Origin of the sequence: Globicatella sulfidifaciens DSM 15739, assembly GCF_900167405.1 — a bacterium.
In the GTDB taxonomy this organism is placed as follows: Bacteria; Bacillota; Bacilli; order Lactobacillales; family Aerococcaceae; genus Globicatella; species Globicatella sulfidifaciens.
Genome location: NZ_FUWO01000011.1, coordinates 9,557 through 67,227, shown reverse-complemented (window position 1 = coordinate 67,227; position 57,671 = coordinate 9,557). Strand labels below are relative to the sequence as shown.

Genomic DNA, 57,671 nt, shown 5'->3' with positions numbered 1-57,671 from the left:
ATCGAAGGGGTGAGAAGTCGATAATTACATGCAATGCGCTTCGTCAGCTCATTAGCATGGTGGGGGTGGGTGAGAAGTCGAAAAGTAAATGCTTTGTGTTTTGTTTGACTTCCTCGTATGGGTCAACCCCTGCGTTGTTGATTAATTTTAGCAAGTTATTACCTTGTCTCGTTAAAACGCCGTTTGACACCATTCAACCCCGAAACGATAAAATATTAAAACGCAATTTTTAACGTTTTGGCCAAGCTCATTTTGCTTAGTGGTTTATCGACTACTAACGTATATTAATTGCCTATTCCCTCAATGAATGATTTTTTTAATAGTTAACAATAGTATTATATCATGTTTACCAGAGCATTCAAATTTAAAAAGTAATGGTCTTAGAGTGCAAATTCGCTCTAATTATGGTATTGTAGTAGAGTATAAAAGACGAAAGGAGCAAGTCTATGGTGAATGAGCAACCGACGACTATCCAACGATTATTAAAGGTATTAGCGGTTAATCCCCAACGGAAATTTGGTAGTTATGCTGCTGAGTTATCCTTTTATATTATTTGGGCCGTAGTGCCATTATTATTAGCAATAGCCAATGTGATTGCTGTATTACCTTTTTCTTCAGATCAAATTGTTTCAGTCATTAATGATGCGATGCCTGCTGAAGTGAGTGACGTAATTGTGCCAATATTAGAAAGCTATATTGCGAGTACTAGTGTGAAAGCATTATCTCTGGGGTTAATTATTTCACTTTGGCCAGCCTCAAATGTCTTTAATGCCGTTCAACGTATTTTAAATACGATTTTTAAAGCCGAGCCACGTAAAAATGCTCTTATATCAAGAGGGTTTGCTTATGTGTTTACTTTAGCTTTAGTCGTTTTAATATTTTCACTAACATTGGTCTTTGTATTTGGTGAAACCATATTAAATTATCTCACCAGTACCTTTGGCATTGAGATTCCTTTTGTAGGTGCCATTTTACAAAATAGTGGCTTGATTGGGCTATTGAGTTTGTTTATTTTAATGTTCTCGATTTATCAGTTTATGCCGAATGTTAATTGGTCGCCAAAATACGCGAGTGTGGGTGCGATTATAGCATTGATTGGTTTTGGCTTGATCTCACAATTATTTACCGTTTATTTATCATTTAATAAAAATATCGACAGTAACAGTGCGATTGGAATTTTTATTGTGGTTATTATCTGGTTGTATTATAATATGATGGTTATCTCTTTAGGAGCCTATGCAGCGGTTCTCTATCATGATTATTGTGAACGTGATTATTTAGAAATGGTAGCAGAGACAACCGAAGTAGAGAAATTTCAAGCAAGAAGTCCACATTTTAAAACTTATCAAGCGGCAAAAACAGTGGCTCCACTTAAAATTACCAAACAAACGATTCAGGAAGAAGGATAAGATTTATGGCGAAAACAAGACGATTAGTCGCTTATCACGACAGTCGGGTAGATTATGGATTGATTTTAACCGTCTTAATTTTAGCTATTATTGGGATTGTCAGTGTTTATGCGACAACCGTAATGATTGATGGCGAAAATTTAAGAGCGACGTTAATGCATGCTTTATGGTATGCGGTAGGCGCAATTACTGTTATTCTGGCAATGCAATTTGATAGTGAACAATATTGGAAACTCTCAACCTATTTATATGGTTTTGGATTGCTGTTACTGGTCTTGGTCTTAATTTTTTATGACCGTGAGACAGCAGCAGAAACGGGGGCCCATTCATGGTTTAGAATTGGGGGCTTCTCGTTTCAACCTTCAGAGGTATTTAAACCGGCTTATATTGTTTTTCAAGCACGGGTGATTACTGAACATAATAATAAATTTACCAATCGGACAGTTAAATCAGACTTTGTGTTAATTGGGAAAGTATTATTATTTGCTTTACCGGCTTTAGTTTTAATTCAATTACAAAATGACTTGGGAACAAACTTGGTAATGTTATCCATTACCGCAGGGATGTTATTATTATCAGGAATCGCCTGGAAAATTATTATACCGGTCTTTTTATTCGTGACGATAACCGGTGGTGGCTTAATTTATATGGCGATGTATCATGAAGATATCTTATTTAAAATCGGCTTTATGCCTTATCAATTATCCCGTATTCATTCATGGTTAGATCCCTTTGGCGACACTCAAGGCGATGCGTTCCAATTATCACGAAGCTTATTGGCGATTGGTTCCGGAGGTCTAGTGGGTAAAGGAATTGGTGTTTCAGAAGTGAATGTACCGGTTCGTGAATCTGACTTTATCTTTACAACGATTGCCGAAAACTTTGGTTTTATGGGAGCCACTTTCTTATTATTCATTTATTTTGTCTTAATTTATCAAATGGTTCAAACTTGTTTTGAGACGAAAAATGAATTTTATACTTATATTGCGGGTGGCGTTATTTCGATGATTTTATTCCATATTTTAGAAAACATCGGCATGACGATTGGTTTATTACCGATTACCGGGGTGCCATTACCCTTTATCTCTCAAGGGGGATCGGCCTTATTAAGTAATTTAATTGGTGTCGGATTAATTATGTCGATGAAATACCATCATCGCAGTTATATGTTTGCTAACGACAATCAATTTGAGTTTTAATTTAACTATAAGATGCCTTTGCTAGTTATAGCGGGGCTTCTTTTTAGGAAAATGGAGGAATTTATTATGAAAAAAATGACAGATCAATTATGGGTTTTACAAGAAGCGGATCAGTATATTATCGGAATGACCCCTTGTTTACAAGAGGAAGCGGGTGATGTTTCTTATGTTAATATTGCGAATATCGGAGAAATCGAAGCAGATGATACTTTATTAAACTTAGAAGCTTCGAAAGCAGCAATTGAAGTTCCAAGCCCTTTATCAGGAAAAATTGTTAAAATCAATGAGGCTGCTATCGATAATCCCGCTTTATTAAATAGCGAAGATGCAAATGAGAATTGGATTGCCGTTTTAACGGATGTTGATGCTAGCGAATTTGAGGCCTTATAAAAGAGTGTGCCATGTTAATTATTGAAAAAGCGATGTTGCATATATTAGATAAAGATTCTGGTAACCTTTATCTATCCGATAATTTAATGAATTTAGAGGACGGTTATGTACAAGACTACATTAACCGTCTTGTTGTTAAAATTCAAAAGTCAGATTATAAGTTTGAAAGGTTAGGGAGAGATTCCATTATTTATCCGATGGTCACCGGAGAGCGTTCTTTTGAAGAAGTGACCCGAGATTTAGCCAATAAAATTTATAACATTATCGCACCAGCAGAAAATATTCCGGCTGCTGATTATTTGTTTTTTGAAGGTCGTGATGAATTAGAAGAGCATTATTTTGGTATCTTGCGTTTAGATTATCAGTCTTCATTTACTCATTTTCTTGAAGTAGAAGAAGGGATTAGTAATCAATTAATTCAAAATCATGCCATTTTACCAAGTCCAACGGCTAAACCATCCGAAGCTTTTATCTTAAATCGCGCCACCATGGTGTATCAATTAGTGGAAAAACGTTATGAGATTGAAGGGACGAAGCAACTCTATTTCTCTGAGCAAGTATTAGGTATCATGCCACCAGAACCCACTCCCACTCATATTAAGCAAATTCGACGCACTGTTAACTCGGTTGCTAAGCGTTATGACGAACCGGCTTATGAAGTAATGGCTACAGCTCAAAAGGTGATTTATGAGCAATTAGATGAATCCAATGAAATTGATAGTGAAGCCGTAATTGAAAAAGTCTTTGAACATAATACTGGGGCTTTAGCTGCCGCTAAAGAAGAAATTGCTGAGAAAGAAGTACCGGAAAAAATTGTCGTGACCAATGTACCAAAATATGAGAAGAAGTATAGTAAGCAAAAGTTTAAACTTGCTAATGGAATTGAACTATTCATTCCTATTGAATTGTATGATAATCCAGATATCGTCGAGTTCATTAATCAGCCGGATGGTTCCATTTCGGTTGTCATTAAAAATGTAGAGTCGATGATGAGCCGATTCAATGGGTAGTCATCCGAGTAGATTCAATGAATCCAATACAATTAAATAATAAATTTAAGTCCTGGGTAGAATCAATCTATCCAGGATTTTTTTGGGAGTGGGCAAGAAGTAGAAAATCAAATAATTTTCGCTTCGTTTGTCCATTTCTTTGTCTGGATTTAGGTGGCATTATAAATATTCTGCAATTATTTTAAGGCTTTTGCTCCACTGTTTTCCAAAATGGCATTTTAAATTAGATTACATAAAAAAGTAAGCAGACCTACCAAAAGTAGTATTTTAAAACAGCTCACTTAAATAAATAAGAGTGAAGTGACCCCATAAGACTAGATTTTCTTGTCTAACTTTTTGAGGCCACTACAAAATAGTATTAATCTAAAGAGGTCTTACTTAGCCATTGTAAAGCATCATCCAAAGGTGTCTTTGAATCGACATCAGGCACGATAGGAGTATCTTTATAATCGGTACCTTCATTACTTTTTAAATAGCCTGTCGCTAATAGAAGGTCCGTGTCGTTACTAAGGGCATACCCACTTAAAACGGAGGTATATCCGGCTGATGTTTTACCGAATAGTTTACTGTCAATCGTTGTAGCATCTTTAATCGCAATTGCCAGATATTCTGCCGCACTGGAGGTATATTCATTAATTAAGACCGCAACGGGAACATTTAATTGACTGAGTCGTTTTATGGCATAAGTATTCTCATAGTTATTGGCTACAGATAGGGTCGTATTGTCAATTTTTATGCCACCGATTTTTTCATCTTTATTATTGTAAAATGATAAGAGATTACCGTCAGGAAAAAGGAAGTTAGTCGTTGCAAATAAGATGGCATGTGAACCACCTGTATTATTTCTTAAATCTAGAACAATACCTTTTATATTTTGACGATTTTCTTCAATAGGATTCAGAACCGTTTCAGTGTATTTATTAAATTCCGTAGTAATATCAGTGCCATTGTTACTCACAGTGAAGAAATTATATGTTTCCGGCAAACTGATGTGAAGGATGCCATCTTCCAACGTTTCAACAGAAGGATATTTAAATAAATCGGGTTGATCTTTGTCAATATGAGAGGTTTTTTTAACAATAAAGGAATGCTTACCACCGACAATTCTTAACGCTTTAGTTAGTTCCAGCATCATCGAAGCAAAACTATTAAATTCTAAAGGCGATTGTTGATACTCATCATAATAGTCAATCCATGGCTGTTCATTATGGTATAAGCCTTCCTCATTAAATATCGCAAGTGTTTGATTATAAAATTCCGTTGGGGTGATTTCCGAAGAAGTTTCCGCCTCAATTATGATAGGACATAATAATCTGAAAGAGATTAATACAACCATTATGAGATTAATATATTTCATCATACTCTGAAATATTATTTGGTAAATAATCCATTTAAATTCATTATGATTCACTCATAACACCTCCGAAGTTATCAATTTTAGGATCACTCGTAAAAGTGGTACTATTTACTTCTTTATCACCAGAAGTATTAGCCATCGCAATCTTTATTTGCATTAAAATTAGGGTAATAAATTTCAATTTATAGTACTTCCTATTAAAAAATTTAACATATTTGGCAAAATTGTAAAGTGTTTTTTAATAATATCGATGGTATTAGTAAAAAGCCAGTTCGATAAAAAGGGTAAAGCAAGTTGACTGTATACAATCGAAATTTTAATCAACTGATAGAAATAATAAATGTAAAAGTTACTTTAATTCGGCTAGTTGCTTGTTTGCGATCGGCATGGAGCGAGTATTATCTATTTTGAAAATAGGAAGATTAAATTTATCGACGAAGATGAGCAGAAGAGACCATGACTTTTTCACTGAATCAATCTGATGTCTTTATCCAAAAAAATAAATTAATTTTCTTCTGTGATTATGGTTTTAAGATTCAATCATAAGGCGTATAATAGAGCATGAAGAATAAGGAGGCATGGGAAGATGACTTATTATGTAAAAGCAAAGGGCATCGTGTTAGAGCAGGAAGTAGTAGAAAATGCGTATTTAGAAATAAATGCGGGCAAGTTTGGTGAGGTTGTCAAAGAGGTACCAGCGGGTGCTGAAGTGGTGGATTATTCGAACTCTATCATTTCGGCAGGCTTAGTGGATACGCATATACATGGCTACAAATCACATGATGTAATGGATAATGATTTTGAAGGGATTAAAGTCATGTCGAATGGTTTATTAGAGTGTGGCGTTACCTCTTGGTTACCGACTACTTTAACCTCATCAGTAGAGTTGTTAAATGCGGTTTGTCAAACGATTGGCGAACATTATCAAGAAGTAGAAGGGGCCAAAATTAGAGGGATTTTCTTAGAGGGGCCGTTCTTTACTGAAAAATATAAAGGTGCTCAAAATCCTAAATATATGTCGGATCCGTCGATTCCCGTTTTAGATAAATGGCATCAATTATCCAATCAATTAGTCAATAAAATTGCGATTGCGCCGGAACGTAAAGGGGTAAAAGAGTTTATTGAATTTGCGAAGTCAAAAGATATTCATGTGGCATTAGCCCATAGTGATGCGACTTATGAAGAAGCGATGGACGCTGTCGATAATGGCGCGAATATTTTTATCCATACATATAATGGGATGAGTGGACTTCATCACCGTAATCCTGGCATGGTAGGTGCGGCTTTAAGTTCTGACGGCACCTTTGCTGAATTAATTTGTGATGGTCATCATGTCCATCCGGGTGCTGCTAAAGTAGTCGTAAAAGCGAAAGGACCTGAAGAAACAGTCTTAATTACTGACTGTATGCGCGCCGGCGGTATGGGTGACGGTGAATCAAAATTAGGTGAGTTTGACGTCATTGTTAAAGAGGGGGCAGCCCGTCTTAAAGAAGGGGGCAATTTAGCTGGCTCTATCTTAGAGTTAAAACAAGGTGTTAAAAATGTCTATGATTGGGGCTTAGTAGATGTCGCTGATGCTTTAAGAATGGCATCCTTATCACCGGCAAAATCAGTAGGAATCGATGATGTTTGTGGACGCATCGCACCTGGATTGGATGCGGACTTCATTGTAGTGTCGCCCGAATTAGTATTAGAAGCAACTTATTTAGATGGTGAAAAACGTTATCAGGCTTAAGAATAGTTGTCTTTTTATTAAAAATTAATTTTAAAAGGATGAAAGCTTGAATTCAAAGTCTTTTAGTGGCATAATAGGAAACATAAATCGACAAGTAACAAAGACATGGATGATTAGTGTGTGTTTTAGCGAGAGGCGGGTTGGTGCAACGCCTTAGATCCACTAATGATTTACCCCTTTGTAAGATGCTACTGCGAACTAAAGTAACGGTAGACGTCTGAGCGCGTTAAGCTCTTTAAGCATCAGCTTGCTGATGAAAATTGGGTGGAACCACGTCTTGAAGTCGTCCCATTGTGTATTGTAAAAATATGCAATGGGGCGCTTTTTATTTGTTGAAATAATATTTTGGGGGAAATATAAAATGGCGATGATTACCTTAACTTTTCCAGATGGGAATACAAGAGAATATGAACAAGGTGTAACAACTCGTGAAGTCGCAGAGTCAATTAGTAAATCTTTAGCAAAAGCTTCTTTAGCAGGCAAATTAAATGGTGAATTAATTGATTTTGAACGACCAATTATGGAAGATGGTTCCATTGAGATTATTACGAATAAGAGTGAAGAAGCATTAGAAATTTTACGTCACTCAACGGCCCATTTAATGGCGCATGCAATGACTCGCTTATTCCCAGGGATTCATTTTGGTGTAGGGCCAGCGATTGAATCAGGTTTCTACTATGATACAGATAAGGAAGAACAAATTACGGAAGAAGATTTACCAGCAATTGAAAAAGAAATGAAAAAAATCATTTCACAAAACTATCCAATTGTTCGTCGTGAAGTATCGCGTGAAGAAGCGCTTGAAATCTTTAAAAATGATCCATATAAAGTGGAGTTAATTAATGATTTACCGGCTGATGAAGTGATTACCGTTTATACCCAAGAAGATTTCACCGACTTATGTCGTGGGGTGCATGTGCCTTCAACTGGTAAAATTAAAGTCTTTAAATTATTATCATTAGCGGGTGCTTATTGGCGTGGTAACTCAAACAATAAGATGATGCAACGTGTATACGGGACTGCATTCTTTAACCAAGCTGATTTAGATGAGTTTATGAGATTACGTGCCGAAGCGCGTGAACGTGACCACCGTAAATTAGGTAAAGAGTTAGGCTTATTTATGATTAGTCAAGAAGCTGGTTCTGGTTTACCATTCTGGTTACCTAAAGGTGCAACTATCCGTCGTATTATTGAGCGTTATATTATGGATAAAGAAGTTGCTTTAGGTTATGATCATGTGTATACACCCATTATGGCTAAAGTTGATTTATATAAGACTTCCGGTCACTGGGATCATTACCAAGAAGATATGTTCCCACCGATGGATATGGGTGACGGTGAAATGTTAGTGCTTCGTCCGATGAACTGTCCGCACCATATGATGATTTATAAAGATGATATTCATTCATATCGTGAATTGCCGATTCGTATTGCGGAATTAGGTATGATGCACCGTTATGAAAAATCTGGGGCTTTATCTGGTTTACAACGTGTGCGTGAGATGACCTTGAATGATGCGCATATTTTTGTGCGTCCTGATCAAATTAAAGAAGAATTTACACGTGTCATTAATTTAGTTGAGGAAGTTTATCAAGACTTCAATATTACAGATTATCGTTTCCGTTTATCTTATCGTGATCCTGAAAATAAAGAGAAATATTTTGATGATGATGAGATGTGGGAAAAAGCGCAAAGCATGTTGAAAGAAGCGATGGATGACTTAGGCTATGATTATTTTGAGGCGGTTGGTGAAGCTGCTTTCTATGGTCCTAAATTAGATATTCAATTCAAGACGGCTATCGGTATTGAAGAAACGATGTCAACCATCCAGTTAGACTTCTTATTACCAGAGCGTTTTGATTTAACTTATGTAGGTGAGGATGGTCAAAATACTCATCGTCCAGTGGTGATTCACCGTGGGGTAGTGTCAACGATGGAACGTTTTGTCGCTTACTTAATTGAAGAGTATAAAGGGGCCTTCCCTACTTGGTTAGCGCCGGTTCAAGCGGTGTTATTACCGGTTAACTTAGATGCGCATGGTGATCGTGTTGAAGAGATTTATGAAGCATTACGTAATCAAGGTTTCCGTGTGGAAATGGACTTACGTAATGAAAAATTAGGTTATAAGATTCGTGAAGCGCAAACGTCTAAGGTGCCTTATCAAATTGTCATTGGTGATCAAGAGGTTGCGGATGGTACGGTTAATGTGCGTCCTTATGGCTCTCAAAAATCTGAAACGCTATCGTTTGAAGACTTTGTGGCTCGTTTGACAAAGGAAGTCGAAAACAAAAGTCGTAAAGCAGAATAAGATTAGATAAAGAGATAAATGCAAGTTGGACTTAGATCCATAATTAAAGAGTAATATAAATTGGTTTACTGTCATGAAAGAGCGATGATAAATGCAATTTTGACTATGATTCATTATTAAAAAGTAACGGCAACATCCTTCTGTCCTTTGGACATCCGGATTAAAATTTCTGAGGCACTCTAAGAGCTAAAGCTCAAGAGTGCTCATGCGAAATTTTTGCTTAACGTTACTAATAATGACTCATAGTCTTTTTTGCATTCACAACTAAAAAAGTAAAATGGGGAATCTAAGCAGTAAAACTTTCTAAGGAAAGTTTTTCAGAGTCACTCCCCTACGGGAAGTGTAAAATTGGGGTGGGTTATTTAATGGAGGCGGATCTGATTAGGTTAATTAGGGAGTAAGAAAATAGAATTAAACCCTCAATTTCACAATCATAGTATTTTCAATAGAACGGAAGGTGTTTTCAAGCACTTCGGTTAAAGTGGATGAAAGCATTACTTTTGGAGTTTCTTCACAATCTGGCAGCTAAATTGTGTTTGAAACATGAATTTTCATTTTCATAATGTCTCATTTTGAGACACGAAATGGGCCTATTTTGACAGATATTTTCATTTTCATAAAATTATGCGAACATAGGCACAAAAATTTAATAAATCTTAATAATGTGTCTCATTTTAAGACATAGTTTGTGATTGAAAATGAGGTTGGTGAAAATCGGAGAAAAACGTGAGGGTGTTTAGAAGAGGAAGAGGAAATTCACAAATTGAAGTAAATGATTAAGATTTATTTTTTTATATCTTTTTTCTGAAGTGCGGCTCCTTTTATCGAAATATTGACCTTCATCTATTAAAAAATGGAGTTTAGTTAAATTTTCATATTGCAAAGTATCTTAAAATCAATCTTTGACAACCCTTTCAATCTATAAGATAATTGAATTAATTATTAGCAGTTATTATTTTATATTATGAGGAGGGTATTATGAGTTATCGCTATACAATTAGTATTGATGTGGGGACGACGAACTTGAAGCTGGCTCGTTTTGATCATCAGTTGCAATTTGAGGAGGAATGGGCCTATCGTTATCAAGAGATTCGTTCGGATGGTTTGCATTATGAATTAAGTTGGTCTGAGATGCAGGTAGCAATTTTAAGGGGCTTACGTGAATTGAAGCCAGAGTCTAACTATCGCATTGTGTTAACAACAGCGATGCATTCCATTTTATTGAGGGATGATGAGTATCATGATTTGACAGGGATTGTGACATGGGCGGATAAGCGGGGCCATCAAGAATTATCTTTAATCGATGATGCGTTCAAAGAGGACTTGTACTTATCAACCGGTACGCCGATTCATAGTATGAATCCTTTTTACAAATTGTATTATCATTTACGTCAGCCTGTTTGGCATTCGGTAGCTAAAATCTATTCGATTAAAGATTTAATTTTTGAATTTTTGACGGGTGAATGGTGGATAGATGTTTCAAACGCCAGTAGTTCGGGGCTATATGATAGTCAACGTGGCCAATGGAGTGAATTAGCGCTAGATAAATTGCAGTTAAACTTAGCTCAGTTACCGTTAGTCAAGGAATGTAATGCTGCGGCACCTTTATTAGCTGAATTTGACTTAGGTCAAGCAGAGGTGGTGATTGGAACGTCTGATGGCGTGTCATCAAGTTTTGTCTATCGTAGTTTTAACGACTATGCGGTTCTATCTTTTGGGACGAGTCATGCCGTTCGTGTCATAGCGAATGAGATGAGAGTGGATCTTGATTCCATGAACTTTAGTTATATCATTGATCAGCAACACTATTTAATCGGCTATCCTAGCAATAATGCAGGCAATGTTTTAGATTGGATTTGTTCGGTGTATCAAACGAATTTTAAAGAGTTGGAGGCCATTATTAAGACTAAAACACCTAGTAATTTAGTCTTTTTACCGTTTTTAAATGGGGAAAGAGCGCCCTTGTGGGACGAACAGGCAGTCGCAAAATTCATTGGTTTAGAGCGCCATCATCACCGTGAAGACTTATTAATGGCAATGGTTTGTGGGGTGTTCTATAACGTGCGTCATAATGTCGAAAATTTAAAAGCTTTACATCCTTTTAAAGGTATCGCTTTGACTGGTGGTTTGACTTATTCTAGAGTATTAGTTCAATTATTAGCAGATATTGTGGGATTACCAATTTTAGTACCAAAAGACAATGCAGCGGAACGCTTAGGAACGATTATGTTGGTGGATGATTTAACGATTCCGATTGCTTATGAAGAGATAGCACCCGATTTAAATCGTCATCAAGTATTCAATCTAAATTTCCAACATTATTTAGCTGAATTGCCATAAAATTAAGCGCCTGATTCTAAACTGAACCGGGCGCTTAATTATTAAAGTAAAGGCGTAATATGCAGACGAAAAATTTCAATTCAACTATTAGAAATAACCGTCCTAATTGGCCGTTCATTTTAATATATTAGAATGAGTATCCTAATTGATAATTATTTTTAATTTTTAAAAATGCCTAGTTATAATCACAATTACTCTAGGTATTGCCATCAAATAGCACCACCGTGCCATTTTTGCTTCACTTGTGCCAAGAATAACTCCATCTCACTTGATAGTACGTAAAGACCCAATTCAGCAAAATTTACAAAAAATTATTGACGGTAGCTCATTATTGATTGACGGTGATTCCCATCATTCTGCCTCGTCAAATTGAATTTCTAAGTGAGGCGAGAAGAGGTCGTAGTCATCTTCAAAGGTTTCTGTTACAAAAATACATTGTGGTTGGAATTGCTCTTCTATTTCGCTAATACGTTGGGTTAAATCTTCGTAACAGACGTGTTCAATATGATTACGTTGTTCTGGGATGGTGATAATTTGCGAGTGCTGTTGGAAGGGCAGTTTTTCCAATTTTAAGCAAATGAAAGGCGTTTTTTGTCCGTACTCATAGCGGAGCAATAAGCCAATACGTTTGACAGGTAAGAGTCCTAATTCATTGAGTTGATCTTCAATTGCCATTAATTTGGTAAAATAATCCTCACTTAATATATGACCATCAAATGGCTCGATCCAATAATGAGCCTCATCTAATACATAGTGTAAGGCGTGTTGTTGATGGATTTCTTGTGAGTGTTCAATTTCCTCCTGGATGTAATTGATATAGTCTAATTGTTTTTGTGCTTTGGCAATTTTGGTTTCTACCAAGGCTTTAGCATAATTAATTAAGTCTTTTAAGGCGATCGTTTCACCTTTTTCATCGAGGTATCGTTTTAAATCTTTAAGTGGTACATCATTTTCAGTGCATAATTTAATAATTTGAACTAAGGTGACTTGAGCTAAACTATAATAGTGATAGTTATTATCCGGATTGACATATACCGGTTTTAGGATACCGATGGATTGATAATAACGCAAAGCTTTAACATGGGTTTGTGATATTTTACCTAATTGACTAATCGTTAATAAATACTGTTTCATCGGATACTCCTTTCTTTCAGTTGTTGATTATAACTATAGTATACTGTTATTGTTGCCTAAATGTCTAAATAATTTATTAAAATGTCGACTTTTATTTGAGTTTTAATAATCAAACCGATATAATAATATCATTATTAATCGTATTTTAAAGGAGTTAGCAATGAAGAAATTTTGGATTCTGCTCACAGCCGTTTTATTGTTGGTCGCTTGTAGTCAAGAATCGTATTTACCGTTCATCAATTTCGACTCTGCATTTGATACGAAAACACGATTCGAGAAAAAATATCAAACCAATGTGCAAGCGATAGAAGGGACTCCCTTTGATTATCTTGAATTCGAGAGCGGACAGCAGATTGGTCAAGCAATTGATGGTAGTGTCAATTTTATCAGTTTACCTAATATTACGGTAGCTGAACTTGAACAATTATCATTGGATTTTCGTTTGTTGGATTTTGATAATGCACTATTAAGCGAAAATTGGTATTTATTTGAATCATTTGATATAGCGGGAGTTTATATGAAAGTTATGGATGAGCAATTATATCATGTCATTTTAATTAAGGATGCAAGTTTACTTGATAATCCAGCTTTTCATGAATTGTTTAAAATTGAGTATGAGTAATCATTAACTAATCCTCATGGAAATTCATAAAAATTTCATAATTTTATACTCCCTTTTTAAGTTTTTTTATGTTATGGTAAATGAGAGATAAATTGGATGGGTGAGAAAATTTGAAAAAAGTAGTCATTTCAGGGGTTGTTTCACTAATTACTTTAGGTCTAGGTTATCTAGGTGGAGTAGGCTATTATGCCGAGAAATTCACCCCTAACACAAGTTATGGATCGGTCAACATTGGTAATTTAACTTTATCGGAAGCTGAAAAACAACTCAATGAGGCCATTAATAAGGAAACAATTACCTTAACTGAAAAAGGTAAAGAATTAGGTAAAATTACGCTAGGTGATTTAGGAGTAGAAGTTGCACCTGATGAAATTTTAAAAGCAACATATGAATCACAAGATCCAAGTCAATGGGTAGTAAATCTATTTGACGGCACTGAAGTTAAAAATGTTTTAGGACATAATGTAACGGTTGATTCGGAACAAGTCAAAGGTGCATTGGATAAATTAAATATTACGAATGATGATCGAGAAAAAGCTGTCGACGCAATGATTGATTATTCGGATGATAAAGGCTATTTCGTTGAACCTGGACAAAAGGGGACCGAGATAGATTATGATAAATTATCAGCAGCGATTGTTGATTCTTTAGAGCAAGATACTGGCAAGATTGAATTAGAATCGGTTTATGCAGACCCTAATATCGGTGAAGATAGCGAACCGGTAACTAAAACTATGGACTATATTAATCGGATTCTAGATACGAAGATTACCTTACAGGTGGCTGGTGACGATATTACGATACCTCGTGAAGAGTTACAACAATGGATTCATTTCGATGCCAATAATGATTTATATGTTGATGAGGAAATGGTTTATGCTTATGTCAATGCCTTAAATGATAAGTATTCAACAGAAGGTAAGGACCGTCAATTTGAAAGTACCTTGCAAGGAACAGTAACAGTGCCAGCGGGTATTTTAGGGTGGTCAATCGATGTGGATACAGAAGTACAACAAATCATTGCTGATATTCATAATGGGCAAGACGTCACTCGTAAAATGGCCTTTTATGGAGTAGGGAATCGTTTAGGTGAAAAAGATGACATTGGTAATACCTATGTTGAAATCGACTTAACGAACCAAATGATGTATTTTTATGTAGATGGCGAGGTTCTGGTTGCGACGAATATTGTATCTGGTAAATATGGTACCGAGACTATCCCTGGCGCTAATGCGGTGATTGAAATGTTATATGACACTCACTTAGTTGGTTATAATCCGACTTTAAAAGTTGATTATAAAGTGCCAGTAGATTATTGGATTCGTTTTGACTATCAAGCGCAAGGGATTCATGACGCTAGTTGGCAATGGTCATTTGGAGGCGATACCTACGTGAATAATGGTTCTCTGGGTTGTATTAATACTCCCTTGGATCAAGTCGCGATTATCTATGCAAATATTACGTATGGTACACCGGTACTAGTGTTCCATTAAAATGAATCAATACGACTAAGTGAAACCTTTTAGGGTGAAGCTTAGTCTTTTTTGTTGACCTTATTTCAAAATCGAAGCATCTATCGTGCTCTAAAAATCATCGTAAAAGGTAAATGTTGTATAATAAAACTGCTAATGAAAATTTATTTTGTTTTATACGGTTTTGTCAATCAAATTACCGTGTGAATAACTATCGCTATATTTAATAAAACTTTACAATATTTTACAATTTTTAAATGGAAAAAGATTGAAAAAGCTTTTAATTAGTGATATCTTGATGATATCAAAGAGATTATGGAGGAAATTTATGTTAGAAGTTAAGCATCTAAGAAAGACTTTTGGCGATTTAGTCGCTGTCGATGATGTTTCATTTACGATTGAACCCGGCACCATCATGGGAATCATCGGTCAAAATGGTTCGGGTAAAACGACCATCTTTCGGATGATTTTAGATTTTTTAACCCCTGAAGGCAATGGAGAAGTGTTGTGGAATGGCGTCACACTAACCGATAAAGTATATAACACAGTTGGTTATTTACCAGAAGAACGTGGATTATATGAAAAGATGACCATTGAACAACAGATCGTCTATTTTGCTGAATTAAGAGGAATGAAAAAAGCAGATATCATCGACAAAATTGATGAATGGATGGTGCGATTCAATGTTAAAGGTAAGCGAACCGATAAAATTAAATCATTATCCAAAGGGAATCAACAAAAAGTGCAATTAATTGCAACGTTAATTCACGAACCTAAATTGGTTATTTTAGACGAACCATTTAGTGGGTTAGACCCTGTTAATGCTGACTTCTTAAAAAAAGGGATTGTTGCCTTAAAAGATAAAGGTAGCTGTGTTATTTTCTCTAGTCATAATATGAATAATGTTGAAGAGATTTGCGACAAATTGGTCATGATTCATAATGGTAAACAAGTCCTTTATGGAGGGATTGAAGAAGTACGTCAGTCATTTGGACGCACTAAATTGTTAATTGAAACTCCTGATTGGGCAGAGCAACAGTTAGCCACTCTTGAAGGTGTGAAAGTTGTTAAACATCATTATGCTCATCAATATTTATTGGAATTAGCGGACGAAACTTATGGGAAAGCTATTTTTGATCAAGTCACAAAAGGCAATTATGTACCAGTATTTTATCAACAAGCACCAACATTAGAAGAGATTTTCAAATTGAAAGCAGGTGAAAGTCATGAATAAAATGGGCATTGTGATTCGCGAAGTGTATCGTAAAAACGTATTTTCTTGGGCATTTGTGACGATGGTATTAGGCCCGATCTTAATGATTGGCGTTATTGGATTAATTGGATTTTTCATCGGTTCAAGTAAAGAGGCCGAAAGTGTTGGTAATATTGGGATTGTCGGTGCCACTCAAGAGATTCAAACCGTCTTAAATCAATCGGACTTAGGTAATGAATATACTTATTATGAAGCACAAAAGGAAGCTGAAACAGCTTTGGATGAGGGCGCTATTAATGGTTTTATTACCTTTGATTCTGTGGAAGCACCTATTAGCGGTAAATATTACCGCGAAAAAGTAGGCAAAGACATTGACGTGAATCAAATTCAATTAGTATTACAAGCCTATCAAACGCAGACCAGCATTGAAAATTTAGGGATTGATCCAGCAAAAATCGCTGAAATTGAAGCTCAACAAGTCAGCTTTGAAACAATTAATTTAAATTTCTCTGAGTCAGGTGAAGTACAAGCTGATACTGCGAATCAAGATTTAAAAAGCGTCAGAACCGGTTTAGCTTATGCTGTATGTTTTGTAGTTTATATGTTCATCATGATTTATATCGGAATTATTTCTCAAGAAATAGCAACTGAAAAAGGCTCACGTATCATGGAAATCGTCTTATCTAGTATTTCAGCAACTCAACATTTCTTCGGTAAGATGATCGGGATTGGCTTAGTTATCTTAACTCAATTAGCAATCTATGTCGTGTTATTCTTTGTGGGAAGATTTATCTTTAACCAAATGAATTTTGACTTATCCTTTTTAAGCTTACCATTCTCACTTTCTGAAATGCTTTCTAAAGCGATGAATGACTTATTGCTTGGTGGACTTTTTGCATTAATTGGTATCTTAACCTATACATCGTTAGCAGGTTTCTTAGGTTCCTTAGTATCAAAAGTTGAAGATGTCAACAAAGTTTCAGCACCCTTAATCTTATTAGGAGTGGTTGGCTTTTATATCGGTATGTATGCCTTAGCTTCAACAAATAATGCCATCGTTAAAATTGGATCATTAGTACCGTTCTTTACACCGTTTGTCATGCCATTTAGAGTAGCAGCTGAAACGGTTACCAGTACTGAGATTCTCTTATCGATTGTCATAACAATTGTCTTTATGGTCATTTGCTTATGGGTTTCAGCTATGTTCTATAAGAGTAATGTCTTGGTAACGAGTGATAAAGGTTTATTCGCGACCTTGAAACGTTCTTATCAATTGTTAAAATCAGAACGCAAACACGATTAATATATAAAGAATTCATTATCCTTACTGACTGTTCATATTAACGGCAGTAGGGATATTTTTTCATTATTTGGCTAGCACTACAGGACCTCCACGAAGTAGCTCCCCAATAAAGCTAATGTGACTGGTACGAGCTATTAACCGAAGTATTAGTCAATTAGCTACTGCTAACTACTGTTGAACTTCAGAGAAATAGAAAACCTCAAGAATTTAAGTCTGTATGTTCCATGTAGTGAACAGAAGGTACTTATTAATGACAATCAGCTAACGTATTATATAGCTGCAATCTATATCCTACCTTTCCCGGAGGTGAAAGGCATCATCAGAAATTTTACATGTGGAAAATTTCAACCACTTAAAATTCTCTCTTTCTCTTTTTTATGAATGATTAAATGATAATAAACTAACAAAACAATTTACAAACCGTAAAAAATTTATCTAATATTTCGAATAAAAAATAAATATAAAAAAACTATTGACACAACATTCAAATAGGTATAATATTGTTATTGTTGCTAGTTAGTAATAATTAATAGCATCAAGGAGGCTATGTGTAATGGATGTTTCAGTCAAAAAGAATTCTCCGATTCATGCAAATATTGTCTTTAGACAAGCAGCACGAACAGTTGAATTGAATACAGGCGATGCGATTCGTGAAGCAGGCCTGACTCAGACGCAGTTTGGAATACTAGATGTTTTATATGTCCTAGGGGATATGACGATTAATCGAATTAAAGAAAAGACCTTAGCAACTTCTGGAAATATGACCGTTGTTCTTAAAAATATGGAACGTGATGGTTATATTACGCGCAAAGTTTGTCCGAATGATAAACGTAGTTTTGAATTTTCAATCACGGAATTAGGGCGCCAAAAATTTGAAGAAGTCTTGCCCAAACATCGTCAAATTATTGATGAAGTATTTAGTATTTATACTGAAGCTGAAAGACAAGAGTTAATTAGACTCTTGAAGAAATTTAAACAATTTAATTAGAAAAAGGAGATTTTTTATTATGAAAAAAGTATTATTTGTAGTAGGTTCATTACGTGAAGGTTCATTTAATAAACAATTAGCAACTATGGCTGAAAAAGCATTAGCAGGTAAAGCAGAAGTATCTTATTTAGACTTCACTAAATTACCTTTAATGAATCAAGATATTGAAAATCCAGTTTTACCAGAAGTTCAAGCTATTAGAGATGAAGCATCAGCAGCCGATGCTATTTGGTTCTTCTCACCAGTCTATAACTTCTCTATTCCTGGAACTATCAAGAACTTAATCGACTGGTTATCACGTTCATTAGACCCAACTAATCCAGCAGGTGAATCTGCTATCCACAACAAATTCACGACTGTTTCTGCAGCCGGTGCAGGTGGCTTTGAGAATATGTTTGAAAACTACAAATTCTTATTACCATTCGTTCGTACACAAGTGATTGATGAGTTTACAGAAGTTAAAATCAATGACTCTGCATGGGTTGACGGACAATTAGTATTAACTGATGAAGCACAAGCACAATTTGATGCTCAAGTAGCAGCGGTTATTGAAGCCATTAACGCTTAATCATTATAAAAATCACTCCCTCAATTAAATATTAACCGAGTTAATAGCTGTTTAAGAATGGATATACCGAACGTTTTAAAATATTAAGTGCTATAATGGTGTGTCGTTAAATAATGTATGATAACACGATTGAATACCGACACCATGATGCGGACAGGAATAAAGCGAAATGCAGCTAAGCCTCTTTTAATATAGATTATACTCCCAAATATAGACCTGATAGTAAGTAGATTGCTTACCATCAGGTCTTTGTTATCGATAACTTATCACTTTCTTCATAAAACTTTCATTCATTGATAGCTGATTTTTCAATTTAATCTGATAAAATAATAACTATCAATGGAGAGCTTCTGTTAAAGAGGCTGGGCATAAAGTAGATAAATTCCATCGATTTATTGGTTGTTAGTTAAAACCGCAGTGGTTGAGTGGTCTCAATCCGCGTCTTAATGAGGTTAAAGATAAATTTGGTAAACTCAATCAAGTTATTGTTATTAAAATAAAAGCGCAGTGGTTGAGTGGTCTCAATCTGCGTCTTAATGAGGTTAAAGATAACTCAATCAAGTTATTGTTATTAAATTAAAAGCGCAGTGGTTGAGTGGTCTCAATCTGCGTCTTAATGACTTGCTTGAGACCTACTCAACTGTGCGGGGGTGGACAGACGAAGCGAAAATCATTTAATTTTCTACTTTTGGTCCACTCCCAACTGTGCGGGGGTGGACAGACGAAGCGAAAATCATTTGATTTTCTACTTTTGGTCCACTCCCAACTGTGCGGGGGGTGGACAGACGAAGCGAAAATCATTTAATTTTCTACTTTTGGTCCACTCCCAATTTTGCAGGGGTGGACAGATGAAGCGAAAATTATTCAATTTTCTACTTCTGGTCCACTCTCAACTGTGCGGGGGTGGACAGATGAAGCGAAAATTATTCAATTTTCTACTTCTTGCCCACCCCCAAAAGATGTCAATATATAAAATAATGTGTAAAATAGAGACAGAGAGAAAAGAGGAGGCTTATCATGGCTAAACCAACTAGGCGAGAATATCAAAACAAAAAAGGGCGTAAAAGACGGAGTGGCGGTTTTCGTACATTCTTTGGTGTCGTGCTGATCTTATTTGCGATTGCGTTATTAGCAATGGATCCGATTAAGAATTATATGATTAAACGAGGACAAACACAAAACGCGATTGGCAACATTACCGCCGAACAAATTCAAAAAAATAAATTAGCGGATGTATCATTTGATTGGGATAATATTCAAGCGTTAAATGCTTATGATGTCATTCTGCAAAATGTCAATCCGGATGACTTACCAACAATTGGAGCGATTGCGATTCCATCGGTTAAAATGAATTTACCTATCTATAAAGGAACCTCAGAAGCGGGGATGTATTTAGGAGCAGGGACATTATTTGAAGACCAAGAAATGGGCGTTTCAAACTATCCACTAGCAAGTCATCATTCGATTCATGAAGGCTTACTGTTCCAACCCTTAATGAATGTTGAATATGGTGCCACGGTTTATTTAACCGACTTAGAAAATATTTATGAATATGAAATCGATAGTATTCAACGGGTAGATCCAACTGCTTTGGAAGTATTAAATCCAACGGAAACACCGATTATCACTTTAATTACATGTGATTATGATTTAGTGGAGCGGGTCATTGTACAAGCGACAATGGTTAGATCCGTCCCCATCAATGAAGCAAACGATGATATGTTAACGGCCTTTGAATTAGATTTAACAGTACCAGAATAATTATCTTATTATAATAAAATAGGCGTGTTTGCAAATAATTGCGAACGCGCCTATTATTTAGTTACTTATGCTTTGGGTTGGGGGGGTTCAATACCACGCCACATGTCCGTTTCTAAATCAAAATAGGGTTGGATATCTTGGACTAATTCTAATACCCCTTCAAATGTTCCTTGTGAATTGCGAACAGCCATATAGGTAATGTGGATAAATTGGTCATCACGTTTAAACCACATTTTAACCTCATCTTGTTGGCCACTGCGTAACACTTCAAAGACTTGTTTTACTCGTTCAATTAATTTGGGTGGGTGGCAGAGCTCAACATGGCGTCCGATTTGTCCAGGATTACGTTTAAATAACATCTCTTCAAAAGGGACATGGTCATTGTAATATTGAAAAATATCTTCTTTATTAACAAAAGTAAGTTCAATCGGTAAATGATTTAAAATTAAATTAGCTTGTTCGACACTAAGATGCCCATTGCCAAATGGAAGCAATTGGTCGCGAGAGATAGTGTCCTTTGATTGTTGTTTAGGTTCAAAGGTGATCGTAAAGGTACCATCTTCTGTTTCAATCGTACGTGTCGTTGCTTCATTTTGCGACGGAGCGGCTCCTTCATTTTGTTCAGAGTTAGCAGCTTCACTTTGCTTATGAGGATCTTGGTTATACTCTAGTTTTGACGCTTCTATTGGCGCATCTTTTTGACTGTCGTTATCTGTGGTATTTTCATCCTTTGCCGTGTCTTGATATTGAAAGTCTACTCGTTCTGGTTGCCATTTTGCTTCGGGCTTGATAATAGCATAACCATAGGCATCACTTTCAGCCTCAACTTGTAACCAGTCATCTTGACTAAACGTTTCCAGTAAAATCATCAATAAAATAGACTCTTCTTTAAAAATCATTTCTAAAAATTCAGTTTCAAAAATTTCAAATTGTTCGATAGTTGTCTCAATTGGAACCGTTGGATAATGTTGAAAGGACTGATAGGCGCGATCAAATAATTCACGTATTTCATCGTCCACTCCCCACATCACTTTTGGGGGTGCTTCATGACCATATCGCTCCATAATGGGGAAGATAACAGCTTCTTTGCGGTCGTAGTGACGTTTAAATTGACCTAATAATTGGAATTGACGGTCAAGACCTTGTAGCAGGCCATCTTCAACGGCCGTATCACTTTCTTTAATAGCCGTTAATAAACGTTTAACACGAATCAGGGCAGCTCGTAAGGCAACATTTTCTAATTTGAAGGTATGCACCGGGTGTCCGGGCTGCTCAGTATCGCTAATCGCTACTTCATGAATCGCATCTTTAAATAGATTGGCATGAACATTACAAAGTTTCATCACATCTTCAAAGCCAATGCCATGGTCACCATTCATGAGTTCATGTTCCATTAAGGAAATTTCAATAGCACTGACACCGGTAAAATGCTCATTAAATAATGCTTGAACCGATTCGGGAGAAGCACCATGATGTAGTTTTAGTAGAATGTCTTTTAATATTTCAATACGTTTAGTCATTGTTATCAGCTCCTTTTATTTCATAGCCATTCCATTGGAGTGTTTGGATGATTAACTGTAACGGAATTCGGGCAATGCGAGCACCGTTTCTTAAAGTCGTTTTACTAGCTAATGCATTGAACACGAGTGGATTGGCTAACGGTTTAAAACCGAGTTCTATTAAGATGTCTTTAAGTTCAGGATAGGTGGTACAAACATCCTTTACGGTTTGATCTAAATCAATGATATTATTCATGAGCATTTCGACCTACTTTTCTCTTGATATTAAAATAGATTTCCAACAGTGAATCGACAAGATAAACGCCTAAAGCGATCGCACCGGCAATTAATAAGGCTTGTATAAAATAATGCGCCATCACTTCATTATCCCCTTGGATAAAGTGGAAAGCGGTTTGATAAATAGCAGCCCCTGGGACTAAAGTGAAAAAGCTAGGAATATAAAAAATCGTCACCGGTGCTTTAAACCAACGCGCAAAGATTTGTCCAATAGCCGACATCGCCATACAAGCCAGTAAAGTTGCAAGCGGTGCAGATAAAGATTCAAGTAATAGTAAATAAACGGCATATCCGATGGTACCGCAAAAGCCGGTTTTAAATAAGAGAGCTTTGGGTGCTTCAACTAAAATTGATGCCGTAATGGTAATCACATAGGCTGCCATAATTTGAAATAAAAATTGCATTTAACCCATCACTCCTTTCGATAAGAATAAACCAATCGCAACGCCAATAGCTAAACTAACCGCAATTACAAGCGCATCAGCAATCCGAGCTAAACCGGAGTTATAGTCGCCTTTTAAGGCATCACGAATACCGTTCATAAAAGCTGTTCCAGGATATAATGGCATTAAACCTGAAATAATTACGATGTCACTTGAAACCGGCATTTTACTATAAGACACCACTATCGGAATAATAAAAGCGGTTATGGAGGTTGAAAAAATACCATACATAAATTGATTCATTCCTGACCAATCGCGACCGATCCGTGAAAAAGCGACAATTAAGCCGGCAATAACGGAAATCAGGGCCTCCATCCAATTACCACCTAATAAAATAACAAAAGCAATGACCATCAAAATAATAGCCAAATCTTTACTATAAGCAGTGTACTCAGAGTCATCAATAAATACCAAACGTTCTTTGGCTTGTTCAATGGTAATCGCACCGCTAGCAAGATCTCTAGAAATATTATTAACATGGTAAATTTTTCTTAAATGATTGCCACGTTCAGTAATACGACGGACTTGGGTAATGGGTGTAATTTGAGGGTCACTGTCATCTAAAGTCATATAAAGACCAGTGGTGGTGGACACTACTTCTGTAATGTTGGCACCACTTAACTGCAAAATGCGACGGACTGTATCCTCCACACGATAACTTTCCGCATGGCTTTCTAACATGATGCGACCAGCTAGGGCCGCCACATCAGCATATTTTTTATATTTTGTTTGCATCATGAACCTCCAATGTGACAAAAATAAGTACAGTTTCATGTTAACACATTTCACTGTAAAATGTGAGAATATTTTAATCTCACACGAGTCATCTTTATTAAATAGGAGATATTTTAAAGGGAGATGGCGCATCTTATTGGACGGTAGTCATGATAGAATCTTAGATATTTTAAGAGAGATAGCACATCTCATAATGTAATGAAGCTTAAATTTTGATATAATAAAATCAATAACCAGAATAGGAGTTATGCTATGAGTAAAAAGAAAAGAAACTTAAAATTAGTAGTCAATAATAAAAATGACAATCATAACGTTCAAAGTCAATTTTTTAAAAAAGAATGGTTATTTCCAAGGGCAAGTAATTATAAAACCCTCCATAGTTATATTGCATACTTAGATCAACATAATAGTCCTAGAAGATTATTACAGATTAATTATTTAGAACAAGCTTTTTCGCATTACTTTGATGATTTAAGTAGTCGTAATCTTCAATTAGTTAAAAAGAAACGCGACTTTCAAGCGGTGATTCAACTCGTATTTTTTGCGGCTTTTGATAATTTTGCAATTGGTCGTTATGAAGTAGCTTTACGCTATTTTCATGTTTTACTGTATAATTTTGATGACTTAGAAGCTGAATTAGATTTTGAATTACCAGAAACATTAACCCCTTATGTAGTCTCAGCAGCTCATCTAGGGTTAGTAGAAGAATTTGACCGCTTTGCGAGTGTGTATCCAATGGTGGATCAGCTGTTAATCTTCCGATTAGCGAAATTATATGCACATTATATTAATGAAGAATACCTTGAAATGGACGAGGAGCTTAAACAGCTTGATGAATTAAATCCTGATTATATTGATGCCGTTTTATATAATGGTTTAATTGAAAGTCATGTTGAAAGTGAGATGGATATTGATTTTTCGATTTACCCATCATTTGATGATTCGTTTTCATTCTATGATGACGAAGACATAGCAGACTATGGCCCAGCACCATTTCCAACACCGGCTTACGAAGAATTTGTTAATCATCTCATTATTTTAATGCAATTTGGCTTGAAGGGGATGGTTTTAGTTGATTATATTCGAACGCGTATTGATCAAGTCATTGAAGGACGCGGCGAAGAAATGTTCGATCGCGTTACCACCCGTTCACTTGAAAAAGATCGTCAAGAGGGGCTGTTTGTTTTAAATGAAGTTGGCACTCGAGAACGCGACTTGTTAAAAAAAGCAGGATTAGTAACATTTGAAGACTTCTTATCGGTAACGGAAGCAGAGGTCTTAGCCATCAAAGGTGTGGGTCCCAAAACAATTGAGATTTTGAAAGCGAATGATGTTGTCTTTAAAGATGAATTAGATGATGAGTAAGTGCTTGATTGAGGTAAGGTTCAGAATATAGAACTAATGGGATAGTAATCATTAGTTGATATAAGGTCACCACTAATATTTATCAAAAACAAATAATTTAGGTTAAGTAAGGTCATAAAAGTGGTTAACAACCTTTACTTAGCCTTTTTCTGGTGAAATTAAAGGTTTGACTCAATGTTTCAATGAGCTATAATAATGTTATACTTTGATGATAGGAGGGGTAAAATGTCCAGTGAATTAACTAAAATTCCCATTGTCGTCATTGGCGGGCCAACAGCAGTTGGTAAAACAGCCCTAAGCATAGAGGTGGCGAAGGCTTTTAATGGGGAAATTATTAATGGAGATAGTTTACAAGTTTACCGTAAGTTAAATATTGGGACAGGTAAAGTAACTCCCGAAGAAATGGAGGGCATTCCTCATCATTTACTTGATATTTTAAACCCAGACGAATCATTTGATGCGTCAAAATTTAAAGAACTTGCGACGCAAGCTATCTTAGAGATTCATCAAAGAGGTAAGTTACCTATCATAGTAGGTGGTACCGGATTATATTTAGAAGGTTTATTATACGGACTCGGTTTTGGTGGCAACAAAAGTGAAGATGATCAAATTCGCAAAGCTTTAGAAAATCAAGCAGCCACCATATCAGACAACGACTTTTGGGAATTATTAAATCAAAAAGATCCTACGGCTGCTCAAAAGATTCCACCACAAAACACGCGACGGATTATCCGTGCACTCGAAGTGATCGCGACGACTGGTAAATTATTTTCTGAGCAAGAGGAGCATCAAGTACAAACGAAAGTATTTGATTCTTGTTTATTAGTATTGGATATGCCTCGTGAACAATTATATGAACGTATTAACCAACGCGTTGATTTAATGATTGAACAAGGTTTAGAAACAGAAGTTAAACAAATGTACCAACAATTTGATGGTGAATTAGTCAATGGCATGAAGGGCATTGGCTATAAAGAGTGGTGGGCGTATTTCGAAGGCCATCTATCACAAGAGACTGTCATCAATCAAATCAAGCAAAATTCAAGACGTTATGCAAAGCGTCAATTAACGTGGTTTAGAAATCGACTAAAAGACGCTCATTGGATTGATGCAAGGCAAAGCTGGCAAGAAGTACAACCGCTTATCACAGCTCATTTAAAAAAGGAAAGGAATACTCAATGATTGAGATAGAACAACGACCTGAGAAGGTCTTAATTTTCGGAGTGCAAACTGAAAATTATAGTGATGAAAAATTCCAGGTGTTGATGAAAGAAATGAAGTCATTAACGGAAACCGCCGGTGGCATTCCGACCGTTGAAATGACTCAAAAACTCCCGAGACTGAATTCTCGTTCAGCCGTTGGCAGTGGTAAATTAAGTGAAATTAAAGATGCCGTTAATAAAGAGGAGATTGATTTAGTCATTTCGATGAATGCTTTAACACCCAGCACCAATCGTTATATCGAAGATCAATTAGGCGTCAGAGTTATCGATCGAATTCAATTAATTTTAGATATCTTTGCGATGCGTGCCAAAAGTCGTGAAGGTAAATTACAAGTTGAATTAGCCCAATATGATTATTTATTACCTCGACTGCAAGGACGTCGTGATTATTTATCACGTTTAGGTGGGGGAATTGGAACACGTGGTCCTGGGGAAACCAAACTTGAAACGGACCGTCGCCATATTCGTACCATGATGTCCCAAATCAAAAAAGAACTGGCTAAATTATCAGAACATCGTGAATTGACACGTTCAAGAAGACGGAGTGGTTCTGAGTTTAATATTGGTTTAGTTGGCTACACGAATGCTGGTAAATCAACCATTTTAAGAGAACTGACCGAGAGTGATACTTATGTTGAAGATCAATTATTTGCTACTCTAGACCCTTTAACGCGTAAATTAACGATTAATGGTCATGATGGGTTTACTTTGACTGATACCGTTGGCTTTATTGAAGAGTTACCAACAACGTTGATTCAAGCTTTTAAATCAACTTTAGAAGAAATGCGATATGTTGATTTACTCTTACATGTCGTCGATGCATCCAGTGCTGATCGCATGATGCATGAACAAACCGTTTATAATTTAATCAAAGAATTAGAGATGGATCATTTACCTATTTTGACCGTTTATAATAAAAAAGATAAAATTGAAGGTAATTTCGAACCCACTTTATTCCCGTATGTCACAATTTCAGCTTTAGAAAAGGATGGCGTAGAAGCTTTAAAACAAAAAATATGGGCAGAAATTGTGCGAACGAGCGAAAAATTTGAAGTAGAAGTAGATCCCCAAGAAGCGGATCTATTAGCACTATATCGTCAGAAAACTTTAATTGAATCCTTGGAATTTGATGAAGAAAATCAAGTATATATTTTAAAAGGATTTAGACGTAGTGATAAAGAATTAGATAAGGAGCGCTAAACATTATGATAACCATGAAAGATATTATTGAAGAAGGACATCCCACATTAAGATCGGTAGCCGAACCAGTGGAATTTCCATTATCTGATGAACTAAGAAAGACAGCTTTAGAAATGCATGAATTTTTGGTTAATAGCCAAAATGAAGAGATTGCTGAAAAATATGATCTTAGACCTGGAGTAGGCTTAGCTGCTCCACAAATTAATGTCAATAAACAAATTTTTGCTGTGCATATTATGGAATATGATGAAGAGGGAAATGAAGTAGGACCTATCTTAAGTGAAATCATCTTTAATCCTAAAGTAATCAGTCATTCAGTTCAACAAGTTGCCTTAAAAGAAGGTGAAGGTTGTTTATCAGTTAATCGCGAAGTTAAAGGCTATGTACCGCGTCCAAAACGTGTAAAATTTACTTACCAAGACATTGACGGTAATGAACATACCTTAAAATTACGTGATTACGAAGCAATTGTAACGCAACATGAATTGGATCATTTAAAAGGTATCTTCTTTTACGATCATATCAATGAAGAAAATCCATTTGCTCAAGACGATAACTTAGAATTATTATAATTCAGCATTTGATTAATGGATAAATAAGAGAAAAAAACAAGTAACTGTAATGGATTCCAAAAATAGCCAATATTTGATGGTATCTTTTCATAAAGGCTGATAGGTCCTTGTGATATTACAATTGCTTGTTTTTATTTACTTGTTTATTTTTCTAGCTGTAGATCGAGTATTTTATCGAAATAGTTGATGCGTATTTTTTATAGCCTATTAGCATAGTTTTGTATTTTAGAAAATGGATGGTTTAATCGTCCATTCAATAAATGGAAGAGTCTAGGGAAATTACTTCAGTTGTGTAATGCTTCATGATAATTAATGATGCGATATTTTTTTAAAGTAAAGGCTAGAATTTAATCGTCTAAAGAGTATGACCGTCAATTTTTGGAAGAATAAGGTATTATTACGCATTAGACATTTAGAGGTTTAATTTTCTTTTCCCTCGCTATATTCTTATTGTACTTATTTAAAATAAGGGGTTGACCCTAATAGAGAAATGACGTATACTATAGTAGTTGATTAATTATGTCATTGTAGCTCAGCTGGATAGAGCATTCGCCTTCTAAGCGAACGGTCGCAGGTTCGAATCCTGCCAGTGACGTTAATATAACAAGGTTTTCTTGAAAACTACGCTTACAAGCGATCGGACCTCTTTCTGAAAAATCCCTTAAAAAGGACAAGCCAGAAAGGGGTATTTTTGGCTCTATGTCAAGTAATGTTGGTAAATAGTAATAGTTGCACTTGAACGCTTGTTCAAGTGCTCTTTTTGTATGACGGGCATGTCATACATCTAGGGTGCAAGTCCCTGAGGGCACCTGCTATCGGTGAACCCAATAGTGATTCTCAAGCTTGACCATCGTGAGGTGGCGAGGAGAAGAAGAGATAACGAAATCGTGGCTCCACGAACAGGAACACAATACGAAGGCGCGTATAGCGGATGAGATGGCGAAAAGCATTAAAGTCCAAATAGATAGTCGTAACCTATGCGTGTAAATTGTGGGAGTAAACGATGAAAGATGTATGACTTATCCCGTGAGGTCTCATGAGCGTCTCAGACGTAGTAATAACGAATCATGAGAAGTCAGCCGAAGCCATAGTAGTGTCGAAGCTTGCGTAATGTAAGTGGAGCGAAGGGCTGAACAATTAACAAAGTGTAAACTACTCGAATTGTATTCCTTTATATGTCTGATTAGTTAGGACAATATCACGTATTGATGGAGAAATAACGGAAAAAAATAAGACAAATAGGAACAGCGAAACAAGAAAGGAGACACACCATGTCGCAACTATTATTACAAATTTTATCGACTTCCAATATGACACTTGCACTCAAGCAGGTGAAACGAAACAAAGGAAGAGCGGGACTTGATGGTATAACGGTGGATGAAATCGAACAATACATCCGAGCAAACTGGCAAGATATTAAAGGTCAGATAATCCACCGTAAATACAAACCGACCCCAGTGCTCAGAGCTGAAATACCGAAGCCAGATGGCAGTAAGCGAAAATTAGGCATCCCGACTGTCATGGACCGAATTATTCAACAAGCTATTGTACAGGTATTGACCCTCTTATGCGAACCTCACTTCAGTGAATATAGCTATGGATTTCGCCCGGGACGTTCCTGTGAAGACGCCATCATGCAGTTATTAAGCTACCTTAACGATGGTTATGAATGGATAGTGGACATTGACCTTGAAAAGTTTTTCGACAACGTCCCACAAGACCGACTGATGTCACGGGTTCATGAACTTATTCACGACGGCGATGTTGAATCACTTATACGAAAATATTTACAAGCTGGAGTGCAAATCATGGGGGTTTATCATGAAAGTACTCAAGGAACCCCACAAGGAGGGAATTTATCTCCACTCCTATCCAATATCATGTTAAACGAATTGGACAAAGAATTAACAAAACGAGGGTTACGGTTTACGCGATATGCAGATGACTGCATTATAGCAGTCTCAAGTGAAGCAGCAGCCAAACGGGTCATGTACAGTGTTTCTCGCTACATTGAACAGAAACTGGGATTAAAAGTCAATATGACAAAGACAAAAATAACGCGGCCAAACAAACTTAAATACCTAGGATTCGGTTTTTATAAAAACACAAAGAGTCGACAATGGGCACCGCGTCCACATCAGGAGTCGATAGCACGATTTGAACACAAATTAAAGCAGTTGAGCAAACGAAGCTGGAGCGTATCACTCACCCAAAGAATTGAGAAACTAAATCAAGTTATAAGAGGTTGGGTTAACTACTACAGCGTAAGTTCGATGAAAACACGACTAAAAAGTATTGATGAGCATTTAAGAACGCGTATAAGGGTCGTGATATGGAAACAATGGAAGACCAAACGCAAACGACTTTGGGGACTTGCCAAGCTAGGAATGCCTAAAGGAATGGCAGACAAAGTCTCTGGTTGGGGAGACCATTATCAATTTGTAGCACTTAAATCAGGGATACAATACTACATCACAAAAGATATCCTAAGAATAAGAGGATTAATAAGTATCTATGATTATTATATAAAGCGACATGCGTTAAAAGTTAATTGAACCGCCGTGTGCCGAACGGCACGCACGGTGGTGTGAGAGGGACGGGAAACCGTCCCTACTCGATTTACTGAAATTAAGCTATCTTATTTTGCATTTCTAATTGTTTTTGGTATTCTTCTTCATATTTTTTAATGGCATCTTCTTCAGTAAATAACAGCGGACGATAAGCTTCATTCTTCACCTTATTATGAGCAGTCGATAATATAATTCTACTTCTTAAGTGGTAGAAGTTTTGATATCCATAACTGATTCGTTTAATGACTTTAATTTTATTATTTGTTCCTTCCACACAACCGTTTGATAGCGTATAGGTTAAGCTATTCTGTATATTATGGCGATAATGATATAAAGTGTTAAATGCCGTTCTTATTTTTCTAGGGAGGCGATATTTCTTGCTTTCCTCTAATACATGGATGAATTGATCATAGGAATGTTCCTTAATGGCATCCATTACTTCATGAATCAGACGGTAACAGAGATTTAAGGTTGAATCTTTTGATAATAAATAATCGACAATGCCTCTTTCATGAATCGCTTGCTTAAATAATGAATATTTCTTATACTCTTCGAACGCCAACTCATTCCAATCTTTTAATAATAGTTTCCAATATCGCTTAAACTTATTCGCATCAGGTTTGTTTTTCGATTTTATACGATTCATCACTTCTATCCGATGTTGATTTAAAGCCCTTGTCACCAACTGTACGATATGAAAACGGTCGATGACCACGACGGCATTTGGAAAAATCGAGGGAAGAAACTCTTTAAACGCCCCGTTCATATCCATCGTGATGGTTTTAACTTTCAATCGTTCCGCTCTAGAAAAACGCATAAAATAGTCATATAAAAAAGCTTGGGTTCGGTTTTCTAAGACATCCACTACATTATGTTTGTGATTATCCATTAAAATACACGACATAGCAGCCTTCACATTCTTCACGGATTTAAATTCATCTATCGCTATATGTTTGGGTAGTGATGTGGGTTTGGTATTATATTGATAACTATAGGCTTTCAATTGACGTAGTACCGTATGCGATGAAACATTCCAGGTTTCAGCAATATCTTTGATGGGTTTCGTTTTACCCAATTCTTGAAGAATCATTACCTTTAAGGGTGATGAAATCGTACAGTGCTGTTTGGTTAAGTTAGTTTGAGAGACCGTTGTTTTTTGACAATGTTTACAAAGGTATCGTTGTTTAGTCAGTTTAAGATAAGTAGGTTGAAGGTTATATTGCCCAATTAGGATGACGGTCCTATAAGATCCATAATCAATCATATCTTCCACTCCATTATTACTACTACGACAATGAGGACACATTTTAGGCGGATTCTTTAGAGTACCTGTAACGGTTAATATTTTTTTAAAGGCTTTTGAGACAGAAAGCATTTTTTTAGTAGAACTTTTAAATTGATGAACTGAGAAATAGCATTCTTCTTCAAAATCATTCTGTTCTATATTGATATTAAGGTCTTCCATTCCTAGTAAAATTTTAGTATGATTGTATGTAGCCATGTGATTTCCTACTTTCTATATTTTTGTGGGCAACTTAATTATAGAGGAAATCACGGGCTTTTTGTGTATAAAAATAGTGCTGGTGATTTCGCCACCAACACTAAAAATTATAGAACCATTAATCTTGTCTTTTTGCTCAAAACGCATTACAAGATAATTTTAATGAAATACTAACATATTTACAAATAGAAGAGCAAGCAGCACTTAAAAGTGTAAATCCAGAATCAAATACTCAAGAAGATAGTTCATTAGTTTCAAAGGCTAAAGAATTGGAAGAACAAGGTTTTAACGATACCCAAATTTATGATGAGTTATCTAAAGTTTATGATGGGGTTCAATATGTGATTAATAATGATGGATCAATTGTTTTTCAAATTTTTGGTATAGATACATCTAAAAAAGATGAGGTTTTAAGAGTTCGATATAAAAAAGCAGATATTATCGAGGCACAATTGAAAGATGACAAATTAGTGTTTGATAATATTGAATATTCTCTTGAATAAGAATTAAAATATTATATAAACTAGCCTACCTATTTTAATAGGTAGGCTAGTTTTTTAGTGTTTAAAAAAAAGTTAGGTGGAAAATTGGAGAAATTAACGTTAAAACAGAAAAGATTTGCCGATGAGTACATCATTTCTGGTAATGCTACGGATGCTGCAATTAAGGCTGGGTATAGTCCAAAATATGTAAATACGAACGCAAGCAAGTTACTACAAAACACAACTGTTCGAGCGTACATAGATACGAGAGTAAATAAGATGAGTAAATCTAAAATACTAGATGCTCAAGCAAGAAGAGAGTTGTTATCGTCTTTAGCAGAAGATAAATAGAACTCGCCAAACGACAGAATTAAAGCAGTAGACATTTTAAACAAAATGGATGCAACCTATGTGAACAGACAAGAAGTTGAAATGAAGTCTGCTATTCAATTTGTGGACGATATTGAGAGTGATCCAGATGAGACAAGTTAGAATATCAGAATTGCTCCCGAAAGCATTTCATTCTGTGTGGCGAGCAACATTCAACTCTGACATCTTACATATCGTTTGTAAAGGTGGACGAGGTTCAGGTAAAACATCAGATATTGCTCATATTATCATTCAATTAATAATGCGGTTCCCTACTAATGCGGTGTGTATTAGGAAAGTGGACAACACATTAGAACAATCAATATTTGAACAGTTGAAATGGGCTATCAATGAACAAGATGTAGCTCACTTATTCAAAATTAATAAGTCTCCATTGCGAATTACATACATACCTAGAGGGAATTACATTGTGTTCCGAGGGGCGCAAGAGCCAGAAAGAATTAAGTCTTTGAAAGATGCTAAATTTCCTTTTGCAATTGCTTGGATTGAGGAAATGGCAGAATTTAAAACAGAAGACGAAGTAAAAACTATAACTAACTCTTTATTGCGTGGCGAATTGGATAAGGGTGTTTTTTACAAATTCTTTTATAGCTATAATCCACCAAAGAGAAAGCAATCATGGGTAAATAAGAAATATGAAACAAATACACTAGCAAAGAATACTATTGTACATCACTCCACTTATTTAGACAATCCATATATATCTAAAGAGTTCAAAGCCGAAGCATTAGCTACTAAAGAACGCAATGAAAAGAGATATAAATCGGAATATCTTGGTGAAGCAATTGGTTCTGGTGTAGCACCATTTGAGAATTTGGAATTCAGAACGATTACTGATGAAGAAATAGCAAGCTTTGATAATATACGACAAGGTAATGACTTTGGGTATGCTAATGATCCCGATGCATTCGTGAGTTGGCACTATGACAAAACTAGAAGAATTATCTACGCAATGGATGAGATATATGAAGTTAAACTTTCAAATAGAAAGCTTGCTGAACGTTTGATTGATAGGGAGTATCATACAACTATTACAGTTGTTGATTCTGCCGAACCTAAGTCAAGAGATGAACTTAAAGAGCATGGTGTGAAAGTTAAAGCAGCTAAAAAGGCCCAGATTCAGTAGAGTTTGGAGAACGTTGGTTAGACGATTTAGAAGCAATTGTGATTGATCCTCAACGGACACCAAACATTGCAAGAGAATTTGAACCAATTGATTATCAAGTTGACCGAGATGGGAATCCAAAGAATAGATTAGTTGATTTAGATAACCATACAATAGATGCAACGAGATACGCTTTTGAAGATGATATGAAAATGACAGGTAAATAGCTATTCTAATTTTTTTTGCATATTATGTTAGTTTTATAACTAACAAATTAGAAAAATTGAAATGAAATAAAACTCTGATTTTATCTCATTAAACCCACTCAATATCATTGAATGAAATACCTCTCAAACCAACATTTTCCAATTCTTTTATTTTTGACATCAAGCGTTCAACAATTTCATCTACGCTCAATGTACCAATCCACCCATCAATTAATTCAATCAATGTTTCAGCTGTCTCATTATTCACTTCACTGAAAGCAAAGTTGTTAAAGTCTGATGGGTGTACCACTTCAACTAACACTGCTTGTACTAATTCTCTACCTCGTTCAAAGCCATATAATTCTCTAGCTCTAGCAATTAAATTGAAATACGTATTTAATTCATGAGTTCCACCACACCCCTCATGTGGAAACTATAGCGTTGATACAAAGGGAAACTATGTAGAAATCCTGAGATTCAAGCTCTTTCATGACTATTTTGCCTTTGAGGAAGATGACCAAAATAACAAGCGGAAAGTACTAAAAAGGTATTTTAATGTTTCAGTGGTGGTTGACCTAGTTAGTGGAGATACAAGACAATAGGACAAAAGTTAGAATCAGCAAGGATTAAAATACTTGCTGATTTTTGCATTTATACTTTCAGACTTGTTAAAAGGATAAGTCAAGAATGGTGGTTTTGATAATTCTAGAATGGCAAAAAGGAAAAGTCTAGACTTGTTAAAATGACAACCTAACTATATAGAGATTAGTTAGATTGATAGAGTTATATTCATATTAGGGGGAGAAAGAAAAATACCTCACTTTCAAAAGTAGATATAAGCTGAAACGGAGATCTACCGTAACAGGTTTAAAATAAATATTGACATACTAGTAAATACAATTATATTTGCTTAGTTCTAAAAGATAAAATAAAAAAGGTTTATATAAACCATTTACAATCATTTTTGATTATGGTATAGTTAAACCATAATAAAAAAGGCTATTCTATTTAATTAGAATTAGGAGGGTATTATATGGAAAATAAAGATGTATATGAAGTAATGGACAGCTTAAGAGCAAGAGTTGGTTCACAAGAATATATTTATGTATTTATAGTGAATTATTATTTAAGTAGAAAGTTAAAAACTGACTCATTTAATCAAATTTTAGAAAACTTTCAAGACGAAAATATTAAATACAATTTAAGAGATGCTTATAAAGATGATAATAACTATATAGAACAGTTTAATAATCTTAAAGACTTCTCACTAGATGAAATTACTGAAATCATAGGTGGACTTTCTGAATATGCTGGTAGGAGAGGTAGAGGGGAAAATACTACAGTTAAGTCAATTATTGATTTATCGCTAGAACTTTTGAGTTTAGATAAAGAAGACACATTATTAGATGTAGGTTCAGGGATAGGAACAACATTGCTGGAAGCATCTAAAATATCTAGTATCTCCGGCATTGAAATAAATCCAGAGAATTATATGCTATCATGTTTATTACTAGATTTATTTAATATATCAATAGAAAAAATGATGCATAAGGATGTATTTACTTATGATTTAAGTGAATTTAATGCCAATAAAGTTTTTATGAACATGCCCATGGGGCTAAAAATGTCAGGAAAAAAATTAGAGGAAGTTTTAAAATTAAAATTTGATAAATCAGTTTACAAAAATCATATTAAATCTATTGACTCATCTTGGGTTTTTGCATTAGATATCATTGAAAACACAAAATTTGAAAAATTCGTAATGCTTATGAATGGCAATCCTTTATATAGCGATAATCATCAAGATGTAAGGAAGATATTAATTGATAAAGGTAAGGTTGAGGCTGTTATAGCATTACCTAGTAACTTATTAGCTTACACTGCTATTCCTATATACCTAGTTGTATTTAGCCATAATAATGAAAGCATAAAATTTGTTGACGCAAGTAAACTTTATTCAGATATTAAATATAGGCATGTGTTAGAAAAAGAACATATTAAAAAAATTACAAAAGCATTAGATAAGGATTCGAATATTAGTAAGACAGTAGATTCCAAAAAACTTATAGATGAAGATTTTACCCTTGATCCACTAAGATATACCGTAGAAGAGTTTCCATTTGAAAAAAGCATTATATTGAAGGATGTAGTAAAATCAATTAACAGGGGTCACACTATTAGTAAAAAAGACCTGGAAGAAATGACTTCAGTTCAACCAACAGAGTATCAATATTTAATGTTACAAAATTTTCAGGATGGAATATTAGATGGAAATTTACCATACCTAAAGAATTTAAACGAATCTTATGAACGATATTTTCTGAAAGATAACTCGGTTATTATTTCTAGGCTATCACCTTTTAAAATAGGTTCGGTTGGTAAATTGAAGACTAATGTGTTAGCGAATGGAAATTTGTTTTTCTTAGAAATTGATGAAAATAAAATAAACAAAGATTTCCTTACTGCCTACTTACAAAGTAGAATAGGTTTAAGAGAAATAGAAAAATATGCTAAAGGCTCCACTATGAAAACAATTAGTATAAAAGATCTTGAAAAAGTTAAAATTCCAAAAATAAGTATGGAAAAACAAATTGAAATTGGTAATCAATTCGTACTATTGAATTCTGAATTTAAGGCAATCAAGAAAAGGACCGATGAAATAATAGAAGAGAGATTAAATATGTTTGAAGGAGGTATATAATGCTTCTGGATAACGAATTAAAAATTGACGTTGCATCTGACGCAACAAAAATAGTAATGAAAAGAATTATTGGTGCTAGATCCATTAGTGAGTTGAGAAGTTATCTAAAATCAATAGGGCTTGAGGAGCTGACTCCAGAGATAGATAACTTCCAGCCTAATGGAGATGTTTATGTCTTAGGAGATTTGAGCATTAAAGATAATATTGTCTATCAAATATTTAAAGATTTAAATATAGATGTTAATAGAATAAAACTAGTAAAAGGCTATAATGAGTTTAAGACTTATAATTTTAATAGGTTCCAATATGATACTTCAGTAAGGCTGATATTTGTAGGGCCAATACCCCATTCAACAAAAGATAAAGGTGAGTATTCAAGCGTTATAGCAAGAATGGAGGAGGAAGAGGGTTTTCCTAAAATTGTAAGGCTTGGAACTGAAGGCAGTTTGAAAATTACCAAAACAAACCTTAAAGATGCTATTATTAAAGAAATAGAATCTAATTATTTAGATACAAATTAATTGTTGAGAAAATTTAATAAACTAGAGGAAACTAGGAGGTTATTTATAAATGAACGAAAGAACTAGACATAATCAAACAGGAATCAATGTGCAACAAAAAGCCAACATGATTTGGAATATAGCAGATATACTTAGGGGGCTTTATAAACCTCATGAATATGGAAAAATCATCTTACCAATGACTATAATTAAAAGATTCAATGATGCTTTGTATTTAACTAAGGATAAGGTTATTGAAACCTACCAAGAGGTAAAAGATTTTGATTTGCCAGATAAATTTTTAAGGGAAGCATCAGGATATGAATTTTATAATACAAGTCCATATACTTTTACAAATTTAATAGCAGATTCAGAAAACATAGAAGACAACTTTAGGGAGTTTTTAAATGGTTTTTCTGAAAACGTCATAGATGTTTTAGAAAGCTTTGATTTTGATAGGGAAATAAGCAAACTTGCAAATGCAAATATGTTGTTTTTGATAATACAAGAATTTAATAAAAAAGAATCCTATATGGGACCTGATCAAATTTCTAGTGTAGATATGGGGTATGTATTTGAGGAATTAGTAAGAAGATTTTCTGAATCCTATGATGAAGAAGCAGGAGAGCATTTCACATCTAGAGATATAATTTACCTTATGACAGATTTATTAATTTCAGAAGATAAGGAAGTTTTATTAAAGGATGGGGTATATAGGACAGTATATGACCAGACTATGGGAACTTCACAAATGCTGGGGGCCATGGAAGAAAGATTAAAGGATTTAGACAAAAATGCAAGGGTAACTCTTTTTGGCCAGGAGGTAAATCCAGAAACTTATGCTATTGCCAAGGCGGATATGCTTATAAGAGGTGGAGATTCTCACAACATGAAACTTGGAAACACATTAACAGAAGATGCCTATAAGGATTATACCTTTGATTATTGTATTTCAAACCCGCCTTTTGGTCTAGATTGGAAGTCAGAAAAAGGTGCAGTAGAAGCAGAAGCCAAGCTAGGAGATAGGGGCAGATTTGGAGTAGGCCTTCCCTATGTAAATGATGGACAACAGCTTTTCGATTTAAATGGAATAGCTAAATTAAAAGATACAGGAAGAATGGCCATAGTTCACAATGGCTCGCCCCTCTTTAGTGGTCCAGCTGGAAGTGGACCTAGTGAAATTAGAAGATATATGATTGAAAATGACTGGCTAGAAGCCGTAGTACAACTTCCAAATGACAGCTTTTATAATACAGGAATAACTACTTATATATGGATTATATCTAAGAATAAGCCTAGTCATAGAGCAGGAAAAGTTCAATTAATAGATGCTTCTAAAACTTTTGTACAAAGAAGAAAATCCATAGGAAATAAAAGAAACGATATAACGGCTCAATGTAGAGAAATTATAATAAAAGCCTATGGAGACTTTTTAAACAAGGAATATGTTGAAGGGGATAAGGTCTGTGAGTCAAAGATATTTGACAATATAGAATTTGGATACAATCAAATCACTATAGAAACTCCACTTAGACTTAAATTTAAAATAGATGAAGCTGGAATAGAAAGATTTAAAGAGGAAACTCAATATAAAAACCTAGGAAAACTTACAAAAGCACAAGAAAGAGGAAAAACTGAAGAAGAAATAAAGGAACTAATGAAATTAGGAGAAGAAAATCAAAAGGAAATAATAGACCTACTTGAAGGCTTAATAGGACAAGTATGGCTAGATAGGGATGAGTTTGTAAAAATGATAAACAAACTTTTCAAGGATAAGGCTATAGAACTTAGAGCTCCTTTAAGAAATGCCATAATAAAGGTATTTGGACGACATGATGATGAGGCTAACATATGTAAAAATACTAAGGGAGAGGTGGAGGCTAATAGTGATCTACGAGATACAGAAAGAGTTCCCTTAGATGAGGATATAGATCAATACTTTAATAGAGAGGTTAAACCCTATAATCCAGAGGCATGGATAGATAAAGAAAAAACTGTAGTTGGATATGAAATCCCTTTTACAAGATATTTCTATAAATTTGAAGAACCAGAACCAGCAGACATTATTTCAAGTAGGATACTAACATTAGAATTAGATATTACTACATCACTAAGAGAGTTATTTAGTGAGGATGGTGAAAGAATTGACTAGAAAGATGAAAGATAGTGGAATTGAGTGGATAGGGGAGATACCTGAGGATTGGGAAATAAGGAAATTAGGAAATATATCAAAACTATATACAGGAAATAGCATAAAGGATAATGAAAAGGATAATTATATTAGTCCTATAAATGCAATACCTTATATAGCAACAAAAGATGTAGGATTTGATAATAAAATTGATTATGATAACGGAATGTATATAAAGAAAGACGATGGAAAATTTAAGAGAGCATATAGAGGTAATACATTAGTTTGCATAGAAGGAGGAAGTGCAGGCAGGAAAATTGCTAAGATTGAATCGGAGGAAGTTTGTTTTGGAAATAAACTTTGTTGTATAAACTCAAATGTTATTTCTAATAATTATTTATATTATTATTCATTATCACCAAATTTTATTAATGGGTTTCAATCAAGAATAACTGGATTAATTCCGGGTGTAACATTACTGGAAATGGCACAAATAGAGATAGTTGTACCATCAAAACATAAACAAAAAGCAATAGCAAACTTCTTAGACAAAAAAACACAAGAAATAGATAATATAATATCTAAAACTAAAAAAGCCATAGAAGAATATAAAAGATATAAACAATCTCTTATAACAGAAACTGTAACAAAAGGATTAGATAAAAATGTTCAGATGAAAGATAGTGAAATTGAATGGATAGGTAAGATACCAGAGCATTGGGATGCAACTAAACTTAAAAATGTTACGAGCAAATTAACTGATGGAGCTCATATATCTCCAGATACCAACGAGGGTAAGCATTATTTTGTATCAACTGTAGATATAAATAATGGTATGATAGATTTTAATAATGCATTAAAAACATCGAAAGAATCTTATGAATATATGGTTAGAACAGGTTGTAAACCGAATATAGAGGACTTATTAATGAGTAAGGATGGAACTATAGGAAAGATGGCATTAGTTAGAGAAGAAAATAATTTTGTTGTTGCATCTTCATTATTAATAATTTCATCAAATACTAATAGTATTATTGAATATATATATTATTATCTAATGAGTAAAGTGGGAGAAAATCAAATAGAAAGTTATCATAAAGGTTCAGGTCTAAGAAGAATTTCGATAATTAATACAGGAAACATACTTATTACAGTTCCCCCATTACAAGAACAAAAAGCCATAGCTTCATACCTAGACCAAAAATGTTCTCAAATAGACCAAATAATCTCAACAAAAGAAAAGCTCCTAACTGAAATGGAAGCTTACAAGAAATCATTAATATATGAAACTGTAACTGGAAAAAGAGAGGTGGAATAATTGGAATATAAAGAGATAAGATTTGAAGAAGATATAGAAACTTATTTATTAAATCATGGTGGCTATGAAAAAGGGAATATGGCTACCTATGACAAGGAAAAGGCTATAGATATGGAAACTTTCCTTAGATTTATTCAAACAAGTCAACCTAAGGAATGGGAAAGATATGAAAAGATATATAGGGAAAAATCAGAGGAGGCTATCTACAAAAGATTTGATGAATCTGTTAAGATGCATGGTCTTTTAAGTGTCCTTAGGGATGGAGTTACTGACAGGGGTATTAGGTTTAGATTTGCCTTCTTTAAGCCTGAAAGCACCTTAAATCAAAAGGTTATAGATAACTATAATAACAATATATTAACTTTAACCCGCCAATTTTATTATTCAAATGGAAATAGAAATTCAATAGATATGGTCCTATCTTTAAATGGTATTCCAATAATAGCCTTAGAACTTAAAAACCAACTAACAGGCCAAACTGTAGACAACGGAAAATCTCAGTTTATAGAAAATAGGAACCCAAGGGAAAAATGCTTTAATTTTAATCATAGATTTTTAGTTTATTTTGCCCTAGACCACTATGATGTTGAAATGACTACTGAATTAAAGGGAAGGGATACTTTCTTTCTTCCATTTAATCAAGGTTCAAATGGTGCTGGCAATGTTGGGGGAAAAGGTAATCCTGCCAACCCTAATGGATATGCTACTTCATATTTATGGGAAAAAGTATTAAAGAAGGATACTTTACTAGATATAATTCAAAGGTTTATGCACCTAGAAGAAAAAACAGAGACTAAAGTGGTAAAAGGAAAAGAAGTAAAAAAGACTAGAAGAAGATTAATATTTCCTAGATACCATCAACTAGATGTAGTAAACAAACTTATAGAAGATGTTAGAATTAAAGGGACAGGTGAAGATTATTTAATTCAACATAGTGCTGGTTCTGGTAAAAGTAATTCCATAGCCTGGCTTGCCTACGGACTTTCAAACCTCCATGATAAGGATGACCAACCTATATTCACTTCTGTCATAATAGTTTCAGATAGAAGAGTTTTGGATAGTCAATTACAAGAAACTATTATGAGCTTTGACCATACTCCTGGAGTAGTTGAAACCATAGGAAAGGACAAGACTTCACAGGATTTAAAAGATGCTATAAATAACAATAGGAAGATTATAGTAACAACCTTACAAAAATTCCCTGTTATCTATGAGGAAGTAGATGAATCTAAAGGTAAGAGGTATGCAGTAATTGTAGATGAAGCCCACCAAAGTCAATCTGGATCTAGTGCTAAGATGCTAAAGACAGCTTTAGCTGATACAGAAGAAGCCCTAAGGGAGTTTGCAGAAATTGAAGGCATGGATGAAGAAGAAGCCTTAGACAATGAAGATAAATTAGTAGAGGAAATACTATCCCATGGTAAACATAATAATCTATCTTTCTTTGCCTTTACTGCTACACCTAAAAAGGAAACCATAGACCTATTTGGAACAGAAAGGGAATATGGAAACAAATCTGCCTATCATAACTATTCTATGAGACAGGCCATAGAAGAAGGTTTTATTTTAGATGTTCTTCAAAATTATATGACCTATAATACTTGCTATAAAATAGCTAAAGATACAGAAGAAAATCCAGAAGTACCTTCTTCAACAGCAGTTAGAACTATTAATAGATTTGCATCCTTACATCCCCATAACCTTCAACAAAAAACACAAATAATTGTAGAACAATTTAGAGATATAACTAAAAATAAAATCAATGGTAGAGGAAAAGCTATGGTGGTAACAGCTTCAAGACTTCATGCTGTTAGATATTATCATGAAATCAAGAATTATATAGAAATTAAAGGCTATGATGATTTAGAAATTTTAGTAGCATTTTCTGGGATTATTAAAGATAAGGGTGTAGAGTTTACTGAGGAAAAAATGAATAAAAGAAAAGATGGATCTACTATAAAAGAAAGTCAATTGCCAACTGAATTTGCAAGTGATGATTTTAATATGTTAATAGTTGCTGAAAAGTATCAGACTGGTTTTGACCAACCACTACTTCACACAATGTTTGTAGATAAAAGATTAAGAGGAGTAAAGGCAGTACAAACACTTTCCAGATTAAATAGAATTACACCAGGGAAAGAGGATACCTTTGTTTTAGATTTTGTTAATACTAAAGAGGAAATAGAAGAAGCTTTCAAACCATACTATGAAGCCACTATTTTAGATGAAACAATAAATGTAAACCTTATATATGATACACAAATTTTATTAAGGGAAGCTAGACTTTATAATGATGATGATATAGAAAGGTTTGTTAATATTTATTATAAGGAAGGCAAACAGACACCTGCTGATTTGGGAAAGATAACAAGTTTGATTAAACCTATAATAAATAGATATCTTGAATTATCGGAAGAAGATCAGTTTAAATTCAGGAAAGACATTAGAAATTTCAACAAATGGTATTCCTATATAATTCAAATAACTAGGATGTATGATAAGGACCTTCATAAAGAATATGTATTTACTTCATATCTACAAAAATTGATTCCAAGTCCTGAGAGAATAAGTTTAGATTTAGATGGAAAATTGAAACTTGAATTTTACAAACTAGATAAGACTTTTGAAGGAGATATTAGCATAATAGCAGATCCGACTATTGGATATGGAGAACTAGATACTGGAAGTAAACCTAAGGAAGACGAAGATTATTTAGATGAAATAATCAATCGTATAAATGAAAGATATCATGGAGACTTTACAGATCAAGATAGGGTAGTTATAGATTTTATATATAAAGAAGCAAGTCAAGGGCTGAGAAAAGAATCCTTAACAACTTATGCTAAGAAAAATGATAGCGAGGTATTTAAAAAGAGCATATTTCCTAAGGATTTTGAAGATATTGCATTCAAATTATATAAAGAAAATAAAGATAGAAACAATTCATTTAAGAAATTGTTTCAAGATAAGGAATTTTATAATGCAGCTATGTCTGCTGTAGGAGAGATGATTTATAAAGATTTGAGAAGTTAGGAAGAATTAATTAAAAATCTTAAATAAGGGATAATCGACATTAAAAAGATCAAGGGATTGATATCCCTGGTCTTTGACTGTAGAAAGGAGATATTTAGATGACTATAGGATGGAATTTTTCACCCTATAATTATGGGAGAAGACAGGGGATATCGGATTCAGGAGTGGAAACATTTAGAGGGGATAGGTATAGGCATTTAGCTAAGGAAATTTGTCAAAATTCTCTAGATGCAATAAAAAAAGATGAAGAAACAGTAAAAATTGATTTTCAACATATTGAAATTGATAAAAAAGATATCCCAGGATATGAGAGATATATAGAAGTATTCAATCAATGCTATGAAACAAGTAAGAATGGATCTGGAAAGGTAAAGGATTTTTTTGCCTACAGTAATGACATCTTAGATAAAGAGAAAATTAGTGTTTTAAGAATAAGTGACTTTAATACAACTGGATTAACAGGATCTAAAGAGGAAAAGGATACTGCTTGGAATGATTTAATCAAGGCAGCAGGTATATCTAATAAGGGAGGGGAGGCAGGAGGAAGCTTTGGTATTGGGAAATATGCAGCCTTTGCCTGCTCAAACCTACGTACTATCTTCTATAATACATATGATGAAGATGGAATAGAGGCCAGTCAGGGCGTTACAGAAGTCATAAACTTTATGGATGTAGATGGAAAGGAAAAAGAGGGTGAAGGCTACTATGGTCTTGGTAGTAAGAACCTACCTATATTTAGTCAGTTAAAACTAGACCCAAACTTTGATAGAGGGCAAAGAATGGGGACTGATATATATATCATTGGATTTATAGAGCAGGATGACTGGGTTGAATCAATAGTCTATTCTGTTATAGACAGTTTTCTAATAGCTATTTACAATGGGAGACTAGAAGTAAAAGTGGGAGACATTTTAATAAACAAATCAACCTTAGAGGATATAGTTGAAAATAAGCTGGATTATAATAAGTCTGGAAGGAATAGAAATTCTTTAGAATTTTATAAGGTATTAACATCTGAAGAAACAATTATTAATAGCTTTTCACTTGATGCTAGTGGTGGAGATTATCTTGGGAAGTTCAAAGTTTATTTGTTGGTAGATAATGAATTAACAAGTCGCAGGGTGCTAATGTCTAGAATCAATGGAATGAAGGTATTTGAGCAGGATAGATTTCCTAGAGGAATACCTTTTTCAGGAATTTGTATTTTGCAAGATAGGAAAATAAATGATTACTTTAGAAAGATGGAGACTCCTGAACATGATGCTTGGAAGGCAGATCAATTTTCAGAAAATCCAAAAGAAATTAGACAGGCTAATGAAACTAGATTAAACCTTATTAAACAAATCAGAGAGGAACTTAATAGACTGGCTAAGGAAACTACTCTAGATGAAACAGATGTAGGTGACCTTGGTATACTATTACCTGATTTAGAGGATGACCTTTTAGGAAGTAAAGGTAAAGATGAATCATTAACAAATGAAAATACAGAATCTAAAGTCAATATAAAGATTGAAGATGAATCACAAAATAAGAAAATGCCAGTATATGGTGAGGAAACTGGGGAAGGAGACTTTGATCCTCAAGGTCCTGGACAAGGAGGGGGTAAATCCTCCTACAGGGATGGTAGAAAAGGTGTGGGAAGACAGAGAGTTGCTACAAATTATTTTAACATTAGAATGTTTCAAATCAGTAGTTCTAAGTACCGGATGGTTTTAAAAAGTCGTCATGATTTGGAAGATGCAGAATTGCTTGTATCAGCAGTTGGTGAAGACAAGAGAACCAGGTTAGACATAGGAATAAACAATGCAGTAGATAAAACTAATAATAAAGATTTGGAAATAAAGAACAAGAGGATTTCCCTAGGGAATATAGCAAAGGATAATGAATTTATTATCGATTTTCAGCCAGATATTATTGAACAATTATCTATGGAGGTGGTAATTTATGCAACTTAAGGAAAGATACCATCCATATCCTGTTTTAGCCCCTTATACAGATGATTATCTAAATAGTGAATTTAGAATAGAGTCTTTAGAAGATAAAACCATGGGCAAAGAATATCTATTTGAAATTGAACTAAATATTAAGAATCCTGGGCTAGAGAACCTAATCAAGGAAAACAAAGCTGAGTATGTCATTCATGTAGAGTGTTCAAAGACTTCTTTTAGGGAGGTTTTTACAAGTGATTTCTCAAAGATAGAAATTAGTATTGATTCTTTCAGCTTAGATGGCAAGGTTGAATTTTCCCCATTTATAATAGCAAAGGAAAATATTTTAAACTATAAAGATGGCTCATTTGATCCTATATTTGATGGATTTTCATTTAACATAAACAAAGGACAGTATTTAGCCATAGGTAATAGAGCTATTATTTCAATTATTAAAGATAAGGATGATCTAAAACAATTATCATCTATAATTAGAATTGCCCAGGTAGCAGATTTAGAAAAAGAAACAAAGGTAAATCTAGAGGGAGATAGGATACAAATAATGGTATCCAATGAAAGCTATGAAATGTACACATATGCTAGTAGAAACCACAATAGACTTAGAATTTTACATAGTATGATTGTACTACCAGCATTAATCTATGTTTTATATGAGTTAAAAGAAGACTCAGGAAATGATTTCGAACAATATTCAGATCGTAGATGGTTCCAGGCTTTAGAAGTCAGGATGAAGGAACTAGGAATTAATTTAGACAGCAATTTATTTAGTGCAAAATCACCTTACGAATTAGCTCAGATTTTATTAGATTATCCCACAAAGGATGCTTTAGATAAAATATATGAAGCAGATCAGGAGGAGAATTAAATGAAACTATATTATATGAGACAAGAGATATTAGAAGATTTAAAGAATAATGCTGCTAATAATATTCATGAATATAGAGAAGAAAGTAACCAATGGATAATGGAAAAATATGAAAATCCCTTTTTAGAGTATAAGAGGACAGTAGAAGATTTTGAGCTCTTGTTTGACCCTAAAAATGTAAGTGTTTCTGATATGGAAAACGTTAAAACACTTCATAGTAATCTAAGATTCTTAACTAGAACTGAGGCAGCAGACGAAAGGCTGTGGGCAGGTATGTCTCATTCAGTATTTTGGGATTTTATGAGAGAAAGGTGGTCGAATAGATCAGCAAAAGAAGAAAAAGATATAGGTAATAGATATTTTTTAACTGGTGGATCATCTAATAGAAGAGCATTGTTTATGAATACCATATCAAGATATTGGTGGATAGGAGAATTAATATATGATGAGGATAATAGCAAAGATCCTTATTATTTAATAGAGGTATTTAGTGATAATTTTATAACATATGTTCATACCTTTTTGTCAAGTAGTTTCACTAGTAACACTAATATAGTAAAGGGTGTATTAAGACCTATGCTTAAATATAAAGAGGTCAATGGTGGTTTATCTAGGGAAGACTTTCAGGCTATTGTTAGATATGCAAATCTTATAGGAGGGAGTTACCTTCTAGATTATCTATCAACAGAAGAAATAGAGGAAAAAATTAGTTCTTATATTGATAACACGATAAGTCAAAATCTAGAGGATAAAGAAACTAGGGTAAATCAAGCAGAAGATAAGCAAGAGCAGGTTAGAGAAAAAAGGGAATATTCGGCAAGCTAAAAGAAAGTCTTTTAGGTGGAGCATAGGGTTTTTATATGGTAATATTAGTTTTATTTGTATAATTACTTGCCTTGACACCATTCTGACGGACTTAATATCTATTAAAAGACACATTAATAAAATTAAATTATAGGAAATTAGAGGATTGATTTCATAGGTTATATTTATTAATAGCTATATTAATCAGTCCTATTTGTATATTTTCTTGTCAGGATATTTTGGATTTTAATTATTTCCCTTGAGATATCATCATTCTCTATTTTTAGATCTTTAATATCTTCTCTATAGATTATTCCGGTAATATTTAACCTCTTTGCAATCTGATTAAGGTTGTTAGAGTTTTTCCCTATAAGAGTTTGTAGCCTTCTAAAAATATTCATATCAATTACAAATATAGGGGCTTCAAGAACACTTTTCCTAATAAAATGAGCCATTGATTTTGATTTACTGAGTTCAAGCTTTTTCATAAAAAGTTCTTTTTCTTCCTTGGTTAATTTGATTTCAATTCTTTCATTTCTATACCTATTTGTCATATAAATCCTCCTTTTATTTTTATTTTTGAACAGGGTATTAGGGGTGTCCCCTAAATCATTCCGATAGGAACAAGTAGAAAAATGGATAAAAAGAAGCGAACCTAAAAGGGTTCGCTTCATCAATTTTCTCGTAAGTGTCCGTACACTTACTGTACTTGCTCATTAAAGTTTTTAAAAGCAGGCATTAAGCTAAGTATTTGATTTATATTCTAATATTACCGCACTTTGGAAAAAATGTCAGCGTGGATTAGCCGCTTTTTCTGTGTCCATTTTTTATTTAATCTTCTAAAAACTTTTTTAAAATAGCGAATCAAGCGGGTCATATTTTCACTGTTATATATAGGGGGACTTAAGTAGTCCTATGAGAATAAAGAAAGTCTTGGTAACAATTTTAAAAGAGGAAGAATAGATGGAGGACATATTAGAATATAACATTCAGCTTGCCATGCTTAGGCAATTATTAAGTGAAAAGCTAATAAACAAGCAAGAATACTTTAAGATTAAAAAGCTTCTTATGGGAAAATATAATATTTCTTCAGATTTGACCTGCTAAATTTAACTAGTCGCGGTAGAATAGGATTGTATAAATGTAATTAAATCAATGATTGAAAAGCTAGTCGAAATCCTTTTGCAGGACTTTTATCATTACGATGCCCATATAACTTACATTTTATCTCCATGAAAATAAAATCAATCGATACTGTACACATACCTAAACACACGGTATAATAGCATTTGAATGAAAATAGATAATGGCTCATTTCATTTTAATTATCAATATTATATAAAGAGGGATGTTATGCTTAGACGATTAAGGCGATTATTATTTTGCTGGATGTTTTCTTTAACATTTTCAGCAGGATTTTTGAATGCCAGTACTTTTCTACAATATTCCTATGTGGTAACGCATCATACAGGGACGGTTACACAGATGGGATTAGTGGTGGCTGAAAATAATTGGCCTTTGATAAAATTATATTTTGGGTTAATTATGGCTTATATTTTTGGTGGCGTGATTGCGGGAATGCTTTTTCCAAAAGAGATCTTCACCCCTCAAAAACGCTATGGTGGAATTTTAATTATATTAAATGGTGTGTTATTAATATTATTACAAATTTCAGCCCTCCATTCGGTATTATTGTATTATTTGAGTTTTATGATTGCATTACAAAATGGGATGTTTTTATCTTATCGGGGGATGATTGTTCGTACTTCTCATGTTTCGGGAACGTTAACGGATATCGGTTTAACTTTTGGTCGCTGGGTACGTAGCCAAGATCATCATTATAAGATGAAGTTTATCTTTTTGACGGTAAACTTTCTAGCATTCTTAAGTGGAAGTTTATTAGCTGGCATTTTGAGTACTCTGATTGCATTCAATTTGCTTTATGTAAATGTTATGATAAATATTATTTTAGGTATTCTATCGTATATTCTATATTTTCAATTTAAAGCACTAGATGTAGAACATTTATCATAGTTAATTCATTAAAAAATCATTAATCATTATCGTGTTTTATGTGAATACAATGAGATTTGTGCTATACTAGGAGTATCCAAAATAAAGGGGAAATGACAATGACTCAATCTTATATAACAAAAGTATATGAAAATCTTACTGCAAAATATCCACATGAAAAAGAATATTTACAAGCAGTAAAGGAATTTTTTCATGCAATTGCGCCGGTAGTTGAGGCTCATCCAGAATATGAGCAATTAGCAATTTTAGAACGGATCGTAGAACCAGAGCGGATTATTAGTTTTAGAGTGCCATGGGTCGATGACCAAGGTCAAGTACAAGTCAACCGTGGATATCGTGTGCAATTTAGTTCATTAAATGGCCCTTATAAAGGGGGACTTCGTTTCCATCCGACCGTTAATCAAAGTATTTTGAAGTTTTTAGGTTTTGAACAAATCTTCAAAAATATGTTAACCGGTCTGCCAATCGGTGGAGGTAAAGGTGGCGCTGACTTTGATCCTAAAGGTAAATCAGATGTAGAAGTGATGCGTTTTTGTCAATCATTTATGACAGAATTAAGTAAACATGTCGGACCAGATGTTGACGTTCCTGCTGGAGATATCGGTGTGGGTGGTCGTGAGATTGGTTATTTATTAGGCCAATACAAACGACTACAAGGACCAATGGCGGGCGTATTAACTGGAAAACCCGTTGCTGCTAACGGTTCTAAAGGTCGTACTGAAGCAACAGGCTATGGTTTGGTTTATTTCTTAAATGAGATGTTAAAAGAAGCCGGACAAACGATGACAGGTAAAAAAGTAATGATTTCTGGTTCAGGGAATGTAGCCTTTTTTGCAGCGAAAAAAGTAACTGAATTAGGGGGCATTGTGGTGACAATGAGTGACTCAAACCATGCCATTTTCAATCCTAATGGTATTAATTTAGACGCCATCGAAGAATTAAAAGTAAACGGTCGTGAACGTATTAGTCGTTACCAAGAATTTGATGCTGAAGCTGAAATAGTAGAAGGATCTGTTTGGGATTTAGACGTCAAAGCGGATATTGCTTTACCTTGTGCAACGCAAAACGAAATCAATCAAGCTCAAGCTGAACGATTAGTTAAAAATGCGATAAAAATGGTTGCTGAAGGCGCCAATATGCCAAGTGAATCTGATGCGATTGAGGTCTATCGTAAAAACCAAATTCATTATGGACCGGGTAAAGCGGCTAATGCTGGAGGAGTGGCAGTTTCTGCTTTAGAAATGAGTCAAAACTCAATGCGATTAAAATGGACGAGTGAACGAGTAGATCAAGAGTTACAACAAATTATGAAAAATATATTCGCACAATGTGTTAAAGCACGTGACACTTATGATTTAGGTGTTGATTATGGTGCAGCAGCTGATATTGCATCATTTGAACAAGTAGCTGAATTGATGATGATTCATGGTGTTATTTAAGATTTTTCATTATTTTCTTATAAATAGTTAAGCTGATTGAAGTTAACAGTCTCAGTGGGAGTAAGTATCAGAATTGGAAATGATAGAATTTTCAATTAATGACTACTCTCACTGCTTTTTTTAACTTCGATAAAATGGTATAATGACTTTGATTGAAGAGGAGGATAAGTTATGAATGCCTATTGGCTTAATTTACCAGTTGAAAGTATTCGTAATACTGGCACCTTTTTTGAAGGTTTAGATATGAGGGTTGATTATTCAACAGAGCAACAGACTTGTACAGTCACTTTTCATGATGGAATGAAAATAGTGTTTACCCAAAGAGATCGATTTACAGAAAATACAGGTATCGCATGGAAAGAACCAAGTGAATATGCAGCGGTAATTCATATTATGATGCAAGACGCAACTTCATTACGCAACTTACTTCATATTGCAATGTTAAGTGGAGGAGAAATTTTAAAAGAGCCATTTGAATACGAAGGTCGATTAATGGCTTATTTTGAAGACTATAATGGCTATCATTACGCTATGATTAGTGAGCTTTAATATTTAATTGTTTTTAACTAGCTTCACCAACGAATAGTGGGGCTTATTCAACGGTCAATTGTGGTAATTGGGAAAGTACGACGTTATTCAAAGTTTTCACTAAAAAATACCATTCCAATCTGTGTTGACTTATTACGACGATTTGCGTCTTAAGTTATTATCAGTGCCTATTCATCAGCAGGTTAGGTATTAATTAAAGTTTCTAGCTAAGTAAAATTTATTGATGCTTTGAGTGTCTAGCTTAGTGAAATTTGCAGTTGATTAAAGTTTCTAGCCAAGTAAAAATTGCAGATGCTCTAAGTAACTAGTTAGGTAGAATTTATCGCTAATTTAAGCGTTTAGGAAATTTGAAAATCGCTATCATTGAAAAGAATGTTGTTAAACCAAAAAGATTGTTCTAAGACAGGGAGATTTCTGTTAATAACGGGTCATCCAATCATTAGAACAATCTTTATATATTTGCACATGATGTAAGGTATTAGCAATTTTGTTTGATAGTTTTGAAACAGAGCATTCGATTACCTAATCGCTTCATTGACGAAAGACACTTAAACAATTGAACTTTGCTATTTTTTGTATAATACTAAATGAAACAAGGTGGAGGGATGAAAAATGAAAATAGGTTTTATTGGGATTGGAAATATGGGGAGTGCCGTCGCTATAGGTGTTAGTAAAGCGGTAGATCAACATACCCAATTTTTATTAAGTAATCACAATCAAGAAAAAGCAAATTCCTTAAGTCAGCAAATAACACAAACAGTGGAAATTCTCGATAATGAAACCATTGCTTCATCTGCGACTATAATTTTTTTAGGATTAAAACCATCGATGATAATGAGTGAGCTTCATCAACTTACTGAATTAGCAAAACCAGGGACTATCTGGATATCAATGGCGACCGGTGTGAGTATCGCTCAAATGGAGAGTGTCATTCCCGAAGATCAAAAAGCAATTCGTATTATGCCTAACACGCCAGTTGCGATTGGCCAAGGAATGACCACCTATATTTTATCGGACTTTATTACCGATGACGAACATCAACTATTTAAACAGTTAATGAGTCAAACAGGGCAGTTAATGAAGATAGCAGAATCACAAATGAATGCAGCAAGTGCCGTCGCGGGTTGTGGTCCGGCATTTATTTATCAATTGATTGAAGCCTTAGCTGATGGTGGCGTTAGAGCCGGTTTGCCACGAGAGATGGCTCAACGTTTAGCCGCTCAAATGGTACACGGTTCTGCTCAAATGGTCATTGAAACCGGTCAACATCCTGGTGCTTTAAAAGATGCCGTGACTTCACCAGGAGGAAGTACGATTGCGGGAGTTGCTTCGCTTGAGCAAAATGGCTTTCGTCATGCCGCGATGGAGGCCGTGTATCAATCATTTTTAAAAACAGAAAGTATGTCTCAATCAAAGTAATTTGGACTATGAGCGATTATATAAAGTGAATAATCCCAACATATTTTCAGTAATCTACAAGAGTTTTAAATATTTGGACAGAATGGTTTGCATTCGTGCTCTATTTTCGCTATATTAACATTAATATAGAAATCTTTACATTTTAATGAAAAATTTGAATTTACCTTTCATGAAAATATGTAGTGTGATACAATAACAGTTATAAATTATTGACAGAACAGATAGGCGGAGGTATTGAATGACTCAACAAAGAGGACTACTCATAATTTTATCAGGACCATCAGGGGTAGGGAAAGGAACAGTTCGCGCAGCGATTTTTAAAGATAATAAATTTAATTATGTTTATTCGGTCTCGGCAACTACCCGTCAAAGTAGACCAGGTGAAGTAGATGGTGTCGATTATTATTTTGTTTCAAAAGAGCAGTTTAAACAATATATTGAAGAAGATGCATTATTAGAGTATGCTGAATATGTAGGCAATTATTATGGGACACCAATCCAAAAAATTGAAGAAAACTTAGCAGCTGGTAATGATGTGTTTTTAGAAATCGAAGTGCAAGGTGCGCTAAAAGTACGTGAGCGTATGCCTGAGGGGATTTTTATTTTTCTTGCTCCGCCAAGTTTAGATGAATTAAAATCACGGATTACTGGACGTGGCACTGACCGTGAAGATGTCATTTTAGAAAGAATGCAAATGGCTAAAGAAGAAATTGAAATGATGCAACATTATGATTATGTTGTCGTCAATGATACGGTAGAACATGCCGTTGAAAAAGTGAATGCGATTATTCAAAGTGAACATTTAAGAGTAGAGCGTGTTGTGGATCGTATTCGTGCTGATATTAAAAATTATTTTCAACAAGAAGGAGAACGATAATTATGATGCTATATCCATCGATTGATAAATTGATTAAAAAAGTGCCGTCTAAATATGGTTTGATTATTTTAGCGAGCAAACGCGCACATGATATGCGTAACAACAATGATTATATTTTAGAAGAATATCAATCTGAAAAGCCAGTTGGTAAAGCTTTAGAAGAAGTCATCGAAGGTGTATTAAAACCTGAGGAGTAATGAAATACTTTAGATTATAAAACCCGTTAACCTATTGAAAAGGTTGGCGGGCTTTTGCATTGTAAAAGCGAAAGTGTTGAAATGTATAGTATGATGATCCGCTATTTAAGAAAGGTGCCTAAAGGACGACCGTGAAGTGACGCTTAATACAGGGAACATTGAAAAGTTGAGTGAAGCGTCCATTAATATATATAGGAAGGACATTGAAAAATAGAGTGAAGTGTCCATCAATATATAGGAGGGACATTGAAAAATAGAGTGAAACATCTATCGATATTATAGTTGCCATTCTAAATGCGAGTGAATGAGATACTAACACCTACTTTTATCTAAAATATAACTAGCGTGATCTAACTAGTATTTTTCACATTTAAAAACTGAGTGAATGGAGTATTAAAATATCGTATCAAATCTAACATGATCGGCGAGCATTCATGAGGAATAATAAAAAAAACTCTTGAGTGAGATACTCAAGAGTCATAATCATTTTTTATTATTATTCAGGAATGATGTTAACTGGTAAGTCTTCTGGGAATCCATAATACCATTCAACTGTGTCGCCTTCAGAAAGTGTTTGTGAGACAACACCAAATTCCGCATACTCACCATTTAATAAATAAACCCAAGTTTTACCTGTTTCATAGTCATTTTCAATACCATCGATAACATCAATGATTCCTTCATCTTCATTGAAGTTGAATTCTAACTCTTCAATTGACGTCATGGCATCGATAACAGAACCTTCAACGGCATCTTTCGCTACGAAATTAGCTGTTTCTTCACCATCTACATATAAGGTGAATTTAACATCAGTGGCAGCGACATCAGCATCTTCTGTTTCGTCGCCTTCTTGAGTTTCTTCACCTTCAACAGTTGTTTCGCCTTCTTGAGTTTCTTCAGCTTCTTCACCTTCTTCAGTTGATTGATCAGCAACAGTTGTAGTATCATTTGGTGTGCTTACTTGTGAACCAGTCGTTTCAGCAACGGTTGTTGCTTCTGGTGCAGCTGTTGTTGTTTCTTCAGCTGGTTTGTTTTGGTTACCACAAGCCACAAGCATTAATGTTAAAATCGGTAGAGATAATAATTTTACATATTTCTTCATGGTCTACGACCTCCTATAATTTGTCTTTGTTATTATTAAATTTATCAAGAAATGTTAATAAAGTCAAATTATTCGCAATATTATCATAGTTTAAATATAATAAAATTAATTAAGTTTGAGAGGTAGAAGCATGCATTTTTATATTGATTCAGTTGAAGAGACACAAGCGTTAGCGTCAAAGATGGCTCCATGGTTAAATCCGGGGATGGTCATTTTATTAGATGGACCACTCGGGAGTGGTAAAACCACTTTTACTCAAAAAGTTGGTAAGGAGCTAGGCGTGAAAAGAGCCATTAAAAGTCCAACTTATACAATTGTAAAAGAATACCCCTTACCTAATTTTAAATTGATTCATATTGATGCCTATCGTTTAGAAGAAGGGGGCGCGGATACGATTGATTTTGATAGTTATCTGAATGAACCGTCTATCATTTTTATTGAATGGTCTGAATATTTATATGACTATTTACCATTAAATCGTCTTCGTATCAAATTTGTTCCCCAAACAGATCCTAATCAAAGAGAAATTATTTTAATGGTTGAAGGCGAGTCAACCGAGCAATATCAAGAGCTGTTAGAAAAAATGGAGGAGATTTAATTGACAGAGGAGTTAGAAATCGATGTTAGGGTGGCCAAAGCACAAGATGCCCGGGCGATTTTAGGTTTATGTGAACAAGTCGGTAGTGAAACTCCCTATTTAACCTTTGGTGAAGAAGGTTTGAACCTGACGGTTCAAGAAGAAGTGGACATCATAAATAAATATAACAAGGCACAAAACAGTATTTTGCTAGTGAGTGAGGTCGATGATCAAATTATTGGGATGTCGAATATTACGCAATTTAATGCCGCTAAGCAACGTCACATTGCTGAAATCGGCATTTGTTTAGTGGAAGAATATTGGGGTTACGGTATTGCTTCGATGATGATGGAAATGATGATTGAATTTGCAGAAAATTCAGATTTGAAAGTCATTACCCTAGAAGTGGCCAAAAGAAATGAAGCCGCAATTAAGTTATACGAAAAATTCGGTTTCGAGATAGTGGGAAATTTGCGTAAACGATTAAAAGTAGATGGCTGTTATTTAGATTCTTTTGTTATGGAAAAAGTACTCGATTAAGTAAAAAGATTATGTTAAAATAAGACGTATTGAAAAGCGAAGGAATGAAATGAATGACATTATCAAACTTAATGGATTTAAATTTATCTATGAAAATAGAATTTGATGAGCCATTATCTAAATATACATATACTAAAACAGGTGGCCCTGCTGATGCAGTTGCTTTTCCTGAAACGAAAGAAGATTTAAAAACTTTAATCAATTGGGTAAAGGACAACCAAATTCCCTTAACGATCTTGGGCAATGCTAGTAATTTAATTGTTCGTGATGGTGGTATTCGTGGACTTGTTATTATTTTAACTGCGATGAAAAAGATGTCGATTAATGGCAATGAAGTTTATGCGCAAAGTGGCGTGCCACTCATTGAGGTCAGTCGCAAAGCAGGCGCTAGTAATTTAACGGGTCTAGAATTTGCTTGTGGTATCCCTGGAAGCATCGGCGGTGCGGTTTATATGAATGCAGGGGCTTATGGTGGTGAAGTAGCAGACGTCATTGAGTCTGTTGATATTTTAACGCGTGAAGGTGAATTTAAAACCATTCAATGTGAAGAGTGTGAATTCAGTTACCGACACAGTGTTTTCCAAACAAATGAGGATATTGTAATTGGGGTTAAATTTGTATTAGCTCAAGGCGATGGAGAGGCGATTCATGCTAAAATGGCAGAATTAACCCACTTACGAGAAAGCAAGCAACCGTTGGAATATCCTTCTTGCGGCAGTGTCTTTAAGCGTCCGACGGGTTACTTTACCGGTAAATTAATTCAAGAAGCAGGGCTACAAGGCTATCGTATTGGTGGTGCTGAAGTCTCTAAAAAACATGCAGGGTTCATTGTTAATATTGACAATGCTACTGCAACAGATTATGTACGCTTAATTGAATATATTCAAGAAGTTATTTGGCGTAACAATCAAGTGCGTCTTGAACCGGAAGTGCGTATTATAGGAGAAGCTGTTGAAAAAATAGTTCAATAATCATTTGAGACGATAAGTAGGTGAAGTTCATTGGTAACTTTGACTTGCTTATCGTTTTTTTTATTTTCGGAGGTCAAGTTGTTTTGAAAACGTGTGAGTATTGCTTTTAATGAATCGGGTATTAATATTTTTTCAAATCTTAACCTAGGGAGTGGACCAAAAGTAGAAAATCAAATGATTTTCGCTTCGTCTGTCCACCCCCGCAAAGTTGGGAGTGGACCAAAAGTAGAAAATCGAATGATTTTCGCTTTGTCTGTCCACCCCCGCA

Annotated in this window: 50 protein-coding genes, 1 tRNA gene and 1 pseudogene; 41 read left to right on the top strand and 11 right to left on the bottom strand. The window is 34.6% G+C overall.

The genetic code is table 11. The features are described 5' to 3' along the window. Positions 1-446 precede the first annotated feature (446 nt). The 4 genes from B5D12_RS06880 to B5D12_RS06865 all read left to right on the top strand — a co-directional run bounded on the left by B5D12_RS06880 (position 447) and on the right by B5D12_RS06865 (position 4,008). Complete coding sequence (locus B5D12_RS06880; protein WP_078756126.1) at positions 447-1,409, top strand: YihY/virulence factor BrkB family protein; 963 nt, start codon at positions 447-449, stop codon at positions 1,407-1,409. A 5-nt stretch (positions 1,410-1,414) separates the two neighbouring features. Next, positions 1,415-2,608: an FtsW/RodA/SpoVE family cell cycle protein gene (locus B5D12_RS06875; protein WP_078756125.1), complete on the top strand. Its 1,194-nt coding sequence runs from the start codon at positions 1,415-1,417 to the stop codon at positions 2,606-2,608. A 66-nt stretch (positions 2,609-2,674) separates the two neighbouring features. Next, positions 2,675-2,998 (top strand): glycine cleavage system H family protein, encoded by a 324-nt coding sequence (locus tag B5D12_RS06870; protein ID WP_078756124.1) that lies wholly within the window; start codon positions 2,675-2,677, stop codon positions 2,996-2,998. A gap of 11 nt (positions 2,999-3,009) precedes the next feature. Beyond that, a complete protein-coding gene (locus B5D12_RS06865) occupies positions 3,010-4,008 on the top strand; it encodes a nucleoid-associated protein (protein WP_078756123.1) in 999 nt (332 codons plus the stop codon). A gap of 358 nt (positions 4,009-4,366) precedes the next feature. On the opposite strand, the gene B5D12_RS06860 is transcribed toward B5D12_RS06865, so the two are convergent. Together B5D12_RS06860 and B5D12_RS10195 are read right to left on the bottom strand one after the other, a co-directional pair. Further along, positions 4,367-5,419 carry a S41 family peptidase gene (locus B5D12_RS06860; protein WP_078756122.1) on the bottom strand — a complete coding sequence of 351 codons (1,053 nt, stop codon included), beginning with the start codon at positions 5,417-5,419 and terminating at the stop codon, positions 4,367-4,369. Then, complete coding sequence (locus B5D12_RS10195) at positions 5,409-5,546, bottom strand: hypothetical protein (protein WP_159443884.1); 138 nt, start codon at positions 5,544-5,546, stop codon at positions 5,409-5,411. The genes B5D12_RS06860 and B5D12_RS10195 overlap by 11 nt, the downstream gene beginning before the upstream one ends. Before the next feature lie 405 nt (positions 5,547-5,951). Here B5D12_RS10195 and nagA point away from each other — a divergent pair, with 405 nt between their 5' ends. From nagA to B5D12_RS06845, 3 genes are all read left to right on the top strand, one after another. After that, the gene (gene nagA / locus B5D12_RS06855; protein ID WP_078756121.1) at positions 5,952-7,100 is read left to right on the top strand and encodes an N-acetylglucosamine-6-phosphate deacetylase; all 1,149 of its coding nucleotides are present in this window, start codon (positions 5,952-5,954) and stop codon (positions 7,098-7,100) included. Positions 7,101-7,467: 367 nt separating this feature from the next. After that, positions 7,468-9,408, top strand: a complete 1,941-nt coding sequence (thrS, locus tag B5D12_RS06850) for a threonine--tRNA ligase (protein WP_078756143.1) — start codon at positions 7,468-7,470, stop codon at positions 9,406-9,408. Between the two features lie 978 nt (positions 9,409-10,386). Then, positions 10,387-11,748, top strand: a complete 1,362-nt coding sequence (locus B5D12_RS06845) for an FGGY-family carbohydrate kinase (RefSeq protein WP_078756120.1) — start codon at positions 10,387-10,389, stop codon at positions 11,746-11,748. 351 nt (positions 11,749-12,099) lie between these two features. Here B5D12_RS06845 and B5D12_RS06840 read toward each other — a convergent pair whose 3' ends face one another. Continuing rightward, positions 12,100-12,882 (bottom strand): MerR family transcriptional regulator, encoded by a 783-nt coding sequence (locus B5D12_RS06840; RefSeq protein WP_078756119.1) that lies wholly within the window; start codon positions 12,880-12,882, stop codon positions 12,100-12,102. 160 nt (positions 12,883-13,042) lie between these two features. On the opposite strand from B5D12_RS06840, the gene B5D12_RS06835 reads away from it, so the two are divergent. The 7 genes from B5D12_RS06835 to B5D12_RS06805 all read left to right on the top strand — a co-directional run bounded on the left by B5D12_RS06835 (position 13,043) and on the right by B5D12_RS06805 (position 20,809). Beyond that, positions 13,043-13,504, top strand: a complete 462-nt coding sequence (locus tag B5D12_RS06835; RefSeq protein WP_078756118.1) for a hypothetical protein — start codon at positions 13,043-13,045, stop codon at positions 13,502-13,504. Between the two features lie 110 nt (positions 13,505-13,614). Continuing rightward, a complete protein-coding gene (locus tag B5D12_RS06830; RefSeq protein ID WP_078756117.1) occupies positions 13,615-14,997 on the top strand; it encodes a L,D-transpeptidase family protein in 1,383 nt (460 codons plus the stop codon). Between the two features lie 307 nt (positions 14,998-15,304). Continuing rightward, complete coding sequence (locus B5D12_RS06825) at positions 15,305-16,210, top strand: ABC transporter ATP-binding protein (protein ID WP_078756116.1); 906 nt, start codon at positions 15,305-15,307, stop codon at positions 16,208-16,210. Then, positions 16,203-17,492, top strand: coding sequence for an ABC transporter permease (locus tag B5D12_RS06820; protein ID WP_078756115.1), 1,290 nt, complete (start codon positions 16,203-16,205; stop codon positions 17,490-17,492). The genes B5D12_RS06825 and B5D12_RS06820 overlap by 8 nt, the downstream gene beginning before the upstream one ends. Positions 17,493-18,045: 553 nt before the next feature. Continuing rightward, positions 18,046-18,480, top strand: a complete 435-nt coding sequence (locus B5D12_RS06815) for a MarR family winged helix-turn-helix transcriptional regulator (protein ID WP_078756114.1) — start codon at positions 18,046-18,048, stop codon at positions 18,478-18,480. Positions 18,481-18,499: 19 nt separating this feature from the next. Next, entirely contained in the window at positions 18,500-19,048 is a 549-nt protein-coding gene (locus B5D12_RS06810) for an NADPH-dependent FMN reductase (RefSeq protein WP_078756113.1), read from the top strand. A 1,017-nt stretch (positions 19,049-20,065) separates the two neighbouring features. After that, complete coding sequence (locus B5D12_RS06805) at positions 20,066-20,809, top strand: class A sortase (protein WP_078756112.1); 744 nt, start codon at positions 20,066-20,068, stop codon at positions 20,807-20,809. Between the two features lie 65 nt (positions 20,810-20,874). On the opposite strand, the gene B5D12_RS06800 is transcribed toward B5D12_RS06805, so the two are convergent. Genes B5D12_RS06800 through B5D12_RS06785 form a run of 4 tightly spaced genes read right to left on the bottom strand, consistent with a single transcriptional unit; the run spans position 20,875 to position 23,783 of the window. Next, positions 20,875-22,329, bottom strand: coding sequence for a DUF438 domain-containing protein (locus B5D12_RS06800; RefSeq protein WP_078756111.1), 1,455 nt, complete (start codon positions 22,327-22,329; stop codon positions 20,875-20,877). Then, the gene (locus B5D12_RS06795; RefSeq protein WP_078756110.1) at positions 22,322-22,564 is read right to left on the bottom strand and encodes a DUF1858 domain-containing protein; all 243 of its coding nucleotides are present in this window, start codon (positions 22,562-22,564) and stop codon (positions 22,322-22,324) included. The genes B5D12_RS06800 and B5D12_RS06795 overlap by 8 nt, the downstream gene beginning before the upstream one ends. Beyond that, entirely contained in the window at positions 22,557-23,009 is a 453-nt protein-coding gene (locus tag B5D12_RS06790) for a threonine/serine exporter family protein (RefSeq protein WP_078756109.1), read from the bottom strand. The genes B5D12_RS06795 and B5D12_RS06790 overlap by 8 nt, the downstream gene beginning before the upstream one ends. Beyond that, positions 23,010-23,783 (bottom strand): threonine/serine exporter family protein, encoded by a 774-nt coding sequence (locus tag B5D12_RS06785; RefSeq protein ID WP_078756108.1) that lies wholly within the window; start codon positions 23,781-23,783, stop codon positions 23,010-23,012. A gap of 252 nt (positions 23,784-24,035) precedes the next feature. Here B5D12_RS06785 and B5D12_RS06780 point away from each other — a divergent pair, with 252 nt between their 5' ends. The 6 genes from B5D12_RS06780 to ltrA all read left to right on the top strand — a co-directional run bounded on the left by B5D12_RS06780 (position 24,036) and on the right by ltrA (position 30,698). Then, positions 24,036-25,148 (top strand): hypothetical protein, encoded by a 1,113-nt coding sequence (locus B5D12_RS06780; RefSeq protein WP_078756107.1) that lies wholly within the window; start codon positions 24,036-24,038, stop codon positions 25,146-25,148. A gap of 225 nt (positions 25,149-25,373) precedes the next feature. Continuing rightward, on the top strand, positions 25,374-26,330 hold the full coding sequence (gene miaA / locus B5D12_RS06775) for a tRNA (adenosine(37)-N6)-dimethylallyltransferase MiaA (protein ID WP_078756106.1): 957 nt from the start codon (positions 25,374-25,376) through the stop codon (positions 26,328-26,330). Beyond that, complete coding sequence (gene hflX / locus B5D12_RS06770) at positions 26,327-27,571, top strand: GTPase HflX (RefSeq protein ID WP_078756105.1); 1,245 nt, start codon at positions 26,327-26,329, stop codon at positions 27,569-27,571. Before miaA ends, hflX begins: the two co-directional genes overlap by 4 nt. A gap of 5 nt (positions 27,572-27,576) precedes the next feature. Continuing rightward, entirely contained in the window at positions 27,577-28,143 is a 567-nt protein-coding gene (gene def, locus B5D12_RS06765) for a peptide deformylase (RefSeq protein WP_078756104.1), read from the top strand. Between the two features lie 521 nt (positions 28,144-28,664). Next, positions 28,665-28,738, top strand: a tRNA-Arg gene (locus B5D12_RS06760). Positions 28,739-29,414: 676 nt separating this feature from the next. Then, entirely contained in the window at positions 29,415-30,698 is a 1,284-nt protein-coding gene (gene ltrA, locus B5D12_RS06755; RefSeq protein WP_078756103.1) for a group II intron reverse transcriptase/maturase, read from the top strand. Positions 30,699-30,771: 73 nt separating this feature from the next. Here ltrA and B5D12_RS06750 read toward each other — a convergent pair whose 3' ends face one another. After that, complete coding sequence (locus tag B5D12_RS06750; RefSeq protein WP_078756102.1) at positions 30,772-32,214, bottom strand: ISL3 family transposase; 1,443 nt, start codon at positions 32,212-32,214, stop codon at positions 30,772-30,774. 269 nt (positions 32,215-32,483) lie between these two features. On the opposite strand from B5D12_RS06750, the gene B5D12_RS06745 reads away from it, so the two are divergent. From B5D12_RS06745 to B5D12_RS06735, 3 genes and pseudogenes are all read left to right on the top strand, one after another. Then, complete coding sequence (locus B5D12_RS06745) at positions 32,484-32,717, top strand: hypothetical protein (RefSeq protein WP_078756101.1); 234 nt, start codon at positions 32,484-32,486, stop codon at positions 32,715-32,717. Between the two features lie 84 nt (positions 32,718-32,801). After that, positions 32,802-33,047, top strand: a complete 246-nt coding sequence (locus tag B5D12_RS06740; protein ID WP_071409308.1) for a terminase small subunit — start codon at positions 32,802-32,804, stop codon at positions 33,045-33,047. A 127-nt stretch (positions 33,048-33,174) separates the two neighbouring features. Next, positions 33,175-34,418, top strand: a pseudogene (locus B5D12_RS06735) (PBSX family phage terminase large subunit). Between the two features lie 88 nt (positions 34,419-34,506). Here the strand turns inward: B5D12_RS06735 and B5D12_RS06730 are convergent. Next, positions 34,507-34,719, bottom strand: a complete 213-nt coding sequence (locus tag B5D12_RS06730) for a hypothetical protein (RefSeq protein WP_078756099.1) — start codon at positions 34,717-34,719, stop codon at positions 34,507-34,509. Between the two features lie 711 nt (positions 34,720-35,430). On the opposite strand from B5D12_RS06730, the gene B5D12_RS06725 reads away from it, so the two are divergent. The 8 genes from B5D12_RS06725 to B5D12_RS06690 all read left to right on the top strand — a co-directional run bounded on the left by B5D12_RS06725 (position 35,431) and on the right by B5D12_RS06690 (position 47,719). Continuing rightward, the gene (locus B5D12_RS06725) at positions 35,431-37,098 is read left to right on the top strand and encodes an N-6 DNA methylase (RefSeq protein ID WP_078756098.1); all 1,668 of its coding nucleotides are present in this window, start codon (positions 35,431-35,433) and stop codon (positions 37,096-37,098) included. After that, positions 37,098-37,619: a hypothetical protein gene (locus B5D12_RS06720; protein ID WP_078756097.1), complete on the top strand. Its 522-nt coding sequence runs from the start codon at positions 37,098-37,100 to the stop codon at positions 37,617-37,619. The genes B5D12_RS06725 and B5D12_RS06720 overlap by 1 nt, the downstream gene beginning before the upstream one ends. Before the next feature lie 49 nt (positions 37,620-37,668). Beyond that, positions 37,669-39,750, top strand: a complete 2,082-nt coding sequence (locus B5D12_RS06715; RefSeq protein ID WP_078756096.1) for a type I restriction-modification system subunit M — start codon at positions 37,669-37,671, stop codon at positions 39,748-39,750. After that, complete coding sequence (locus B5D12_RS06710) at positions 39,743-41,047, top strand: restriction endonuclease subunit S (protein ID WP_159443883.1); 1,305 nt, start codon at positions 39,743-39,745, stop codon at positions 41,045-41,047. Before B5D12_RS06715 ends, B5D12_RS06710 begins: the two co-directional genes overlap by 8 nt. Next, entirely contained in the window at positions 41,048-44,080 is a 3,033-nt protein-coding gene (locus tag B5D12_RS06705; RefSeq protein WP_234982930.1) for a type I restriction endonuclease subunit R, read from the top strand. 98 nt (positions 44,081-44,178) lie between these two features. Further along, a complete protein-coding gene (locus B5D12_RS06700) occupies positions 44,179-46,035 on the top strand; it encodes a hypothetical protein (protein ID WP_078756094.1) in 1,857 nt (618 codons plus the stop codon). Continuing rightward, positions 46,025-46,894, top strand: coding sequence for a hypothetical protein (locus B5D12_RS06695; protein ID WP_078756093.1), 870 nt, complete (start codon positions 46,025-46,027; stop codon positions 46,892-46,894). The genes B5D12_RS06700 and B5D12_RS06695 overlap by 11 nt, the downstream gene beginning before the upstream one ends. Next, a complete protein-coding gene (locus tag B5D12_RS06690; protein ID WP_078756092.1) occupies positions 46,895-47,719 on the top strand; it encodes a DUF6339 family protein in 825 nt (274 codons plus the stop codon). A 179-nt stretch (positions 47,720-47,898) separates the two neighbouring features. Here B5D12_RS06690 and B5D12_RS06685 read toward each other — a convergent pair whose 3' ends face one another. Then, the gene (locus tag B5D12_RS06685; protein WP_078756091.1) at positions 47,899-48,252 is read right to left on the bottom strand and encodes a plasmid mobilization protein; all 354 of its coding nucleotides are present in this window, start codon (positions 48,250-48,252) and stop codon (positions 47,899-47,901) included. A 409-nt stretch (positions 48,253-48,661) separates the two neighbouring features. Between B5D12_RS06685 and B5D12_RS10650 the strand changes: the two genes are divergently transcribed. The 7 genes from B5D12_RS10650 (at position 48,662) to rpoZ (ending at position 54,213) form a co-directional block, all read left to right on the top strand. Further along, positions 48,662-48,805 carry an SHOCT domain-containing protein gene (locus tag B5D12_RS10650; RefSeq protein ID WP_078756090.1) on the top strand — a complete coding sequence of 48 codons (144 nt, stop codon included), beginning with the start codon at positions 48,662-48,664 and terminating at the stop codon, positions 48,803-48,805. A gap of 246 nt (positions 48,806-49,051) precedes the next feature. Next, positions 49,052-49,732: a YoaK family protein gene (locus B5D12_RS06675; RefSeq protein WP_159443882.1), complete on the top strand. Its 681-nt coding sequence runs from the start codon at positions 49,052-49,054 to the stop codon at positions 49,730-49,732. A 92-nt stretch (positions 49,733-49,824) separates the two neighbouring features. Beyond that, a complete protein-coding gene (gene gdhA / locus B5D12_RS06670; protein WP_078756088.1) occupies positions 49,825-51,171 on the top strand; it encodes an NADP-specific glutamate dehydrogenase in 1,347 nt (448 codons plus the stop codon). 171 nt (positions 51,172-51,342) lie between these two features. Further along, positions 51,343-51,720, top strand: a complete 378-nt coding sequence (locus B5D12_RS06665; RefSeq protein WP_078756087.1) for a hypothetical protein — start codon at positions 51,343-51,345, stop codon at positions 51,718-51,720. A gap of 612 nt (positions 51,721-52,332) precedes the next feature. Then, the gene (gene proC / locus B5D12_RS06660) at positions 52,333-53,139 is read left to right on the top strand and encodes a pyrroline-5-carboxylate reductase (RefSeq protein ID WP_078756086.1); all 807 of its coding nucleotides are present in this window, start codon (positions 52,333-52,335) and stop codon (positions 53,137-53,139) included. A 238-nt stretch (positions 53,140-53,377) separates the two neighbouring features. Beyond that, a complete protein-coding gene (gmk, locus tag B5D12_RS06655) occupies positions 53,378-54,016 on the top strand; it encodes a guanylate kinase (RefSeq protein WP_078756085.1) in 639 nt (212 codons plus the stop codon). A 2-nt stretch (positions 54,017-54,018) separates the two neighbouring features. Continuing rightward, positions 54,019-54,213: a DNA-directed RNA polymerase subunit omega gene (gene rpoZ / locus B5D12_RS06650; protein WP_066125561.1), complete on the top strand. Its 195-nt coding sequence runs from the start codon at positions 54,019-54,021 to the stop codon at positions 54,211-54,213. A 496-nt stretch (positions 54,214-54,709) separates the two neighbouring features. Here rpoZ and B5D12_RS06645 read toward each other — a convergent pair whose 3' ends face one another. Next, positions 54,710-55,315, bottom strand: a complete 606-nt coding sequence (locus tag B5D12_RS06645; RefSeq protein ID WP_078756084.1) for a DUF4430 domain-containing protein — start codon at positions 55,313-55,315, stop codon at positions 54,710-54,712. Positions 55,316-55,445: 130 nt separating this feature from the next. Between B5D12_RS06645 and tsaE the strand changes: the two genes are divergently transcribed. From tsaE to murB, 3 genes are read left to right on the top strand one after another with little or no spacing between them, the layout of a single operon-like run. After that, positions 55,446-55,913, top strand: a complete 468-nt coding sequence (gene tsaE / locus B5D12_RS06640) for a tRNA (adenosine(37)-N6)-threonylcarbamoyltransferase complex ATPase subunit type 1 TsaE (protein ID WP_078756083.1) — start codon at positions 55,446-55,448, stop codon at positions 55,911-55,913. Next, positions 55,914-56,432 carry a GNAT family N-acetyltransferase gene (locus B5D12_RS06635; protein WP_078756082.1) on the top strand — a complete coding sequence of 173 codons (519 nt, stop codon included), beginning with the start codon at positions 55,914-55,916 and terminating at the stop codon, positions 56,430-56,432. A 53-nt stretch (positions 56,433-56,485) separates the two neighbouring features. After that, entirely contained in the window at positions 56,486-57,403 is a 918-nt protein-coding gene (gene murB / locus B5D12_RS06630) for a UDP-N-acetylmuramate dehydrogenase (protein WP_078756081.1), read from the top strand. The last annotated feature ends 268 nt before the right edge of the window (positions 57,404-57,671 follow it).

Bases quoted from the DNA above. Each gene is read 5' to 3' on its own strand.
- B5D12_RS06810 (WP_078756113.1), top strand. From the start codon at position 18,500: ATGAAAAAAGTATTATTTGTAGTAGGTTCATTACGTGAAGGTTCATTT.
- B5D12_RS06815 (WP_078756114.1), top strand. From the start codon at position 18,046: ATGGATGTTTCAGTCAAAAAGAATTCTCCGATTCATGCAAATATTGTC.
- B5D12_RS06800 (WP_078756111.1), bottom strand. From the start codon at position 22,329: ATGACTAAACGTATTGAAATATTAAAAGACATTCTACTAAAACTACAT.
- B5D12_RS06845 (WP_078756120.1), top strand. From the start codon at position 10,387: ATGAGTTATCGCTATACAATTAGTATTGATGTGGGGACGACGAACTTG.
- B5D12_RS06795 (WP_078756110.1), bottom strand. From the start codon at position 22,564: ATGAATAATATCATTGATTTAGATCAAACCGTAAAGGATGTTTGTACC.
- B5D12_RS06700 (WP_078756094.1), top strand. From the start codon at position 44,179: ATGACTATAGGATGGAATTTTTCACCCTATAATTATGGGAGAAGACAG.
- proC (WP_078756086.1), top strand. From the start codon at position 52,333: ATGAAAATAGGTTTTATTGGGATTGGAAATATGGGGAGTGCCGTCGCT.
- B5D12_RS06785 (WP_078756108.1), bottom strand. From the start codon at position 23,783: ATGCAAACAAAATATAAAAAATATGCTGATGTGGCGGCCCTAGCTGGT.
- nagA (WP_078756121.1), top strand. From the start codon at position 5,952: ATGACTTATTATGTAAAAGCAAAGGGCATCGTGTTAGAGCAGGAAGTA.
- B5D12_RS06695 (WP_078756093.1), top strand. From the start codon at position 46,025: ATGCAACTTAAGGAAAGATACCATCCATATCCTGTTTTAGCCCCTTAT.
- gmk (WP_078756085.1), top strand. From the start codon at position 53,378: ATGACTCAACAAAGAGGACTACTCATAATTTTATCAGGACCATCAGGG.
- thrS (WP_078756143.1), top strand. From the start codon at position 7,468: ATGATTACCTTAACTTTTCCAGATGGGAATACAAGAGAATATGAACAA.
- B5D12_RS06780 (WP_078756107.1), top strand. From the start codon at position 24,036: ATGAGTAAAAAGAAAAGAAACTTAAAATTAGTAGTCAATAATAAAAAT.
- rpoZ (WP_066125561.1), top strand. From the start codon at position 54,019: ATGATGCTATATCCATCGATTGATAAATTGATTAAAAAAGTGCCGTCT.
- B5D12_RS06805 (WP_078756112.1), top strand. From the start codon at position 20,066: ATGGCTAAACCAACTAGGCGAGAATATCAAAACAAAAAAGGGCGTAAA.
- B5D12_RS06725 (WP_078756098.1), top strand. From the start codon at position 35,431: ATGGAAAATAAAGATGTATATGAAGTAATGGACAGCTTAAGAGCAAGA.
- B5D12_RS06820 (WP_078756115.1), top strand. From the start codon at position 16,203: ATGAATAAAATGGGCATTGTGATTCGCGAAGTGTATCGTAAAAACGTA.
- B5D12_RS06645 (WP_078756084.1), bottom strand. From the start codon at position 55,315: ATGAAGAAATATGTAAAATTATTATCTCTACCGATTTTAACATTAATG.
- B5D12_RS10650 (WP_078756090.1), top strand. From the start codon at position 48,662: ATGGAGGACATATTAGAATATAACATTCAGCTTGCCATGCTTAGGCAA.
- gdhA (WP_078756088.1), top strand. From the start codon at position 49,825: ATGACAATGACTCAATCTTATATAACAAAAGTATATGAAAATCTTACT.
- hflX (WP_078756105.1), top strand. From the start codon at position 26,327: ATGATTGAGATAGAACAACGACCTGAGAAGGTCTTAATTTTCGGAGTG.
- murB (WP_078756081.1), top strand. From the start codon at position 56,486: ATGACATTATCAAACTTAATGGATTTAAATTTATCTATGAAAATAGAA.
- B5D12_RS06675 (WP_159443882.1), top strand. From the start codon at position 49,052: ATGCTTAGACGATTAAGGCGATTATTATTTTGCTGGATGTTTTCTTTA.
- B5D12_RS06840 (WP_078756119.1), bottom strand. From the start codon at position 12,882: ATGAAACAGTATTTATTAACGATTAGTCAATTAGGTAAAATATCACAA.
- tsaE (WP_078756083.1), top strand. From the start codon at position 55,446: ATGCATTTTTATATTGATTCAGTTGAAGAGACACAAGCGTTAGCGTCA.
- B5D12_RS06665 (WP_078756087.1), top strand. From the start codon at position 51,343: ATGAATGCCTATTGGCTTAATTTACCAGTTGAAAGTATTCGTAATACT.
- def (WP_078756104.1), top strand. From the start codon at position 27,577: ATGATAACCATGAAAGATATTATTGAAGAAGGACATCCCACATTAAGA.
- B5D12_RS06875 (WP_078756125.1), top strand. From the start codon at position 1,415: ATGGCGAAAACAAGACGATTAGTCGCTTATCACGACAGTCGGGTAGAT.
- ltrA (WP_078756103.1), top strand. From the start codon at position 29,415: ATGTCGCAACTATTATTACAAATTTTATCGACTTCCAATATGACACTT.
- B5D12_RS06690 (WP_078756092.1), top strand. From the start codon at position 46,895: ATGAAACTATATTATATGAGACAAGAGATATTAGAAGATTTAAAGAAT.
- B5D12_RS06835 (WP_078756118.1), top strand. From the start codon at position 13,043: ATGAAGAAATTTTGGATTCTGCTCACAGCCGTTTTATTGTTGGTCGCT.
- B5D12_RS06715 (WP_078756096.1), top strand. From the start codon at position 37,669: ATGAACGAAAGAACTAGACATAATCAAACAGGAATCAATGTGCAACAA.
- B5D12_RS06750 (WP_078756102.1), bottom strand. From the start codon at position 32,214: ATGGCTACATACAATCATACTAAAATTTTACTAGGAATGGAAGACCTT.
- miaA (WP_078756106.1), top strand. From the start codon at position 25,374: ATGTCCAGTGAATTAACTAAAATTCCCATTGTCGTCATTGGCGGGCCA.
- B5D12_RS06825 (WP_078756116.1), top strand. From the start codon at position 15,305: ATGTTAGAAGTTAAGCATCTAAGAAAGACTTTTGGCGATTTAGTCGCT.
- B5D12_RS06870 (WP_078756124.1), top strand. From the start codon at position 2,675: ATGAAAAAAATGACAGATCAATTATGGGTTTTACAAGAAGCGGATCAG.
- B5D12_RS06685 (WP_078756091.1), bottom strand. From the start codon at position 48,252: ATGACAAATAGGTATAGAAATGAAAGAATTGAAATCAAATTAACCAAG.
- B5D12_RS06880 (WP_078756126.1), top strand. From the start codon at position 447: ATGGTGAATGAGCAACCGACGACTATCCAACGATTATTAAAGGTATTA.
- B5D12_RS06865 (WP_078756123.1), top strand. From the start codon at position 3,010: ATGTTAATTATTGAAAAAGCGATGTTGCATATATTAGATAAAGATTCT.
- B5D12_RS06720 (WP_078756097.1), top strand. From the start codon at position 37,098: ATGCTTCTGGATAACGAATTAAAAATTGACGTTGCATCTGACGCAACA.
- B5D12_RS06790 (WP_078756109.1), bottom strand. From the start codon at position 23,009: ATGCAATTTTTATTTCAAATTATGGCAGCCTATGTGATTACCATTACG.